Genomic DNA, 42722 nt, shown 5'->3' on the forward strand with positions numbered 1-42722 from the left:
GCGGCCTTCTCCAGGATGACGAAGTCGTGGTACCCCGCCTCTTTGAGCTTGATAGACCGGTACGGCGGGCGGGCCCGCCGGACGTTCGGGCGCCGGTGCGGCGGGAGGGCGTACGACGGTGTCCCGCGCGCCGGTTTCCGGGTTTCCGGCGGGGGCGGAGTGAGGCGGCGGTCAGGCGGGGCCGAGGCTCCAGGCCCGGACGGTACGCTCTCCGCCCGTGTCGGCGACCACCGGGTGGCCGCCCCGTTCGGCCAGTGCCAGCGTGGGGATCGTTCCGCCGGGATCCAGGTCGAGCGCTCCTATGGTGTCGCCGTCGTCCAGGTTCCAGACCCGGGTGACGTACTCGTCGTTCCACGGACCGTGGGCGACGACGGCTATGGGCACGTCCCCCCACCGTCCGGTGACCAGAGCCACGGTGCCCCGGTCGTCCGGGCTCTGGTCGCTGAACTCCCACTTCTTCCTGCGCTTGCCCGTGGCCAGGTCGTACACGCGCAGGGTCGCGTCCAGGTGGGTCGAGACGAGGACGGGCTTGCCCTTGATCTCGCCGCAGGCCAGCCGCTCGATCCCGCCGATCTCCCCGGTGTGGAACGAGTGCGTCATCCGCCCGCTCGACAGCCGCCACACCCGGACCCGCTCCCCGCCGTCGCCCGTGACGAGCACGTCGTCCTTGCCCAGCCGGCCGAACGCCAGCCCTCTGATGCCCTGGAAGTGGTCGGTGATCGTGGGGCCGATCTGCTTGCCGGTGGAGATGTCCCACAGCCGCACGACGCTGCGGAGGTCCTTCATGGAGTCGTACTTCTGCGACACCGCCACCGCCTTGCCCGCGCCCGTGACGGTGACCGCGATGACGGGGTCACTCACCTTGTGCGAGGCGAGGCTCTCGCCGGTCGGGCTCCACAGCCGCATCCGCCCGTCGGTGTGCCCGGAGGCGATCACCGGCGTGCCACCGACCTCGCCGGCGGCCACCTCCGTCGTCGTGGCCCCGCCGTCGCCGAGCCGGGTGGCCGCCCGGTCCAGGCCCCACGTGAACACCGCCCCCTTGGCGGTCCCGCACACGACGGTGCTCCCCGCGGCGGCGAGTGCCGTGATCGCGCCGTCCGCTTTGGGCAGGGGCGCGGACACCGCGACCTGCGTCCCGAAGGGCTCGGCGGACGGCGTCGGCGTCGGTGTCGGGGTGGCGGACGGGCTTCCGGTGAGCGGCTGCTCCGTACGCCGGTCGTCCGGGTCGAGGGGGTCGTTCCTCGGGCGCAGGACGGTGAAGGCGGACACCGCGAGGGCGGCCGCCGCCGCGGCTCCGCCGAACACGGCCCGCCGGCTGACCGACCGGCTCCGCCCGGTCTCCGTATCCGCGTCCGCCACCGGCCCGGCCCCGGCGCGGGGCCCCGTCTGAACGCCGCTCCGGGCATCGGGGCCCGTCTGAACGGCGTTCCCGGCAGGGGGTTCCGTCCGGACGGCCGAGGAGCCGGAGACGGGCCCAGCGCCGGAAGGAGGCCACGCCCCCGGGGGAGGAGGCGGAGGCCCGGCGTGCGCTGCCCCACCGGGCGGAGACATCGCCCCCGAAGGAGCCGAACCGGACGGGACCGCTCCAGCGGGCGGCGCCCAGGCGACACCGGGCTGCCCCGCCCCGGCGGGCGCGAGCTGGGCCGGACCGGTGGGCGGGCCGGCGGGGGGTGTTGCGGGGCCGGGGACGCGGGCCGGCGGGCCGGCCTGGCGGATGAGTTGCTGGAGCAGGGTCGTCGGGTCCGGGCGGGTGGACGGGTCCTTGGACAGGCACGCCGCGATCGCCCCCAGCAGGTGCGGCGGCACCCCCGTGAGGTCCGGGGTACCGCTCAGGACGCTGTTCACCACCGCCGCCAGCGTCTCCCCCGCGAAAGGCGTGTGCCCGGTGGCCGCGAACACCATCGTCCCCGCCCAGCTGAACACGTCCGACGCGGGTCCCACCCGCTCGCCCCTGAACTGCTCCGGCGACATGTACGCGGGCGTCCCCACCGGCACCGACGTCCGGGTCGTCGCGTCGAGGGCCTTGGCGATGCCGAAGTCGATGACGATCGGCCCGTCCGGCCCCATCAGCACGTTGCCCGGCTTGAAGTCCCGGTGCACGATCCCCGCCTGGTGGATGGCCGCCAGGGCGGTCAGCGTGGAGATGGCCAGCCGGTCCAGCGCCCCGCCCGACCGCGGCCCCGACGCCCGGACCAGCGTCTGGAGCGTGTCCCCTGGCACGTACTCGCTCACGATGTACGGCCGCTCGTCCGCCATCCCGGCGTCCAGCACCGCGGCCGTGCAGAAGGCGGCCACCCGCCGCGCCGCCTCCACCTCCCGCAGGAAGCTCTTGGTGACGTCCTCGTGTTCCTCGTGGGCGAGGTGCAGGACCTTGACGGCGACCTCGCGCCCGTCGTCGCCGACGCCCCGGTAGACCACGCCCTGTCCACCGGAGCCGAGCACGCCGACGAGCCGGTACGAGCCGATCCGCTCGGGATCGCTCGGCCGGAGCGGGCGCAGGTCAGGCATCCCGCTCCTTCCTCGGGCCAGATCGAGCGATCACACGATAAGGCCGTACGTCCGGATTTACGACATCTTCTCGAAGAAGAACTCGTGCTTCATGAACGACGTGTCATATTCGTGCCCGGGATACGGCGGGATGAGCTGAGACGCCTGGAACAGCCGCCACCCGTCGCGCAACGCCTCCACCCCCGTCTCGTACGGCGGCTCGTCCCCGTCGCCGGCGGTCGGTTCGGTGCGCCCGGTGCCGTCGTAGCGCGACCAGCCCACCACCTCGGCGTCGAGCGCGGAGGTGGCCAGGTAGAGAACGAGCACCTGCTGCTTCATGCGACCCTCCCGGGGCGGTTGTTCACGCGAGTCGTCCAGTATTCGACGTCGAACGACGGATCGTTGGTCAGGGCCCGCCACATCCGCACCCGGTTGTGGACCTCCAACCGCCCGGTCGCCTGCTCGTACCAGGGGAAACGCCGGCCCAGCTCGGCCAGGACGGCGGGATCGTCCAGGTCGGAGGTGTCCCAGAGCCGCACCTGCGGCACGGTCGGGTTGAAGCGGATCTTGAACATGTACCGGCGCACGTCGCTGTCGTTGCGCCGCCCGCCGTGCCAGATGCCGTGGTGGAGCAGCATCACGGTCCCGGCGGGGCAGGTGAGCCGGGTCTGGCCGCGCAGGTTCTGGTAGCGGCCGGTGTCGCTCTCGTTGATCCGGCGCAGGTGACTGCCCGGCACCACGAGGGTGCCGCCCATGTCGGCCGTCACCTCGCGCGGGTAGTACATGAGCTGCACGTCGAAGGCGTCCATGCGGGTGTCGATGATGGCGTCGGCGTGCAGCGGCTGGGCGTGACCGTTGTGCGGCTCGCGGACGTGCACGGCGTGGTGGTCGACGGTCGGGTCGGGGCCGACGAGCGAGTGCAGCGCGCCGGCGACGGCGGGCAGCTCGATCAGGCGGCGGGCGAACGATCCCTCGGGGTAGGCCTGGGTGACCGGAGTGCCGTACGGCGGGCGCGGGATGCCCGCCTCCAGCACGTCGATCGCCTGGTCGTTGAGCTCGTCCGGGACGATCCCGTCGAGCCGCAGATAGCCGGCGGCCACGAATCCGGCGACCTGCGCGGAGGTCAGCAAAGTGGTTCGCATGCCTCGAAGTTAGAACCGGACACCCGCTATGTCGTGGGTTGTAATCATCAACTACTGGTCCATTTTCCCCGGCTGCGGTAGAACAGATCCCTGTGCGGCAGGTGACGATCACGCTCTCCGGCCCGCCGGCGGTGGCCGGCGCGGGGGCGGCGGTGCACGGCGTGGTCAGCGCCCACGACGTGTTCCGGCTGCCCGACCTGTGGCAGCTCCACCTGTACGGGTACGCCGCCGAGCTGGTGCTCGACGGCACCGTGCACGCGATCAAGCCCGGCCACGTCAGCCTGATCCCGCCGGGCGCCGAGGTCCACTACCACTACCGGGGCAGGTCGGAGCACCTGTACGCGCACTTCAGGCTGCCCGGCGGCGACGAGCGGCGGGTCGTGCCCGTCATGCGGGACGCGGGGGACCAGGCGCCGCTCATCGCCGCCTCCCTGCGGCAGGCCATCGCGGCGGTCCCCGACACCAGGGCCAGGGCGTCGGCCGAGGTGTGGACGGTGCTCTGGCGGATCGCGAACCTGCCCGTCGCCGGCAGCGCGCACGCCGTCGTGGCGGCCGCCATGGAGTACATCGACGCGGACCTGGCCGCGCCGCTGACCGTCCCCCGCGTCGCCCGCGCCGCCGGGGTGTCGCACAACCACCTCACCCGGCTGTTCCGGGCCCAGACGGGGCACACGGTGGTCGCGTACATCCGCCGCAGGAGGTTGTCCCGCGCGCTGCACCTGCTGCGCGAGTCGACCCTGGCGATCCCGGCGATCGCGGCGGCGGTGGGCATCCCGGACCTGCAGGCGTTCAACAAGGCCTGCAGACGCGAGCTGGGCGCCTCACCCCGGGCCCTGCGCGCGAGCGGCCCCGAGCACGGCGCGGGTAGGCCGCCACCTGCGGCGAGTGGACCCGATCAGCGGTGAGGCCGGGCGCGTGTCCGGGCCCGCCTGGCGCCGGGGGCGGGCCGTACCCGGTAGGTTGGCCGACCATGGAGGAACGCCACGATCATCACCGCCGCCCCGCCCGTGCCCTGGCCGCGATGGCGCTCGCCGCCCTCCTCGGCACGGCCGCCTGCGGCGACCCGGCCCCGGCGGCCTCGGCGGCCGGCCGGCAACCCGCGCCGAGCCCGTCCGCGCCGAGCCCGTCCGCGCCGAGCCCGTCCGCGCCGAGCTCGTCCGCGTCCACCCCACCGGCGGGCGGGACGCTGCCCGCGCCCGACCAGAAGATCCCCGGCGACCCCGCCCGGCTGGCCGCCGCGCTCAAGGGGACCAGCGCCGCGCTCAACGCCGCGATCGACGCCTGGCCGAAGACCGGCAAGCCGCCCCGGGACGTCGAGCTCCTGGCCCTTCACCAGCAGCGCGCCTACCGCTACACCGCCCGCCACCCCGAGGTGGCCGCCCGGGCCTTCGCCCGCCTGCCGTCCGGGCTGGCCGCCCAGGCCAAGGACAACACCGCCGCCATCCGCGAGCTGCTCTCCCTGGCCCACCCGATCAAGCCCTCGGCCACGTTCAAGGTCCAGCCCGCCCCGCCCGCCGCCGAGCTGCTCGGCCACTTCAAGAAGGCCGAGCGCAAGTTCGGGGTGGAGTGGGAGGTGCTGGCGGCGGTGATGTTCGCGGAGACGAAGTTCGGCCGGGTGAAGTCGGACAGCAACGTCGGCGCCCAGGGGCCCATGCAGTTCATGCCCGGGACCTGGAAGGCGTACGGCATGGGCGGCGACGTGCAGGACCCGCGCGACGCCGTCATGGGCGCCGCCAACTACCTGCGCGCCTCGGGGGCGCCCCGCGACTACCGGCGGGCGCTGTACGCGTACAACCATTCCCGGGCGTACGTGAACGCCATCCTCCTGCACGCCCGCCAGATGAAGCGGGACCCGAGGAACTACTACGCCTACTACAACTGGCAGGTGTTCGTGATCACCACGGCCGGCGAGCGGCGCCTCACCGGCCCGTAGGCCCCGCTACGACCCCCGCTATGACAGGGCGCGCGCGGCGTGGATCAGGGGGACGTGGCTGAAGGCCTGCGGGAAGTTGCCGACCAGCCGGTTGTAGCGGGGGTCGTACTCCTCGGCCAGCAGCCCCACGTCGTTGCGCAATGCCAGCAGCCGCTCGAACAGCGTCTTCGCCTCCTCCTTGCGGCCCTGCATCGCCATCACCTCCACCAGCCAGAAGCTGCACGCCAGGAAGGCACCTTCCCCGCCGGGCAGGCCGTCCACGTCGTTGTCCGCGGCCAGCGGGTAGCGCAGCACGAACCCGTCCGACATGAGCTCCTTCTCGATGGCCGCCACCGTCCCCACCACCCGGGGGTCGTCGGCCGGCAGGAAGCCGACCATGGGGATCATCAGCAGCGACGCGTCCAGCTCCGACGACCCGTACGACTGCGTGAAGGTGTTGCGCCGCGCGTCGTAGCCCTTCGAGAGGATCTCGGCGCGGACGACGTCGCGCAGCGTGCGCCACTTGTCGACCGGGCCGGTGCGGCCGAACCGCTCCACGTACTTGACCGCCCGGTCCAGCGCCGCCCAGCACATCACCTTCGAGTGCACGAAGTGCCGCCGGGGCCCGCGCACCTCCCACAGGCCCTCGTCGGGCTCGTCCCAGTGGTCCTCCACGTAGTCGAGGAGCTCCCGCTGGATGGTCCACGCGCGGTCGTCGGGTGACAGGCCGCGCGTGCGCGAGACGAACAGGCAGTTCATCACCTCGCCGTACACGTCGAGCTGGAGCTGCTTGACGGCCTCGTTCCCGATGCGGACGGGCCGGGAGTCCTCGTAGCCGTCGAGCCAGTCGAGGCGCAGCTCGGGCAGCCGGCGCTCGCCCGCGACGCCGTACATGATCTGCAGGTCCTGGGGCCGGCCCGCGATGGCCCGCAGCAGCCACGCGCGCCAGTCGGCGGCCTCCTCCAGGTAGCCGGAGCTGATCAGCGCGTCGAGCGTCAGCGTCGCGTCGCGCAGCCAGCAGAAGCGGTAGTCCCAGTTGCGCACCCCGCCCACGTCCTCGGGGAGCGACGTGGTGGGCGCGGCGACGATGCCGCCGGTGGGGGCGTAGGTGAGGCCCTTGAGCGTGATCAGCGACCGCACCACGGCGTCCCGGTACGGGCCCTGGTAGGTGCACCGCGCGACCCACTCCGCCCACATGGCCTCGCTCTCGCGCAGCTGGGTGTCGGCCTCGATCTGCGGCGGCATCGGCTCGTGCGAGGGGTGCCAGGTGAAGACGAACGGAAACCGGTCGCCCTCCTTGACCGTGAACGTGGCCCGGTGCGCGTAGTCGCCGCCCTTCAGCGGCACGGGGGAGTGCAGCCACACCGAGTCGGGCCCGCCGATGGCCTGCAGGTGGCCGTCGCTCTGGCGCACCCACGGCACGATCCGGCCGTAGTCGAAGCGCACCCGCAGCTGCGTGGACATCTCCACGGTCCCGGAGACGCCCTCCACGATGCGCACGACGTCGGGGTTGCGGTCGCGCGGCGGCATGAAGTCGATCACCCGGACCGTGCCCGTCGGGGTGTCCCACTCGCTCTCCAGAATGAGCGTCTCGGGCCGGTAGCGGCGGCGGGTGGCCGGTCTGCGGCCCGTGGGGCCGAGCCACCAGTGTCCGTTGCGCTCGCTGCCGAGCAGCGACGCGAAGCAGGACGGAGAGTCGAACCTGGGCAGGCACAGCCAGTCGATCGAACCGTCGCGGCCCACCAGAGCCGCCGACTGCATGTCCCCGATGAGGGCGTAGTCCTCGATCCGCATGCCTAGACGCTACTCGGAGGAGGGGCGATCCCGTGAGGGGGTCCGATCATGTCGCGTCATGCCCGGATCCCCTCACGGGATCACGTCAGGGGGAACCAGCGGGTGAACAGCTGGGTCAACGGCCCGATGGCCAGCGCGAACACCAGCGTTCCCACGCCCACGGTGCCGCCGAGCAGCCAGCCGGCGGCCAGGACCGTGATTTCGATGAGGAACCGGCCCAGCCGCACCGACAGGCCGAGCCGCATCAGCCCGGTCATGATGCCGTCGCGGGGGCCCGGGCCCATCCCGGCGCCGATGTAGAGCACGGTGGCCAGGGCGATGGCGACGACGCCGAGCACCACGTACAGGCCCTGCAGGACCAGGTGCGACGGGGTGGGCAGCAGGAAGATCGCGCCGTCGGCGAACAGGCCCAGGAAGACGACGTTGCTGACCGTTCCCAGTCCGGGCTTCTGCTTCAGCGGGATCCACAGCAGCAGCACCAGGGCGCCGATGCCGATGATGACGGTCCCGATGGACAGATCGGTCCGCAGGGCCAGGCCCTGGTGGAACACGTCCCACGGGTCGTTGCCCAGCCCGGACTCGACCTGGAGGCCGATGCCGGCGCCGTAGAGCGCGAGCCCGCCGTACAGCCTGACGAGGCGCGCGGGAAGGGACGAACTGAGCCGGGGGACGGTCGCTTCACTCATAGTGGCCACAGATTGGCATCCAACCGACTTGCCAAAACAGGGCCAATCACGAAAAGTGGCCTTATGAGGCATCTGTCGGCGACCCAGGTGGCGCGGCTCATCAAGATCGACCCGGCGGCGCGTCCGTACTACCGCGCGCTCGCCGACGGCGTGCGCGTCCTTATCATGGACGGCCAGATCCCGGTACGCGTCCGCATGCCCGCCGAACGCCACCTGGCCGAGACCCTCAAGGTCAGCCGCACCACCGTGACCTCGGCCTACGACCTGCTGCGCGAACGCGGCTACCTGGAGAGCCGCCAGGGCTCCGGCAGCTGGACCGCCCTGCCCGACCCGGCCACCACGGCCGACAACCCGTGGCTCAGCACCGACGGCGACGGCCTCGTCCAGCTCCAGTGCGCCGCCCCGCCCGCGCCGTCGGCCCTGCGGCAGGCGATGCTGGAGGCGGTGGACGACCTGTCCGTGTACGGCATGGGCAACGGCTACGACCCCATCGGCCTGCCCGTGCTCAGGGAGCGCATCGCCGCCCACTACACCGCCAGGGGCCTGGCCACCCGGCCCGAGCAGATCCTCGTCACGACCGGCTCCCAGCACGCCATCCAGCTCGTGCTCGGCCTGCTCGTCGGCGCCGGCGATCCGGTGCTCGTGGAGTCTCCGACGTACCCGCACGCCATCGACGTGGCCCGGCAGCGTGGCGCCAGGATCGTCCCGGTCGGCATCTCGCACGAGGGCTGGCAGGCCGACCTGGTGACGGGGGCCATGCGCCAGTCGGGGGCGCGGCTGGCGTACCTCATGCCCGACTTCCAGAACCCGACCGGCGCCCTCATGGACGACGCCACCCGCGCCGCCGTCGTGGGCGCGGCCCGGCGTACGGACACGGTGCTGCTGGTGGACGAGACCTGGTCGGAGCTGGCGCTGGACGAGGTGCCCCGGACCTCGCCGGCGGCGGCGTTCGACACCGACAGCCGGGTGATCAGCATCGGCTCGGCCTCCAAGCTGTGGTGGGGCGGGCTGCGCATCGGCTGGGTCCGCACCACCGCCGCGCTGGCCCGGCGGCTGGCGATGTTCCGGGCGGCCGTGGACATCGCCAGCCCGGTGCTGGAACAGCTCGTGGTGGCGCGGCTGTTCGACCGGCTGGAGGAGACGCGCGCCGAGCGCCGCCGCACGCTGCGCGCCTCACGCGACGCGCTGGTGTCGGGGCTGCGCGAGCACCTGCCCGAGTGGACGTTCACGGTGCCGCGCGGAGGCGGCACCCTGTGGGTGCGCCTGAACGGCCCGGGCGCCACGCCGCTCGCGGAGGCGGCCGCCCACCACGGCGTACGCCTCGCGCCCGGCCCGTGGTTCGGCCTGGAGGGCACCCTGGAGGGCTACCTCCGCCTGCCCTACACCCAGCCGCCCCAGGTCCTGACGGAAGCGCTCACCCGCATCCGCGCCGCCCGCGACCACGGCCCCACCGGCCCCCGCCGCCCCGTGGACGCGCTCATCGCGATGGTGTGAGGGGGTAAACCTCGACCTCCGCCCGATGCCCGCACGCGGACCGCAACTTGGCGTCCGTGGTGACCAGCGTGCATCCGAGAGCTTCGGCCAGAGCGATGTACGCGGCGTCGTACACGGTCAAGTTGTCGCGTAGCGCCCAGATCCGATCGGCGAGCTTCTCGATCGGATAGCGGACGAGGGGAAGGTCGGAGAAGTCCATGCGTGCTTCATCGGCCCGGTCGATGGGGAGCTTGCCGCTCATCACCAGCCCGCGCAGGGCGCTCAGGAATTCGATGTCGAGCAGTGTGGGAGCGTGCAGCGACCCCGCCTTCTGGAGCGTGCGCACCAGGTCGGGATCGGGTCGCTCGGCCTGAAGGGCGTGGACGCAGGCCGAGGCGTCGACCACGATCATGCGCCGCGGCCCTGGTGGATCGCCGTGAGGATGTCGTCGTTGGTCGGGCCGTTCTCCCGCGACCGCCGAAGCGCTCGCTCGATGACCTCGGCGGTCGTCGGGCGGGTGATGAGCCGCAGCTGGCGACGGAGATAGTCGGCGACCGTGAGGCCTTCGGCCTCCGCCTGAATGCGGAGCGCCTCATACGTCTCGTCCGGGACGTCGTCAATGCGTATCGTCTTCGCCACGCTCTGTGTCACCTCCCTCACGCTAGTCGCTTCCAGCGTGCGACGTCGTCTGCTTTCCCGCAATTCGAGCGCCTCATTCGCTGGAGCCCCGGGCCAAGGGGGCGCGCCATTTGCGGCGCATCGCCATGATCCGCAGCCCGAACGCCAGCACCGCCGCCGCCAGCGTGGCCGGCCAGCCGTGCAGCCCGTACGCCGACAGCGCCGCCATCACCCCCGACCCCAGCAGCGCGGGCACCGCGTACAGCTGGCGGTCGTACAGCAAGGTCGGGATCTCCCCGGCCAGCACGTCGCGCAGCATGCCGCCGCCGATGCCCGTCACCACCCCCAGCAGCGCCGCGTGCAGCGGGGCGAGGCCGTACTCCAGGGCCTTCTCCGTCCCCACCGCGCAGAACAGCCCGAGCCCCGCCGCGTCCAGCACCAGGATGAGCGGCATCACCCGCGCCACGTGCGGATGCCAGAAGAACACGATCACCGTCGCGGCCACCGGCACCAGCACGTACCCGAGGCTCTGGAAGGCGGCGGGCCGGACGTTGAGGATCAGGTCGCGTACGACGCCGCCGCCCAGGGCGGTCATCTCGGCCAGCACCACCATCCCGACCACGTCGAGCCGTTTGCGCACGCCCATGAGCGCACCCGTCAACGCGAAGACGAAGATGCCGACAAGGTCGAGAATTTCAGACACGTCGGAATATTTACCGTATGACCGGTTCGTGGTGCTCGGCCATCATCACCCGCAACCTCCGCGCGAACATGAACAACGCGATCCCGGCCACGATCGCCATCGCCGCCAGCACCAGGTAGTACATCGGATCCGACAGCACCCGGCCGAGCCGCCCCGTCTGCCCGCCGACCGCGTCGCCCACCGACAGCGAGATGAACCAGACCCCGAGCATCTGCCCCTTGAACGCCTCGGGCGCCAGCTTCGTCGTCACCGACAGCCCGACCGGGCTCAGCGACAGCTCCCCGAACACCTGGATGAGGTAGACGAGCACCAGCCACCACACCGACACCCTGCCGGGCCCCGCCAGCGCCGCCGCGACGGCCATGACCACGAAGCTCAACCCTATGACGATCAGCGCGAACGCGAACTTCTGCGGCGTGCTCACCCGCGTCCCGAGCCGCACCCACAACGCGGCGAAGACCGGCACGAAGATCATGATGAACAGCGGGTTGAAGGACTGCGTCGTGGCCGGCTGGATCGGGATGCCGAACAGCGACAGGTCGGTGTGGTCCCTGGCGAAGAACAGCAGCTTGCTCGGCGCCAGGTCGTAGATCATCCAGAAGACGGACGCGGCCACGAACAGCCAGATGTAGGCCTTCATCCGGATCCGCTCGTCCTCGGTCAGGTCGTGACTGCCGAGCAGGAGGTACGAGAAGTACGCCACCGGCACGATGAGGATGACCACGGTGATCGCCACGGTGAGCCGGTCGACCGTGAGCGTGCCGGTCGCCGCCCACGCGCCCAGCGCGATCGCCGCCGCCGCCGCGATCCCCGCCCCCCGCCAGAACAGGCGGTGCTGCACGTGGGCCGGCCGCTCGCCGATGCCCCGCAGGTATCGGCCGCCCCGGATGTACTGGGCCAGGCCGAACGCCATCCCGACGGCCGCCGCGCCGAACCCCAGGTGCCACCGGTCGCCGGTGGCCAGCCAGCCGACCACGATGGGCGCGAAGAACGCGCCCAGGTTGATGCTCATGTAGAACAGGGAGAACCCGGCGTCCCTGCGCGCGTCGTCCCCCTCGGGGTAGAGCCGTCCGACCATGACGGACATGTTCGGCTTGAGCAGGCCGGTGCCGGCGATGATCAGCAGCAGGCCCTGCCACACGAAGTACGGCGACGACACCGGGAGGGCCATGCTGATGTGCCCCAGCATGATGACGAACCCGCCCCAGAACACCGACCTGCGCGCCCCCAGGATCCGGTCCGCGATCCACCCGCCGGGCAGCGCCACCAGGTAGATGAGCGCGCCGTAGACGCCGACGACCGCCTGCGCCGTCTCCTGAGACAGGCCCAGGCCCTGCTGCGCCGGTGACGCGGCCAGGAACGTGGCGAGGATCGCCCGCAGCCCGTACCAGCTGAACCGCTCCCACATCTCGGTGCCGAACAGCGTGGCCAGTGCCCAGGGATGCCCGAAGAACGTCCTGCCGCTCATGTGCCGCCCCCTCTGTGCACCCGGTCGATTACTCTACGTGAAGGACGCGGGTCTTTCTCCTCAGGCTCTTGCCGCTACCCCCTTGGTGTGGTGCGATGCAGGCCACTCACGCAAGTGAACACTGACTGGAGGCGCGCGCCATGGCCGAAGACCTCGAAGTCCGGGCCGAGATCGAGCGGCAGATCGCCGGCCGTACCGTCTGCGAACGGCTCAGGCACGCCGCCGAGCAGCACCCCGACGCCCCCGCCTACTCCGACCCCGACGGGGACGGCTGGACCACGCTGACCTACGCGCAGGCGCGGCAGCGGGTCCTGGAGATCGCCGCGGGTTTCGTCGCGCTCGGGCTGGAACCCGGGGAGTCGGTGGCGGTGATGATGGTCAATCGCAGCGAGCACGTGCTCGCCGATCTCGGGGCCGTGCACGCCGGCGGGGTCGGCTGCACGGTGTACTCGACGTTCGCGCCCGAGCAGATCGCGTTCGTGGCCGGGGACGTGGCCGCCAGGTACGCGGTGCTGGGCGGCCCGGCCGAGCTGGCCCGCTGGCAGCCCGTCCTGTCCCAGCTGGACGGGCTCCGCAGGATCATCATGCTGGAGGGGGCGCCCGCGGACGAGCGGTTCATGTCGTGGGAGGACTTCCTGGAGCTGGGCCGCGCGCGCCTGGCCGCGGCCCCGGCCGAGGTCGAGGCCCGCATGAGCGCGGTCACCCCCGGCGACGTGGTCACCGTCCTCTACACCTCGGGCACCACCGGCATGCCCAAGGGCGTCCCCCTCACCCACGCGAACGTCTTCTACGAGGTCGCCGCCACCGACCGCATCACGAACCTGCCCGTCCGGGGCACGCAGATCTCCTACCTCACGTACGCGCACATCGCCGAGCGCATCCTCAGCCTCTACCTGCCCCTGGTCAAGGTCTCCCACGTGCACTTCTGCACCGACCTGGCCAACCTGGGCAAGACGCTGGGGCAGGTCAGGCCGATGATGTTCTTCGGGGTGCCGCGCGTGTGGGAGAAGATGATGGCCCGCCTGCTCGCCGTGCTCGCCACCCAGCCGGAGGAGCAGCAGGCCGCCGTACGCCAGGCGATGCGGGCGGGCGCCGCGTACGTGGAGGCCGGCCAGTACGGGCGCACGATCACCCCCGAGATCCAGGCGGCCTACGAGCAGGCGGACGCGTCCCTGCTGTCGATCATCCGCGGCATGATCGGCTTCGACCGCGCCGAGTGGACCGCCACGGGCGCCGCGCCGCTGCCCGCCGAGGTGCAGCACTTCTACGCCGGGCTCGGGCTCAAGGTCATCGACGTGTACGGCATGACGGAGACGACCGGCGCGTTCACCGGCAACAGCCCCTCCTGCTACCGCCTGGGCACCGTCGGCAGGGCCGAGCCCGGCGTCGAGATCCGCATCGCCGAGGACGGCGAGATCCTCACCCGCAGCCCGCTCAACACCCGCGGCTACGTCAACCGGCCCGAGGCCACCGCCGAGCTCATCGACGACGGCGGCTGGCTGCACACCGGCGACATCGGCACGGTCGACGAGGACGGCTTCTACCGGGTGGTCGACCGGAAGAAGGAGCTGATCATCACGGCGGGCGGCGAGAACATCTCCCCGGCCGAGATCGAGAACCACCTCAAGGAGCACATGCTCGTCGGCCAGGCCCTCGCCTACGGCGACAACCGGCCGCACCCGGTGGCCCTGCTGACGCTCGACGGGGAGGTGGCGCCGGGCTGGGCGCAGGCGCGCGGCATCGCGTTCGCCTCGCTGGCGGAGCTGGCCGAGCACCCGGAGGTGATGAAGGAGGTGGAGACGGCGGTCGAGGCCGCGAACGCCAAGCTGGCCAGGGTGCAGCAGGTGAAGAAGTGGGCGCTGCTGGGCACCGAGTGGACGGCCGAGACCGAGGAGCTCACCCCGAGCCTGAAGCTCAAGCGGCGGATCATCCACGCGAAATACGCCGACGTCATCGAGGGCCTTTACAGCGGGCCGCGTTAGGGCACTTTGGCGGGGTTCGCCTGCTCCGGCTGATCCCGGTTTTGCCATTCGTGGCGTGTGTCGAGGTCCTGGCCATTACCGGGCGGTTCCTACCGTCTCGATCATGACCAGAAGCCTTCTTCTCGTCTCGCTCGCGGCCGGGCCGCTCACCGTGCCCGCCCTCCCGGTCGCGACCGAGCCCGTCATCCGCGCGATCATCGTCCGTCCGGCCGAACCCATCGTGGGGGCGAACGACTCCGTACGCCTGGTGGTCGACGTCGTCGCCAAAGGCGTGCGCGGCCAGGGCGGCGTCACCGTCAAAGTCGAACCCGGCGCCCCACCCGGCCCCGTACTGACCGACAAGCTACCGATCCCGGCACCGGCTCCGGCCCCGGCGCCCGCCCCCGACACCGGCTCGGTGGGCTCCGGTCCCGCCCCCACCAGCGGCTCCGTCGGCACCCGCCCCGCGCCGGGCACCGCACCGGGCACCGCGCCCCGTCCCGCACCGGTGGCCCGTCCCGCACCGGGCACGGCGCCCCGTCCGGCACCGGTGGCCCGGCCCGCACTGCCGAACCAGCCCCGGCCGGGCGTCCGGCCCGCACTGCCGAACCAGCCCCGGCCAGGAGCCCGGCCGGCGCCGCCGAACCAGCCCCGACCAGGCGTCCGGCCCGTGGCACCCGCCCCGGCGCCCGCACCCGTTCAGGCCCCTGCACCCGTTCAGGCCCCCGCACCCGCTCCCGTTCAGGCGCCCGCTGTCGCTCCGGCGGCGCAGCCACCGCAGCTGGCCGAGGACGCTCTGGAGGGCACCCCTCCGCAGCTGACCTGGCGCACCGCGGGACCGGGATCCGGCCCGCCGGCCCGCATGGCGAACGGCTGGGAGACCTGGCGTTTCCTCCCCGACAAGCAGCTGAACCGCTACTACCCGACCGGCACCTGGACGATCACCGCCACCGCCAGGGGAGCGGGCGGGACGACGGTCACCGAGTACGCGTCGTTCCAGTTCAGGCGGGACACGAAGCTCTCGTCGGTCCGGGCCGACAAGCTGGAGGGCTCCGACCTGGTACGCCTGCGCGGCTCGCTCAGGCGGGTGGACCCGCGCGGCTACACCGACTACGGCCCGTTCGCCAGGCAGCAGCTGGAGATCCTGTGGCGCGGCGACGAGTCCACGGCCTGGGAGCGAATCGGGCAGACGACGACGGACGCCTCCGGAACCTTCGAGGCGACGGTCGCGGGCCGCGCGGGTGGCCTCTGGCGCGTCCGCTATCCCGGAACGGGACACTACGCCTCAGACGCCTCCAAGTCCCGACAAATTACGCAATAGCCGAAAAGATGCCTATAGCACGGCCTTAAACCGCCGTTGCGGAATTGTGATCAGCTTTACTACAACTTTTCCTTACCCTTACGCGTCATTGGCGTTGACATGGCCCCGACTTGGGGCCGTGTCCGAGACGGGGAAGGAATTCCATTTTGAAGATGCGACGTCTAGCCGCCGGCCTGGCGGCTGCCGCCCTGGGCGCGACGATGGTGGCGACCGCCGCCTCGCCCGCGCTCGCGGACCCGGACCCGGGCCTGGACCCGGATGTCGCGGGCTACACGAGCCTGCAGTTCGACGCGAACCCCGAGCCCGCATGGCGGGGCCGGCCCATCACTCTCGAGGGCAAGCTCTCCGTGCAGTGCGACGAGGACTACATCAGTGGCTTCGTGTCGGTGCACAAAGCCGACTACTGCAAGGACTCGGAGCGCTGGCACCGTCTTGCCTGGAAGCGGATCGTGATCCTCTTCCAGCCTGACGGCAGCGGCCGCTGGGAGTACGTGGACACCATCAGGACCAGCGGCAAGGGCTACTTCTCGACGCGGGTTCCGGCCCGTACGTCGGGTACGTGGCGCGCGGTCTTCGAGGGCTCCCGCTCGCTCTCCCCGGCGGAGGGCAAGGACTGGGTCAAGGTCGTCGGCCGCCGCTGATCCACCCCGAAACGCCCGGCCTTTCCCGGCCGGGCGTTTCCCATTTCGACCCCTTTGACGTCGTAGGCGGCCAGGTAGGCCGGCGCGCCGCCGCGGCCGTAAGTGTGGTTCACACGCATCGCGCGGGCCCGGCCGGGGCGAGGGTGGGGTGGCAGCGGCAGCGGGCCTGGATGGATGTCTTCTCGTCCGCGCTGATCACGTACTCGTCCTCGCCCGGCGCCTGGCCCTGCCAGGTACGGGCGTACAGGTCCAGCACGCGCTCGGCCTGGCCAGGGGCCTTGGCCTGGGCGGTCTGTAGCGGCGTGAAGGCGGGCGGGCGACCAGAGCGCCTACGGTCGGACAGTCCGGCCGGTCGCTGCTCGGCGAACCGGCCTCTCCAGCAGCGGACCGTGTCCAGGTGCAGTCCCGTCTCGCGGACGATGCGCGCGTTGGAGCGCCCACGCGCCGCATGCAGCACGATCGTCGCTCGCTGCCGGGCCCTGGTGTGGGGTCTTGTGGCCGTGCGCCATCTTCTTGAGCCGGTGGCGCTCGGAGGCGGTCAAAGTGATGGGCACGGAGCGTGTGGCGGGCACGGGACGAAGCGGCCGATCCTCCCGGAATGGTCAGCGGCCGGTGCGAACGGCGGTGAGGAACCCTCCGCTCGCAGGACCGGGGACGGGACGGCCGTAGGAGGCGGCGAGTTCGGCAAGATCGTGAGGCTGAGGTTGCCAACCGTGTCGGCTGAGCCAGCCGGGGGCATCTTCGCCCAGTTCGCCCTTCCACAATGATGTGTACTGGTCCATCGTCGGCATGCCACGAGTCTGCGCAAGGAAGGCCGAACCAGCGATGTCGCCGTGTTCAAAGGCTAGTCGGCTGCCCGGCGCGGAGAGTTCACCGACTGCGGTCAGCAGACGCGCCGCCTCATCAGCCATCAGGTAGACCAGCAGTCCTTCCGCGAGCCATGCTGTTGGCGCGGTGGGATCGAACCCGGCCGCGACCAGCTCGCCCGTCCAGCTCTCGCGCAGGTCGACCGGAACGATGCCGCGCTCGCACGTCGGCACCGCGTCGCATGCGGCCAGCACCGCCTCCTTGAACGCGAACAGCTCGGCAAGGTCGAGTTCGAACACGCTCACACCGCCCGGCCACGGCAGCCGCAGAGCACGTGTGTCGAGCCCGGCGGCGAGCAGAACCACCTGTGCGCAACCGGCAGCCGTGGCAGTGAGCAGATAGTCATCGAAGAACCGCGTGCGCAGTACTCCATGGAAGGCGAACACGGCGCCCAAGGAGGCCAGCGGCCCCAGTGCGGCAAGGTCTTCGGCGAAGGTGGGCTCCTCGGGAAACGCCCCGGGCGCGGCGTCCAGGAATCTCTGGGCGTACGGATCGTTGAACAGCCGGTCGTCCCTGAGGCTCTCGCGGGCCCTCACCATCGCCACCCCCAGCGCCGTCTTCGCCACACCCTTCAGTGAGCCGTCTGGCTCCATCGCCGCCTCCTCGATCGAAACTTATTCATCGCCAACGATACATCTCTAGCGATGCTTCTGTGGCGATGTAACCTTCGCACATGGATGGCGGACAGTTGCACCGGCTTGGCAAGCGCCTCATCGAGCTGTCCTCGCAGGTCACCGGCGAGGCCGGCGACCTGTCGCTCACTCCCGGGGAGGCCGCTGTCCTGGAAGACGTGATCAAGCACCCCGCCAGCTCGATCAGCGAGATCCACCAACGGACAGGCTTTGTGCAGAGCCACGTGTCCGCGTCGGTCTCGCGCCTCAAAGCGCGTGGGCTGGTGAAAACCGAACCCGACGCGAGCGACGGGCGGCGCACCCGGGTCCGAGTCGCGGACGGAGCTATGCAGGCGATCGGCCGCCGCGCAGCCCGCAGCATCGACCAGGCGATCGGCCGCACCATCGGCGACCCCGGTCGGGCTCGCCGGACGACCGAGCTGTTGCAGGAGCTGGCCGACATCCTGCTGTGACCCGCGCCGGCAAACCTCAAGGGCCGCCCTACCTCGCCGACGCCCCGCCATCACAACAGTCGCCTTACGTCAACCACCGAAGGATTTCCGGAGCCGACCACCAAGCCCGGCGGCACCCAGCGCCCGACGCCCAGCGTGCGCCGCGTGCCCGAGCGTGTCCTGCATGCCACACGTCCCGCACCTCACGTCCCCGGAACGCTCCATCGCCCGGGCTGCCCCAGGACGCCCACCACCCGCGCGGTCCGAAGCGGCGGCGCGGCGAAGACGTCCCGGAAGCACGACAACCCGGCGGAGGCTAGTACGACACGGCAACCTGGACGCGGTGGTGCCGGGGCCGCTCGACCTCGTCCACCACCGCCACCCCCAGGTCGGCGAACGAGAACGCGGGCTCCAACGCCGGCACCTCCCCGCCCCCGATCCGATAACGCCCGGTCCGGGACGCCGACTCGTCGAGGAGCACGGGCGGCGGCGCGAGCACCACCCAGTCCAGCCCAGACTTCTCGAACACCTCCAACTCCGCCGCATGCCCCAGCGAGAACGCCCGCGCCTCGGCCGGGAAGTCCGGCGTGTCCACGAGCCGAACCCCCGGCGAGACCTCCAGCAGGCTCCCGATCCCGACCGCCACCAGCCGGGACACCCCGGCCTGCCCCAGCCCGCCGACCAGCGCCCGGGCCGCCGCCGTGTAGAACTCCTCCGACGACATGTCCAGCCGGGCCGCCACCTGGACGGCCGCGTCGTGCCCCGCCGCGACCTCCGCCACGCCGGCAAGGTCGGTGACATCCCCGGCCACCACCCGCACCCGCGCCCCGGACGAATCCCACACACTTGCGTACTTCCCGGGATCCCGGACGACGGCCGTCACCTCGTGCCCCCGCCCGACCGCCTCCGCGACCACCCGCACCCCGGCCCGCCCGCCGGCGCCGAACACCACGATCTTGCTCACCTTCGCCACACCCCTTCTGCCTGGGCCGGCATCCCCGGCCACTCAGCGGAGACGGTAAAGGGCGAGATATCGCTTTCCGCAACGATAGTTACCTACGATGTCGGGATGGCCGAGCCACTCGATCCGGACATGTTCACCGGATGCCCTCCGGTAGTCGCGCCGATCCGCATCGGCGACAAGTGGACCGCGAAGCTCATCCGCTGCCTGGAATCGGGCCCGCGCCGCTTCAAGGAACTCCAGGTCACGCTGCGCGGCATCACCCCGAAGGTCCTCACCGAGTCCCTGCGCGCCATGGAGCGCGACGGCTTCCTCACCCGCACCGCGTACGACGAGATCCCGCCGCGCGTCGAGTACGAGCTGACCGACCTTGGCCGCAGCCTCATCGAACCCATGAACGCCGGCTGCGAGTGGTCGAGAAACCACCTGGCCGAACTGATGAACGCCCGCGAGGCATGGTACGAGGCGGCGGGATGACCCCGCTGACACCGACCGCGTGCGGCGTTTCTCGCGGTTCTGGGGTGTTCGTGTGGAATCGATCTAGGGCGCAAAGTGTTGTCGTGCGGTGAAGGAGTGATTTTGAGCCTCGCCGGACAGGCGTCGTAGTCTGGCCCTCTGGCGAACGAACAGGAGGTGACGCCCCATGTTGCGAGACTCGTTCGGACGGGTGGCGACGGATCTGCGGGTGTCCCTCACGGACAAGTGCAATCTGCGCTGCACGTACTGCATGCCGCCCGAGGGCCTCGACTGGCTCCCCAACGCGCAGCTCCTCACCGCCGACGAGATCGTCCGCCTCGTGACCATAGGCGTCGAGCACCTGGGCATCACCGAAGTCCGCTACACCGGTGGCGAGCCGCTCATCAGGCGCGAGCTGGTCGACATCGTCGCCCGTACCACCGCCCTGAGCCCCAGGCCGCAGGTCTCGCTGACGACCAACGGCATCGGGCTGGCCCGGCTGGCCGAGCCGCTGGCCGCCGCCGGGCTGGACCGGGTCAACGTCTCGCTCGACACGCTCGACCGCGACACGTTCAAGCGGCTCGCCCACCGTGACCGGCACGCCGACGTGATCGCCGGCCTCGCCGCCGCCGACGCCGCGGGCCTGCGTCCCGTCAAGGTCAACGCGGTGCTCATGCGCGACCTCAACGACCACGAGGCCGTACCTCTGCTGCGGTGGTGTCTCGACCGGGGCTACGAGCTGCGCTTCATCGAGCAGATGCCCCTCGACGCCCAGCACGGCTGGACCCGCGAGGGCATGGTCACCGCCGACGAGATCCTCGACCGGTTGTCGGGCGGGTTCGACCTCGCGGCGGACGACCTGGAGGAGCGCGGCAGCGCGCCGGCCGAGCGGTTCCTCGTGAACGGGGGTCCCGGCCGGGTCGGGGTGATCGGGTCGGTGACGCGCCCGTTCTGCGGGTCCTGCGACCGGGTACGGCTCACCGCCGACGGCCAGGTGCGCAACTGCCTGTTCGCGAGGGAGGAGTCCGACCTGAAGACGCGCATGCGCGAGGGGGCCTCCGACGAGGAACTGGCCGAACGCTGGGTCGCCGCCGTGGCACGCAAGCGCGCCGGCCACGGCATCGACGACCCGTCCTTCCTCCAGCCGGCCCGGCCCATGTCCGCCATCGGCGGCTGACGGCGTGGCGCCCTCGGCCGAGAGCCCGGGTCAGCCGGCCTTCGACGCGGTGATCCTGGCCGGGGGAGAGGCGCGCCGGCTCGGCGGGGCGGACAAACCCGGCCTCACCGTGGGCGGCAGATCCCTGGTCGAGCACGTGGTGACGGCCGTCGCGGACGCCCGCACGACGATCGTCGTCGGCCCCGAGCGCCCGATCCCCGGAGTGGTGTTCGTCCGCGAGGACCCGCCGAGAAGCGGCCCCGTCCCGGCCCTGGCGGCAGGACTGAACGGGGTCACCGCCCCATGGGTGGTCCTGCTCGCGGGCGACCTGCCCTTCATCACCGCCCCCCATGTCACAGCCCTCCTGAACGCCGCCACAACCCAGCCGCCCAACCCCACGGCCGCCCCGGCCCCGCCGACCCCCGCAACCCAGCCGCCCGACGCCCCCGTGCGCTCGACGCTTGGCGAGACGGCGCGGTCGGCGCCCGGTGACGTCGCAGGCCCGACACCCGGCGACGTTTTTGAGGCTGTGCCCGGGAACGCGGCACGGGCAACGTCCGAGCGTGCTGCGCGGTCGTCGATGCCCGGCCGGGCGGCGCGACCGATGTCTCAGGACGTCGCAGGGGCGGCGGCGGGAGGTGCCGTGGCGCCGGCGTCCGGAGATGCCCCGGAACCGGCCCCCGAGGAGGGGCCGGTCGGTGGGGTGGTGATGGTGGATGACGGCGGGCGGGAGCAGTGGCTGGCCGGGGTGTGGCCGACGGCGCGGCTCAAGCGGGCCCTGGCCGCCTACCCGGGCCGCTCGCTCAAGGGCCTGCTCGGCCCCCTCACGGCCGTACGGCTGGCGTTGCCGGGAAGGCCCTGGTTCGACTGCGACACAATGGATGACCTGGAGGAGGCTCGTATGAACGTGCTCAACGAATGGACTGTCCTGGCCTGCGAGGAGCTGGGCATCGACCCGGCCACCGTGGACCGCGACCTGATTCTCGATCTCACCAAGGAGGTCGCCCACGGCGTCGCGAGACCGGCCGCGCCCCTGACGGCGTATCTGCTCGGCCTCGCCCAGGGCGCAGGGACCGCCCCCGACGACGCGGCGGCGAAATTGATCACATTGGCGAAGAACTGGGGACAGGCCACAGCCGAGACGCTGACAGACGGCTGACACTCGAACGAACTCTTGAAGTCAAGCCGCCCTCCCGCCTGAAGATTTCCTGTGAATAACGAGGCGGGAGGGAGTGCAAACGGTTTCGGGAAAGCGGCCCTATCCGACTGCGGCCGGCGTCGCCAACTGATCAAAAACTTCCGGGAAAGGGCGACGCCGGGTGGTTACGGGGGCAAACCACCCGGCGTCGCGTCATCGGCGTTCCGACGGGGGCCCGGAACGCCGGCACCAGCACTCCGACGGGGGACCGGAGCGCTTGCCTAAAGCGTACACCTACAACCCGTGGGATGCGTCAAGACTTAGTCACGACCCGATCTCGCGTCGATGCAGCGGTATCTCGGTTTGGTTAGCTTCAGGGGTGCCAAAGGTAGGCGGAGGGGCAGCCTTCCCTCTCTCATTGGCCCCGATTACGGCTATGTATGGCAAAAAGACTGCGGCGGCGATGAACAGCAGCCGGTACGGCCACGGCACCGGCACCACGACCGCCAGGATCAGGCAGATCGTCCGGATGCCCATCTTGATGAGGTAGCCGATCTCGCGCTTGCGGATGTCGTCCGTCAGCGACGGCTTGGCGTCCGTGACCTGGTGGACGTCTGGTCTCCTGCGCCACCCCTTCATATCTTCCACCGTAGACCTGGAACAGGCCGGGTGCGACAGCGCCCCGGTGCGGGAACAGGGGTCATGCGATCATGGCCTTTGAGTAAGGAGGATGTGGAGATGACGGATCGAACGTACCGGGTGACCGAGATCGTCGGAACGTCGGGGGAGAGCGTCGACGAGGCCATCCGCAACGGCATCAGACGGGCCTCGCAGACGCTCCGTCACCTCGACTGGTTCGAGGTGACGGAGATCCGCGGGTACATCGACGCGGGAGAGGTCGCGCACTTCCAGGTCGGCATGAAGGTGGGCTTCCGCCTCGAGGACGCCTGACTCGAAAACACCTCAACGGGCCGCGTACGGCTCCCTGACGGCCGTAGGGGGCCGTGCGGGCCCCGGGGATCGGAGAGCCGTCCCGGCGCCCCTCGCCGGAGGCGAGAGGTTAGATTGGCCGGTGTGAGTGTTGAGTTCCGGATCCTGCTGGTGTGCACGGCGAACATCTGCCGTTCCGCCATGGCGCAGGTGATCGCCGAGGCGATGCTCAACTCCGCGCACCTGCCCGTGGCGACGGGGAGCGCGGGGGTTCGCGCGCTGGTCGGCCGGCCGATGGCCCCCCACGCGATCACGGCCCTCGACCGGCTGGGCCTGGACGGCCGGGCGCACCGTGCCCGGATGCTGGACCACGACCTGGTCAGCTCGGCCGATCTGCTGCTGACGATGGAGGCCGGGCACCGGGCCGTGGCCGTCGAGATCGCCCCCGAGGCGGAGCGCAGGACGTTCACGCTGCCGGAGTTCGCCGAACTGGCGACCGGGGCGGGGCACCGCCGTTATCGCTCGGACACGGCCGAACGGGCGCGGGCGATCGTCGAGTCGGCCGCCGAACGGCGCGACGCGCGGCGGGCGCCCGAGGTGTACGACCCGTACGGCGGCCCGTACGAAGGCTACGAGGCGTGCACCAAGACCCTCGGTGAGGCTCTCAGCCACGCCCTGGGCGCTCTGCTGGGCCCTCGCTGATCACGGGCTGATCATGGGGGCCGCGCCCGGGATTGGGCGCGGCCATCGGGAAGGTCAGCTGGCCTGGCTGACCGTGGACATGTTGAAGTCCGGCACCCGCACCGCCGGCATGATCGTGCGCTGGAAGTAGTCGTTCCACTCCCGGGGCAGCGTGCGCCCGGCGGCGCCCACCTCCGTCAACCGCCCGAGCAGGTCGACCGGGCTCTCGTTGAAGCGGAAGTTGTTCACCTCGCCCACGACCTCCCCGTGCTCGACCAGGTAGACCCCGTCCCGGGTCAACCCGGTCACCAGCAGCGTCTGCGGGTCGACCTCGCGGATGTACCACAGGCAGGTGACGAGGAGCCCGCGCTCCGTGGAGGCGATCATCTCCTCCATGGACCGGCCGCCCTCGGGGCCCGACATGATCAGGTTGGAGATCCCGGGCGTCACCGGCAGGCCGCTCAGCTCCGCCGAGTAGCGGGTCTGCAGCAGGGCCTCCAGGGTCCCGTCCTTGATCCAGCCGGTCGGCCCCAGCGGGAGCCCGTTGTCGAAGACCGAGCTCTCCCGGCTGGAGGCGTGCGCCGTGACGAACGGCGCGCACGCGATGCCCGGCGCCGACGGGTCGCTCGACAGCGTGACGGGCAGCGTGCCCAGCCGCTCGCCCACCCGCGTGCCGCCGCCGGGCTTGGAGAACACCGAGCGCCCGTCGAGCGCGTCCCTGGCCCCCGCCGACCAGAACAGGTAGATCATCAGGTCGGCCACCGCGCTCGGCGGCAGGAGCGTCTCGTAGCGCCCGGCCGGCAGGTCGATCCGGGTCTTGGCCCACTCCAGCCGCTGCGTCAGCGAGGCGTCGAGGGCCGCGACGTCCACGTCCGTGAAGTCCTCGGTGGACACGCCCGTCCACGCCGAGCGCTTCAGGTCGGCCGACTTGGCGTTGAGCTCCAGGCGCCCGGTCGGCTGGTCGTGGCGCAGCCGCAGGCCCGCGGACGTGCCGAGGAACGTCGAGGTCAGCGAGTGCTCCGCGAACCCGTACAGCTTCCTGCCGCCCGCCTCGGCCGCCGCGAACGCGTCGCCGAGCGCGGGCGCGAACCCCTCGAAGACCCCGATGTCGGTCGGCTCGACGGCGGAGCCCCAGTGCGGCGACTGCGGCACGCCCTCGACGAGGGCGCGGGCGTCCTCCGCGGGCTGGGCCTCCCGCGCGGCCGCGTCGGCCGCCGCCACCACGTCCGCGAGCTGATCCTCGCGTACGGCGGCCCGCGACACGACCCCGACGCTCTGCCCCGCGATCGAGATCACGGTCAGCCGGGCGGAGCGGGCGACGCCGTTCGTGGTGAGCGTGTTGCCCGCGAACCGCAGGTTGGCCGTGGACTTCTCGTCCACCAGCACCACGCAGTCGTCGTTCGCCGAGAGCTCCAGAGCCTTCTCGACCATCTCCTGCGGCCTCATGCTTTGCCACCCTCCTGAACGGTGTTGAGGATCCGCACGCCCCTGAACAGCGCCGACGGGCAGCCGTGGCTGACCGGCGCGACCTGGCCCGGCTGGCCCTTGCCGCAGTTGAAGGCGCCCCCGAGCACGTATGTCTGCGGCCCGCCGACGGCCTCCATCGACTGCCAGAAGTCCGTCGTGGTCGCCTGGTAGGCGAAGTCCCTGACCTGCCCGGCCAGCTTCCCGTGGGAGATCCGGTACGCCCGCTGCCCGGTGAACTGGAAGTTGTAGCGCTGCATGTCGATCGACCAGCTCTTGTCGCCGACGATGTAGATCCCCCGCTCGACGCCCGAGATCAGCTCGTCGGTGGAGGGGCCGTCCGGTGCGGGCGCCAGCGACACGTTGGCCATGCGCTGGATCGGCATGTGCCCCGGCGAGTCGGCGAACGCGCACCCGTTGGACCGCCCGAGCCCCTTCATCAGGGCCATCCGCCGGTCGAGCTGGTAGCCGACCAGGATGCCGTCCTTGACGATGTCGAAGCTCTGCCCCTGCACGCCCTCGTCGTCGTAGCCGATCGTGGACAGGCCGTGCGTGACCGTGCGGTCGCCGGTCACGTTCATCAGCGGCGAGCCGTAGACCAGCTCGCCCAGCTGGTCGAACGTGGCGAAGCTGGTGCCCGCGTAGGCCGCCTCGTAGCCGAGCGCCCGGTCCAGCTCGGTCGCGTGGCCGATCGACTCGTGGATCGTCAGCCACAGGTTGGACGGGTCGATGACCAGGTCGTAGTCGCCCGCCTCGACGGAGGGCGCCGCCAGCTTCTCGGCCAGCAGCTCGGGCAGCCTGGCCAGCTCGCCCTGCCAGTCCCAGCCCGTGCCCGTCAGGTATTCGTAGCCGCGCCCGACCGGCGGCGCGAGCGTCGACATGTCGTCGAAGCCGCTCTCGTGCGCCTTCATCGCGTTGAGCTTCGGGTGCACCCGCACCCGCTGCTGCGTGGTGACCGTGCCGGCCGTGTCGGCGTAGAACTTCTGCTCCTTGACCTGCAGCAGCCGCGCCGACACGTGATCGGCGCCCTTCAGCAGGCCGGCCGACCAGTCGGCCAGCAGGCTCACCTTGTCGGCCGAGGAGACCTCGAACGGGTCGACGTCGTACTCTGACACCCACACGGCCTCGGCGTGCACCGGCTCGGGCGCCAGCTCGATGGGCTCGCGGTTGATCGGGGCGCTCACCTCCGCCACCCGCACGGCCTGCTCGGCCACGGCCGCGGCGGCCTGCGGCGTCAGGTGGATGCCCGCCGCGAACCCCCACGTGCCGCCCTTGACGACACGCACGGCGTAGCCCAGGTCGTCGGCGTCCATGGCGCCTTCGAGCCGGGCGTCATAAAGGCTGAGCGTCTCGGCTCTGACGCGTTCGAGCCGGAAGTCGGCGTGCTCGGCGCCGAGTTCGCGGGCGCGTTGCAGGGCGGCGTCCGCCAGCTGCCGCAGCGGCAGCTCCAGGAAGTCGGGATCGATCTGGCGCATGTCCACGATCCTAACCCTGTGATCTTGTGCCACCCGGACAACCGCATACCCGCCGGTAGGAGATAGCGTCTGGTGCCATGGCACGCTCTGTACTCGTCACCGGGGGCAATCGCGGCATAGGCCTCGCGATCGCCCGTGAACTCGCCGCGGCCGGCGACGCCGTCGCGGTCACCTACCGATCGGGGGAGCCGCCCGAGGGTCTGTTCGGCGTGCGCTGCGACGTCACCAGCATGGCCGACGTCGAGGCCGCGTTCGACAAGGTCGAGGCGGAGCAGGGCCCGGTCGAGGTCCTCGTCTCCAACGCCGGCATCACCAAGGACACGCTGCTGGCGATGATGAAGGAAGACACCTTCACCGACGTCATCGACGCCAACCTGACGGGCGCCTACCGCGTGGCCAAGCGGGCCATCCGCCCGATGATGAAGCTCAAGCGCGGCCGGATCGTCCTCATCTCCTCGGTGGTCGGCCTGTCCGGCCAGGCCGGCCAGGCCAACTACGCCGCCTCCAAGGCCGGGCTGGTCGGCTTCGCCCGCTCCCTGGCCCGCGAGTACGGCTCGCGCAACATCACGGTCAACGTGGTCGCGCCCGGCTTCGTGGCCACCGACATGACGGCCGACCTCGACCAGGAGGCGATCGTCTCCCGCATCCCCCTCGGCCGCCAGGCGGCGCCCGAGGAGGTGGCACGCGTCGTACGCTTCCTGGCCGGCGACGACGCCTCTTACATCACCGGGGCCGTGATCCCGGTCGACGGCGGACTCGGAATGGGGCACTGACGTGGGAATTCTCGAAGGCAAGCGGATCCTCGTGACGGGCGTGCTCACCGACGCCTCGATCGCCTTCTCGGTGGCCAAGCTGGCCCAGGAGGAGGGCGCCACGGTGGTGCTCACCGGGTTCGGCCGGCTGAGCCTGGTCGAGCGCATCGCCAAGCGGCTGCCGGAGCCGGCGCCGGTGCTGGAGCTCGACGTCCAGAGCAACGAGCAGCTCGACACGCTCGCGGCGCGGGTGGGCGAGCACGTGGACGGCCTCGACGGCGTGGTCCACTCGATCGGCTTCGCCCCGCAGATGGCGTTGGGCGGCAACTTCCTCAACACCACGTGGGAGGACGTCGCCACGGCCCTGCACGTGTCGACCTACTCGTTCAAGTCCCTCGCCGTGGCCTGCCTGCCTCTCATGAAGGAGGGCGGGGCGGTCGTGGGCCTCGACTTCGACGCCACGAAGGCGTGGCCCGTCTACGACTGGATGGGCGTGGCCAAGGCGGGCCTGGAGTCGTGCAGCCGCTATCTCGCCCGCGACCTGGGGCCGCACAACATCCGCGTCAACCTGGTGGCGGCCGGTCCGCTGCGCACCATGGCGGCCAAGTCGATCCCGGGCTTCAAGGAGTTCGAGGACAGCTGGCCGGCGAAGGCCCCGCTGGGCTGGGACCTGTCGGACACGATTCCGGCGGCCAAGGCGTGCGTGGCGCTCATGTCGGACTGGTTCCCGGCGACGACCGGCGACATCGTCCACGTGGACGGCGGCGTCCACGCCGTCGGCTCCTGATCCGAGGCTGTCGCGGGGTCTCGCGGGTCGCGGGGCCCCGCTTTTCGATGCGCGGGGGTTCCACCGGGCGCGGGCCCGCTCCTGGGTGCGCGGCCGCTCAGGCCACGCGGTGACGGCCGTTGCCGGCGCCGGGGCCGCTTCCGGCGCGCGCCGGTTCGAAGGGGATCGACTCCATCGGCTCCGTGCGCTGGCGCCGCTGCTGGACGATCCGCGTCGCCAGCACCGCCGACCCCAGCAGCGCGATCGTCAGCGCCGTCCCCAGCACGTCCGAGGCGGGCGGGCTGGGCCGTACCACCCGCTTGTCCTGCATCGGCAGGGTCAGCTCATGGGCGAACGGATTGGGCCACAGCAGGTCCACCCGCGGCTCGTCCGTGTCGACCTTCGTCTCCTTCTCGATCACCGGCCGCCCCGTGTCCACGGTCTGCGGGCGCTGCTCCGGCGCCGTGGGCCTCTTGCTCGGCAGGGATTCCACGCCCCATTCGCGGGGCCGCGACGAACGCGAGGGAGAGGGGACGGGCGAGGGGGAGAGCTTCTGCATGTCCTCCTCGCCCACGCAGGCCTGCCCCGGCCGGCAGGCGCTGTCCTGAGGGTCGTCCTCCTGCCCCGGCGCGGAGGTGGAGGGCGACGCCGAGGACTTGGTGTCAGGCGTGGCCCTGGTGGTCGGCGCCACCTCTCCGACCCGGCCGAGCACCTCGTCGGTGGTGTCGTTCACGCCGTCCGTCACCTTTTTGGTGGTCCCGCCGGTCAGGGTGTCGACCGTGCCGGTGAGCGTGTTCACCACGTCGCACAGTGTGTTGGTCACCCCTGAGAGCAGGCCCCCGTCGCGCGTACAGTCCTGCGCGTCGGCCGCCGCGGCTGTCGCGGCCCCTGGGACGGCCGCCAGCGCCACCGCGAGAACTCCAGCCGAGATCGCGGCCCTGCTCCCCATCCGTCCCCTCCTGCGTCGCTTCCGGGGGAAATCTTTATGGACATCGGACATGAGACGCAGGCGTTTGGCAGGTAAAGTTGCGATTCGGTATCGAGTAGTGATACGCGAGGGGGTCTCTCGTTCCTGGGGCGAGGGGTCAGTCGAGTGACGACACGTCATCGAGGGCATCTCGGATCTCTATGGGCAGCACCACGTCCTCGGCCGTCAGGGCCCCCGTGAGCTGCGCGTGCGTACGGGCTCCGACGATGGCCGAGGCGACCCCCGGCTGATCGCGGACCCAGGACAGGGCGACCGCCAGCGGTGAGACGCCGAGCCCGTCGGCGGCGGTCATGACCGACTCGACGACGCTGCGGCTGCGCTCATCCAGGTACGGCCGGACGAAGTCGGCGAAGTGCGGGGTGGCGGCCCGGGAGTCGGCCGGGATGCCGGTGCGGTATTTCCCGGTCAGCACCCCGCGGCCCAGCGGCGACCAGGCCAGCACGCCCACGCCCAGCTCGGCGGCGGCGGGCAGCAGCTCGCGCTCGGGCTCGCGGGCCAGCAGCGAGTATTCGGCCTGCGCAGAGGTGATCGGGATGCGGCCGGGGATCATCTTCTGGGTGACCGCCGCGACGGCCAGCTGCCAGCCGGTGTAGTCGCACACGCCCGCGTAGACGGCGCGTCCGGAGGAGACGATCGCGTCGAGCGCGGCCAGGGTCTCCTCCATCGGCACCTCGGCGTCGTACGTGTGCAGCTGCCACAGGTCGACGTAGTCGAGCCCGAGCCGGTTGAGCGAGTCGTCGACCGCGGCGATCAGGTGGCGCCTGGAGGCGTCGCGCGGCCGGCGGCCGGTCGGCGTCACCACGGCCTTGGTGGAGATCACCAGCTCCGAACGCGGCACCGAGTCGCGCAGCATCCGGCCCAGCAGCCGCTCCGAGTCGCCACCGGTGTAGACGTCGGCCGTGTCGACGAGATTGCCACCCGCGTCCAGGAACGTCCGGAGCTGGGCGGCCGCCTCGTCGGCGTCGGTGTCACGCCCCCAGGTCATCGTGCCGAGCCCCAGCCGGGACACCGACAGGCCACTGTGGCCGACATAGCGCTGCTGCATGATCCCGCCAGGTTACCAACAAGAAACCTGCTCATCGGGCTGACGCACCACTGTTGTTCGCGGTTGGCGCGGCGGCGGCGGCCCACGGTGAAATGTTGTGATCCACGCCTGAGACACTTGCCGGGTGACCACGCTGCTTTTGGCCCGCCACGGGCTGACGGACCTCACCGGCCCGGTGCTGGCCGGGCGTACGCCGGGGGTGCATCTGAGCGAGGCCGGCCGGGCGCAGGCCGAGGCGCTGGCGGCCCGCGTCGCGGGCGTCAGGCTGGACGCCGTCGTCTCCAGCCCCCTCGAACGCTGCCGGGAGACGGCCCACGCGGTCGCCGACGGGCGCGGGATGGACGTGCTGATCGACGACCGGTTCATCGAGTGCGGCTACGGTGGCTGGACCGGCCGCCCGCTGAAGGAGCTCGCCCAGGAGCCGCTGTGGCAGGTGGTGCAGGCGCATCCCAGTGCCGTGACATTTCCGGAAGGGGAGTCCCTGGCCGGTATGCAACACCGGGCCGTCGCGGCGGTCCGGGAGTGGAATCAACGCCTGGGGGAGAAGGCTGTCTACCTGGTTTGCAGCCACGGCGACGTGATCAAATCGATCGTCGCGGACGCTCTGGGCCTGCACCTCGATCACTTTCAGCGGATAACAGCCGATCCTGCGGCCCTGACCATCATTCGCTATGCCCCCCTGCGCCCCTTTGTTCTCAAGCTCAACGATATGGGGGAATTGCGGCTCCCCGAGGATTCGGAGGAGAAAGACGGGGGAGAAAACATCACCGGGAGCGATGCCGCCGTCGGCGGCGGACCCGGAACCACGTAAGGTCAGCGTATGCCGGTCTTCGACTACGACCCACCAGAGAGGTTCGTCGCCGGTGCCCTGGGGCAGCCGGGCGCGCGCGCCTTTTTTCTGCAGGCCAGGGCCGAGGGCAGACTGACCACGGTGGCGCTGGAGAAGTTGCAGGTCGCCGCCCTCGCGGGCAGGCTGGACGAGCTGCTGGACGAGGTGCTGCGCCTGAGCGGGGGCACCGCGCACGTCCCGGCGCTGGCCCCGGCCGACCTGGCCGACGACGCGCCGCTCGAGGTGCCCGTCGCCGAGGACTTCCGGGTGGGCACCATGGCGCTGGCCTGGGACGCGGAGAGGTCGCAAGTGGTGATCGAGGCGCAGGAGGTCGTCGACGAGGAAGACGTCGAGGCCGCCGACCCCGCGGTGCTTCGGGTGCGCATCAGCGCGGGAGCCGCTCGCGCCTTCACCCAGCGGGCCCTCGAGATCGTCTCCGCGGGCAGGCCACCGTGCCCGCTGTGCGGACAGCCGCTCGACGCTTCCGGGCACGTCTGCGTGCGCCTCAACGGATATCGCGGGGGTGAGGCGGCTTCATGACCGCTCCGGAGAGCGAGCCGGTAGTCAAGCCGTCCCGGCAACCGCCGTCCATGCAGGAGGGCGAGGCCCTCGCGCTGCTGCGCGACGGACGGCTGGAGGTGGCCGGCCGCCTCGTCGAGGCCACCAACATGACGCTCTACTGCTCGGTCAAGCTGGGCTCCCGCTCGGCCGCCTGCGTCTACAAGCCGGTACGCGGCGAGCGCCCCCTGTGGGACTTCCCCGACGGCACGCTGGCCGCCCGGGAGGTGGCCGCGTTCGAGGTGTCGCAGGCGACCAGCTGGAACATCGTGCCGCCCACCGTCTACCGCGACGGCCCCTTCGGCCCCGGCATGGTCCAGCTCTGGATCGACACCGAGCGCGAGATCGACCTCCAGCGGCTGGTCAAGAGCCGAAATCCGCTGGTGCGCCGGATGGCGGTGTTCGACGCGATCGTCAACAACGCCGACCGCAAGGGCGGCCACCTGCTGCCGCTGCCCACGGGGCACGTCTACGGGGTCGATCACGGGGTCTGCTTCTCCGTCGAGGACAAGCTGCGCACCGTGCTGTGGCAGTGGCGCGGCAAGCCCCTCGCCCGCGAGGCGGTGGCCGTACTGGCCAAACTGGAGCGCGACATCGAGTCCGGCGCCCTCGGGCGCAGGCTGCGCGAGCTGCTGAGCCTGGAGGAGGTCGAGGCCACCTGGCAGCGGGTCAGGCGGCTGCTGGACACCGGCGTGCATCCGTACCCCTCCGAAGGCTGGCCCGCCATCCCCTGGCCCCCGATCTAAAGCGTTCCCGGGCCCGTCAGGGCCCGCCCCTCCCGGCGGCGGCCGAAGCCCGTTTATTACCCTTTGCCCCATGTGCACGCTGATCGTGAAACCCGGGCGGACGCTCACCCTCATGGGCGTCAGAGACGAGTTCACCGACCGCCCGTGGGAGGCGCCGGGCGAGCACTGGCCGGAGCATCCGGGCGTGGTCGGCGGGCGCGACCTCAAGGCCGGCGGCACCTGGCTGGCCGTCAACCCGGCGGCCCGCCGCGCCGCCGCGCTGCTCAACGGGCGCGGCCGGCACGCGCCGGAGCCGGACCGGCTCTCGCGCGGCGACCTGGCGCTGCGGGCCGTGTCCACCGGCGAGCCGCCCGGCCCCGACCTGACCCGCTACGACCCCTTCCACCTGGTGCTCGCCGACCTGGCGCGGATCCGCATGTTCAGCTGGGACGGCGACCGGCTGACCACCACCGACCTGCCCGACGGCGTCAGCATGATCGTGAACACGGGCCTGGACCCGGCGAGCGCACGGGTCGTCGTGTACCTGCCCAGGTTCGAGAGCGAGGCCTGGAGCGAGCTCATCAAGGCGGAGCCGTCCGCCGACCCCGGCGCGCTCATCGTCCGGCACGAACTCCCCGGCGGGCGCGTCTTCGCCTCCCTGTCGGTGATGGAGGTCTCACTCTCGGCGGAGGACGTGACGTACCAGTTCACTGACCTGACCGCTGATCGGGACAGATAGGCTCAAACACATGAGATCGTGGGCTGCCCAGAACGTTCCAAAGCTCCCAGGTGAGAGCATTCCGCTGAGTCTCTATGACACCTCGGCCAAGCAGGTGAGGCAGACCGATCCGGGGCCGACCGCCAGGATGTACGTCTGCGGCATCACCCCCTACGACGCCACCCACCTCGGCCACGCCAACACCTACCACGCCTTCGATCTCGTCGGCCGGATGTGGCGGGACGCGGGCCACGAGGTCCACTACACCCAGAACGCGACCGACGTGGACGACCCGCTGCTGGAGCGGGCCGAGCAGACCGGTGTCGACTGGCGTGAGCTGGCCGAGCGGGAGATCGAGCTGTTCCGCGGCGACATGGAGGCGCTGCGGATCCTGCCGCCCCGCGAGTACGTGGGCGTCACCGAGGTCGTCGGCAGGGTGGCCGAGCTGATCTCCAAGCTGTCCGCCAAGGGCGTCACGTACGGCCTGGACGGCGACGTCTACTTCAGCGTGGCCGACGCCCCCAAGTTCGGCCAGGTGTCCGGCTACGACGAGGCGGAGATGCTGGCCCTGTTCGCCGAACGCGGAGGCGACCCCGACAGGGCGGGCAAGCGCCACCCTCTCGACTGGCTGCTGTGGCGGGCCGAGCGGCCCGGAGATCCCGCCTGGGACTCCTCTCTGGGCCGGGGGCGGCCCGGATGGCACATCGAGTGCACGGCGATCGCCCTGGACAGCCTGGGGGGCGGCTACGACGTCGCGGGCGGCGGCTCGGACCTGATCTTCCCGCACCACGAGTGCGGCGCCTCCGAGGGGCACGCCCTCACCGGCGAGTGGCCGTTCGCCAAGTTCTACACGCACGCGGGCATGGTGGCGCTGGACGGCGAGAAGATGTCCAAGTCCAAGGGCAACCTGGTGTTCGTGTCCAGGCTGCGAGTGGCCCACGACCCGATGGCGGTCCGGCTGGTGCTGCTGGCCCACCACTACCGCGCGGACTGGGAGTACGTCCCGTCCCTGATGGCCGACGCCGAGCGGCGGCTGGCGCGGTGGCGGGAGGCGGTGGCGCTGCCGTCAGGGCCGCGCGCCGGCGAACTGCTGTCCACGGTACGCGCCCGGATGGCCGACGACCTCGACTCGCCGGGCGCCCTGGCCGCCGTCGACGCCTGGGTCGACGAGGCCCTCGCCCAGGGCGGCCCCGACGCCACAGCGCCCGCCCTGGTCCGCGATCTCACCGACGCCCTCCTGGGCATCGCCCTCTGACGCCGTCCCGCGAGCGCCGGGTCGAACGGCGCTCGGCCGGGCGTCGCACCTCCGCTAGAGGGACGCCTGGTGCAGGCCGGGTGAATGCCGGGGGAGCGCGTGGCGGCTGGTGAGGGCGGTGTCGTAGCGGTGCCAGATGAGCGCCGCCACGTCCGGGTCCGGGCCGAGCGGGTCGCTCACCAGCCCCGCTCCCGCCGAGGCCAGCCGGTCGTGGAAGTGGCCGGGCGCGAGCACGTACGAGGCGATGGCCACCCGGGCGGCCGGGGTCGAGGCGAGGCGTTCCATGGCCTCCTCCAGGGACGGCGAGCCGGCCGAGGCGAAGGCGGCCGTGACCGGCCGCGCCAGGCGTACGGCGAGCCGGTGGGCGGCGGCGCGGACGTCGGCGAGGGCGGACGGGTCGGAGGAGCCCGCGGCCCCGAGCAGGACCGCGTCCGTGGCGCGCAGGCCCGCGCGCGCCAGCTTGCGGGCCAGCGCGGAGGTCAGCAGCCGGTGCGGCCCCAGCCAGCCGGCGACCACGGCGTCGGGGCGGCGGGAGGCGATGACCTCCGGCAGGTCGATGTGGGCGTGGTAGCCGCCCGCCAGCAGCAGCGGGACGACGACCACGGGTCCGCGGACGGCGGGCAGCACGTCGGACAGCAGAGGCGAGCTGATCTCGAGGTAGCTCAGCTCGACCCGGTGCCCGGGACGGGCCATCCTGACCGTCTCCGCCAGGGCCGACAGGGTCGACTCCCCGGCGGCGCTCCGCGTGCCGTGCGCGGCCAGGACGAGCGTGGCCGTACGTTCGATCACAGCCCCGCCTCGTACTGGCAGGCGAGCCGGTAGCCGCGCTTGACCACCGTCTCCACGATCCCGCTCGGCCCGAGCGCCCGCCGCAGCCGCGTGATCGCCATCTCCACCGCGTGCTCGGCGGAGTCGCGGGCGACGCTGCCGGGCAGCACGGTACGCAGGTCGGCGCGGGACACCACGTGGCCCGGCTTGTCGGCCAGGCGCTTGAGCACCGCCATCGGGGCCGGGGGCAGCGGGCGCAGCTCGCCGTCCACCACCACCGCGTGGCCGCGGATCTCCAGCCGGTGCTCGCCCGCCACGAGCCGGGTCACCCCGTGCTCGGGCAGGTGCCGGGCCAGGGCTCGGGCCAGCGCGCCGAGGCGCGAGCGTTCGGGCTGCAGCGTCGGCACGCCGCGCGAGGTCAGCGGTTCGGCGGTGACGGGCCCGACGCAGGCGGCCACGACCGTCCCGCTGAACGCCGACAGCAGCGACTCCTCCAGCCCTTCGGCGCGGGCCGCGCCCAGCATCGCGTGCACGGCGGGCGCGCTGGTGAAGGCCACCGCGTCCACCGAGCCGGAGATGGTCTGGCTGATGAGGCGGCGCAGCGGCGAGATGTCGCGGTACGGCAGCCACCGGTAGACCGGGATCTCGATCACCTCGGCCCCCGCCCGGCGCAGGTCCGCCACGAAGTCGCTGAGCGGCTCGCCGTGCTGCTGCACCGCGATGCGCCGCCCGTGCAGGTCCTGGTCGAGCAGGTACTGCTTGACCTCCTGGCACGATTCGGTGGCGGGCGTCCAGTGGTCGTTGAGGCCGGCGGCGCGCACCGCGCCCCGGGCCTTGGGACCGCGGGTCAGCAGCCGCGCGTTGGCCAGGTGCTCGCCCAGGTCGGACGACAGGCCCCAGCCCTCGGCGGCGGCCATCCACCCGCGGAAGCCGACGCCGGTGGTGACCACCACGTCGTCGAGCGGCTCCGCCAGGCTGAGCCGGGTCGCGGCGAGCAGGTCGGCGTCCTCGGCCAGCGGGACCAGCCGGATCGCGGGGGCGCTGACCACGCGGGCGCCGCGCCGCTCCAGCAGCGCGCCGAACTCCTCGCGCCGCCTCGTCGCGGTCACGCCGACCGTGAAGCCCGACAGGGCGTCGGGGGCCGTCTCCGGGGAAGATCCGCCCTCAAGGGCAAGCACGCTCATGCCGGCACCTCCAGGTAGTCGAAGATGCCTGGCCGGGCCCCGAGCACCCGGCCAGGCATCACAGGCACGTGTGACGCAAGTGAGATCACCCTCCGATACTGCTTTCGGGTGGTTTCGCCCGCGGGTCCCCTCTGTTACCGCTGTGCTACAAGCCAGGCCCTCAGGGATTGGCGAGGCGCGGTCACGGGAAACGTTGACGGTGACGACGTGGCCTATCGGGGAGTTGCGGGTGACGGTCCGGCCTATTCGCACGTTCGACGATCCGGTGCTGCGTTCGGTCGCGGAGCCGGTGCAAGACTTCGACCGGGAGCTGCGGCGCCTGGTCAAGTCGCTGACCGCCACGATGCGCGCCGGCGCCGGCCGCGCGGGCCTGGCGGCGCCGCAGGTGGGCGAGCCGGTACGGGTGGTGGTCTACTCCTACGACGGCAAGTCGGGCCATCTGGTCAACCCCCGCCTGGAGCTGTCGGAGCGGCGGGTCACGGCCGACGAGGCGTGCCTGTCGGCGCCGGGGCTGTGGTGGCCACTGGAACGTTCCTACATGGTCACAGCGCGTGGCCGCGACATGATGGGCAAGCCTGTGACGGTCCGCGCGCTGGGGGTGCTGGCCAGGGTGCTGCAGCACGAGGTCGACCATCTCGACGGCGTGCTGTTCAGCGACCACCTGGAGGCGGCCGAGCGGGAGCGCTTCCTGGCGGAGGCACTGCCCGGCTGAGCCCCGTTCGGCTGAGGGGCGTCGTTCAGGCTGCCGAGCGCACGGCGAGCTCCCTGCGCTGCTGCGGGTCGGTGCCGCCCCACACACCGTACGCCTGCCGCGTGGTCAGCGCGTACTCCAGGCACGGCTCACGTACGGGGCAGCCGGCGCACACATGCTTGGCCCGTTCGGCCTGCGACTGGCTCGGCCCTTCCAGAGAGATCGGGAAGAACAGTTCCGGGTCCAGTTCGAGGCAGGCGGCCCTGCGGGTCCAGTCGAGCATCATCATGTTGCTCGCGTCTACCCAGCCGACCTGCTCTCATACCTCCGCAGGCTCACCAGCGGCTCCAACCAAGGGCGCGGGCCCACGGCGCGCTGATGGCCGGCACCGGCGCCTCCGCGTCGCTGAGCACCAGGTCGACGACGTCGATCAGGTCGTCCGCGACCTCGGCGGCCTGCAGGATCTCCTCCTGGCACGTCTGCGGGGTGGGGACCAGGATGCCCCTGGCCCCGGCGGCCCTGGCCGCCTCCATGTCCCTGCCGATGTCCCCCACGACCACGCAGTCGCGGGGGCTGACGTCGAGCACGGCGGCGGCTCTGATCACGAGCCCGGGGGCCGGTTTGCGGCAGGTGCAGCCGTCGGCGTCGTCGTGCACGCAGATCGCCCACGCGTCGAACGGCCCCAGCAACTCCTCCACCCGGGCGTTCACCTGATCCATGTCGTCCGGGGACAACAGACCCTTGGCCACGCCGGACTGGTTGGTGACCACGGCCACCGGCACCTCGGCCCGTCTGAGCCTGGCCACCGCCTCCACCGCGCCCGGCATGGGCTCGACGAGGTCCGGGTCGCCGTTGTACGGCACGTCCCTGATCAAGGTCCCGTCCCGGTCGAAGAGCACCGCGCCGGGACGTCGCTTTTCGAACACCTTCCACCTCCGTCGCGTGCCCGCCAGCTACCCGGGGCCTAACCAGGCAAACAACTACTTAGCGTGACCAAGTCCAGGCCGTTTCTCCTGTTTGCGCATCTCATGGGCGTGGGGAAGGTTTGGGCATCGCTCCTCTCGGTAGCGGTTCCCGTCCTCTGAGGGGGAACGATGAGGTTTCTCGGCATCGACGCGATCTTCCACGAGCCGGCCGCCTGGTGCCCGCGCGCGCAGGCGGCGATGAACGGTCGCATGCCGGGAGCGGTGCTGTGCGACCCGGCCCCGCGCCGGAGGATGAGAACGGTCCCGCGCGCGTCGGCCAGGAGACGGGCCGTGCGCGCCGCGAGCCATCGCGGCCCGGGCGACCGGGGCCGGGTGCTGGTGGCGCGGCTGGACGGCGCCGGCGCCGTGCTGCTGGCCGGGCCCGCCGTAAGGGCCGTGCGCACGCTGGCCCGCGAGCTGGTCTTCCTGGCCGGCCCGGACGGCAGGCCGGCGGCCGAGCTGCTGCCCGGCGTGGACCGGGTGATCGAATGGCGGGCCCCGTGGATCGACCACACCCCGCCGCCCGTCACCAAGGGACAGGCGGCCGACCTGGTCGGCCGGCTCGCGGGCGTCGACGAGGCGGTGATCCTCACCTCGTTCCACCAGTCGGCGCTCCCGCTGGCCCTGCTGCTCAGGCTGGCCGGCGTCCCCAGGATCACCGCCATCAGCGACGACTACCCCGGCTCGCTCCTGGACGTCCGGCACGTCGTGGACGAGAGCGTCGACGTGCCCGAGGCGGAGCGGATGCTGGCGGTCGCCAGGGCGGCCGGGTTCGAGTTGCCGACGGGCGATGACGGCAAACTCGCTGTTCAGCGGCCATTGCCGGATATAGGCGGAAATTTGGGGCAACTGCTGGATGCCGGCGCCGATGCCGGCAAAGGCACGTACGTCGTGGTGCACCCAGGGGTATCGGCCCCCGCGCGGACCTGGCCGGCCGAACGGCATAGGCGGACCGTACGGGAGCTGGCGCAGGACGGACACCGGGTCGTCGTGACCGGCAACGAACGTGACCTCACCGCCTACGTGGCCGGCCGCGTCGCCGTCGATCTCGGAGGCATGACCACGTTCGCCGAACTCGCCGCCGTCATCGACGGCGCCGGGGTGCTCGTGGCCGGCAACACCGGTCCCGCGCACCTGGCGGCGGCGGTCGGGACGCCGGTCGTGAGCCTGTTCGCCCCCGTCGTCCCCGCGGCGCGGTGGGCCCCGTACGGGGTGCCCACGGTGCTGCTCGGAGACCAGGAGGCGCCCTGCCGCGCAAGCGGGGCGCGCGCCTGCCCGGTGCCCGGGCACCCGTGCCTGTCCCACGTGACAAGCGAGCAGGTGGTCAAGGCAGTGAGGGAGCTGACGCAGTGAAGGTCGATCTCATCTCCGAGCACGCGGACCCGCTGGCGCAGGTCGGCGACGTCGACTCCGGCGGCCAGAACGTCCACGTCGCCGAACTGGCCCGCGCGCTGGCCGGGCGCGGGCACACGGTCGTCGTCCACACCCGGCGCTCGTCCGGGCGGCAGCCCGGGTCGGTGACCATGGCGCCGGGCGTCACGGTCGAGTACGTCACGGCCGGGCCGCCGGTCCCCGTCCCCAAGGACGAGCTGCCCCCGTACCTGGCCGAGTTCACCGAGCGCCTGGCCGACCGCTGGGCCGCGAGCCCCCCGGACGTCGTCCACGCCCACTTCTGGATGAGCGGGCAGGCGGCGCTGCGGGCGGCCGGCGGGGTGCCGGTGGTGCAGACGTTCCACGCGCTCGGCACCGTCAAGCGGCGCTGGCAGGGCGACGCCGACACCAGCCCCGCCCACCGGATCGACACCGAGCGCGCGATCGGCAGGCGCGCCGACGCCGTGCTGGCCACCTGCGGCGACGAGGTGGCCGAACTGCGCGCGATGGGCGTCCCCGAACGGCGCATCGCGGTCGTGCCGTGCGGGGTGGACCTGTCGGTGTTCCGCCCCGGCGGGCCGGTGGCGCCGCGCACGGGCGGCAAGCTGATCCTCAGCATCGGCAGGCTGGTGCCGCGCAAGGGCGTGGACACCGTGATCAGGGCGCTGCGCCGGATCCCGGACGCCGACCTGGTGATCGCGGGCGGCCGCCAGGACGACGAGGAGGCGGTCAGGCTGTACGAGCTGGCACGGGCGTACGGGCTCGAACGCCGGGTCCACGTGATCGGCAGCGTGCCCCGCGAGCACGTGCCGGCCCTCATGCGCTCGGCCGACGTCCTGGTGACGGTGCCGTGGTACGAGCCGTTCGGCATGGTGGCGATCGAGGCGATGGCCTGCGGCGTGCCCGTCGTGGCCTCGGCGGTCGGGGGACACCTGGACACGGTCGCCGGCTGCGGCGTCCTGGTGCCGCCGCGCCGCCCGCGCGCCCTGGCCAGGGCGCTGAGCGACGTCCTCGACCACCCGGGCAGGCGGGCGGCGCTCGCCGCCGCCGGGGCTCGCAGGGCCCGCGACAGGTACGGCTGGGCGCGCGTCGCCGAGCTGACCGAGGCCGTGTACATGCAGGCCGTCAACGGTATGGTCGGCCGCCTGGCCGCGCTCGGAGGCTGAGCGCCCGCGCCTAACGCTCGTTCCCGGCGCGCAGCCAGGCCAGGTAGTCGGCGACCGCCCGCTCGGGGTCGTAGGCGGGCTCGTATCCCGTGTCCTCGCGCAGGCGGGTGATGTCGAGCCAGGTGTTCTGCGCGGCGGGGTCGCGGCCCTCCGGGAGGCCGACCCGGGCGTCGGGGACGAGCTTCCTGATCGCCGCGGCGACCTCGCCGTTGGTCGTCGCCCTCCCCGAGGCCACGTTGTACGTGCGGTGCGCCAGCCGGTCCGCGAGCTGGAGCAGCGCGAGAGCGCGGCCGCAGTCCTTCGCGTAGCACAGGTCGATGCCGTCCTCCATGTACGCGCCGGCGCGCAACGTGGACAGGTCGGGCTCCGTGCCGCGCGCGGCGGCGTGCACGAGCTGGGGAGCGGCGAAGAACGGCGACTGGGGGTGGCCGAGCGGCCCCCAGATGGCGCCGATGCGGCAGTGGACCACGTCGAGGCCCATGGCCCCGGCCAGATGGTCGCCGAGCAGCTCGCCGATCTTCTTGAACGCCGGGATCGGGTGGGGTGACGTCATCGGCAGGGGGAGGTCCTCCTGGAGCGCGCCCTCGCCGGTGACGCCGCCGTACACGCCGATCGTGCTGGCCAGGCCGAGCCGCGTCACCTGCCACTCGCTCGCGGCCCGGAACACGTTCAGGAGGCTCCGGATGGACTTGTCCGCGCCCTCCAGGGGCTGGTACGCGCCGGGCGGCCACGGGATGGACCCGGCGAGGTGCACGATGCCGGTGATCTTGTGCCGCTCGCCGACGGCCAGGAGGGCCGCCTCGTCGGTGAGGTCGGCCTGCTCGACGACGACGGGCGCGTCCGCGAACCTCTCGGGCAGCACGGCGGGCCTGCGCTGGACGAGCAGGCAGGATTCGCCGAGGTCGAGCAGGGCCTGGGTGGTGTGCGTGCCGATGAAGCCCAGCCCGCCGGTGATCAGAATCATGGTCAGCTCTCCAGATCGTCAGTGCGACTGACAATCAGTCTAACCCTAGAAGCGGTAGTGGAGAACCACGTTCCCCTTCCGCGACAACGCCGCGCTGGGCGCGGTCAGGCGGTTCATCAGCCGCAGCCATGCCGGGAACCCGGCCACCTCGGGCTCCCGCGTCATCAGGACCTCCTTGACCAGCTTCAGCTTCGGGTGCCAGCGTTCGGGCTCCCTTGGGTCGTCGAGGCCGGGGAACTTGGAGACGTCGATGATGTTCTTGCCGACGGCGAACCGCTTCTGGGCCCACACGGCGAATTTGCTGTAGCCGTTGAAGGCGATCTCGCCGGTGGGGAAGTGGCCGATGAGGCGGTTCACCAGCGCGATCATCTCCTCCAGGGAGAGGAACGCGATCAGCCCGTCGGCGACGATCACCGCCGGCCGGTCGGAGGGCAGTCCGTCCAGCCACGCGGGGTCGGTGACGTCCGCGGCGAGGTCGTGGGGCCTGGCTTCATCCGGCAGCAGCCGCCGCCGGGCAGCGAGGACCTCGGGGAAGTCGACGTCGTGCCATTCGGCGGTGGGCGGCGGGGCGATGCGCAGCGTCCGGCTGTCGAGGCCGGCCCCCAGATCGAGGCCGATCGCGTCGGGATGGCGGGCGAGGAAGCGCCGGGCGATCTCGTCCAGCTTCCTGGCCCGGTGCGCGATGTAGAGGGCGCTGGAGGAGGGGATGTGGAGCTTGCCGTAGTCGTAGCCGACCTTGCGGACGATCTCGTCGGCCATCCGGTCGCCCAGGACGGGGCGGGGCAGGCGGTTGTCGAGCGCCCTGCCGCACAGTGTCAGCCACAGGGTGTCCTGGAGCGGGGTCAGAGCGGGAATGGGGGTCGTCATCGGTCATTCGTCCCTGTTCTCTTGAGAGGCCTCCCAGGCGGCTGTGGCCGCCTTCAGCGGCGCGTCGTCCGCGTACAGGCCGTGGGTGAAGAGCTCCAGCGTGGGCAGCGTCATCCGGCGCAGGACCTCGGGGCCGAAGCCTTCGTGCCCGAGCGCGCGCGTCAGGGGTGGCGCCATGGTCAGCATGGCGAGGCTGGTCAGCACGGTGAGCACGGCCATGGCCCGCACGTCCGAGGACGGCCGCACCGAACCCTCGGCGATCCCGGCCCGCAGGATCGACTCCGACTCGGCCACCAGCGTGTCGACGAACCTGCCCCCCGCGGGGGTGTCCTCCTCGATCGCCCGGACCATGTAGCGCACCTTGAGCTGGTACTCCTCCGGGTCCGCCATGAACTCGCCCAGCAGGTTGGGCGTCCCGGCGTCGTGCGCCCGCCGTACCAGCACGCCGAGCACATGGTCGTCGCAGGCGCTCCGCAGCTTCTCCTTGCTGCCGAAGTGGTGGATGACCAGGGCGGCGCTCACGCCCGCGGTGGCGGCGACGGCCCGCAGGTTCGTCTTCTGGAAGCCGTCGCGGGCGAAGTGGGCGATGGCCGCGTCGCGGATCTTCGCCTGCGCGGTCAGGTCCGAATGCGCTGAACACATGTTCAGTATGCTAAACGCGCGTTCAGTCTCGTGGCAAGGTTTGCGCGCGCGGTTTTGCGCGCGCGGACACC

45 protein-coding genes and 1 pseudogene are annotated in these 42722 nt (G+C 71.8%); 22 read left to right on the forward strand and 24 right to left on the reverse strand.

What is annotated here, in order from left to right:
- Positions 1–171: 171 nt before the first annotated feature.
- Genes ACWEPL_RS51620 through ACWEPL_RS51630 form a run of 3 tightly spaced genes read right to left on the reverse strand, consistent with a single transcriptional unit; the run spans position 172 to position 3629 of the window.
- Positions 172–2508: a WD40 repeat domain-containing serine/threonine protein kinase gene (locus tag ACWEPL_RS51620; RefSeq protein ID WP_452440746.1), complete on the reverse strand. Its 2337-nt coding sequence runs from the start codon at positions 2506–2508 to the stop codon at positions 172–174.
- A gap of 57 nt (positions 2509–2565) precedes the next feature.
- Positions 2566–2826, reverse strand: a complete 261-nt coding sequence (locus ACWEPL_RS51625; RefSeq protein WP_192785635.1) for a hypothetical protein — start codon at positions 2824–2826, stop codon at positions 2566–2568.
- Positions 2823–3629, reverse strand: coding sequence for a phytanoyl-CoA dioxygenase family protein (locus ACWEPL_RS51630; RefSeq protein ID WP_363969850.1), 807 nt, complete (start codon positions 3627–3629; stop codon positions 2823–2825). Before ACWEPL_RS51630 ends, ACWEPL_RS51625 begins: the two co-directional genes overlap by 4 nt.
- 92 nt (positions 3630–3721) lie before the next feature.
- Between ACWEPL_RS51630 and ACWEPL_RS51635 the strand changes: the two genes are divergently transcribed.
- Both ACWEPL_RS51635 and ACWEPL_RS51640 read left to right on the forward strand, forming a co-directional pair.
- Positions 3722–4534, forward strand: a complete 813-nt coding sequence (locus ACWEPL_RS51635) for a helix-turn-helix transcriptional regulator (RefSeq protein WP_452440748.1) — start codon at positions 3722–3724, stop codon at positions 4532–4534.
- A 65-nt stretch (positions 4535–4599) separates the two neighbouring features.
- A complete protein-coding gene (locus tag ACWEPL_RS51640; RefSeq protein ID WP_452440749.1) occupies positions 4600–5562 on the forward strand; it encodes a transglycosylase SLT domain-containing protein in 963 nt (320 codons plus the stop codon).
- Positions 5563–5580: 18 nt separating this feature from the next.
- On the opposite strand, the gene ACWEPL_RS51645 is transcribed toward ACWEPL_RS51640, so the two are convergent.
- On the reverse strand, positions 5581–7335 hold the full coding sequence (locus tag ACWEPL_RS51645) for a glycoside hydrolase family 15 protein (RefSeq protein WP_363969844.1): 1755 nt from the start codon (positions 7333–7335) through the stop codon (positions 5581–5583).
- Between the two features lie 80 nt (positions 7336–7415).
- Entirely contained in the window at positions 7416–8021 is a 606-nt protein-coding gene (yczE, locus tag ACWEPL_RS51650) for a membrane protein YczE (protein ID WP_350735270.1), read from the reverse strand.
- A gap of 63 nt (positions 8022–8084) precedes the next feature.
- Between yczE and yczR the strand changes: the two genes are divergently transcribed.
- Positions 8085–9515, forward strand: coding sequence for a MocR-like transcription factor YczR (gene yczR, locus ACWEPL_RS51655; RefSeq protein ID WP_363969842.1), 1431 nt, complete (start codon positions 8085–8087; stop codon positions 9513–9515).
- Here the strand turns inward: yczR and ACWEPL_RS51660 are convergent.
- From ACWEPL_RS51660 to ACWEPL_RS51675, 4 genes are all read right to left on the reverse strand, one after another.
- Positions 9499–9906 (reverse strand): type II toxin-antitoxin system VapC family toxin, encoded by a 408-nt coding sequence (locus tag ACWEPL_RS51660; protein WP_363969840.1) that lies wholly within the window; start codon positions 9904–9906, stop codon positions 9499–9501. The two genes, yczR and ACWEPL_RS51660, sit on opposite strands and share 17 nt — an antisense overlap.
- Positions 9903–10133 carry a hypothetical protein gene (locus ACWEPL_RS51665; protein WP_350735278.1) on the reverse strand — a complete coding sequence of 77 codons (231 nt, stop codon included), beginning with the start codon at positions 10131–10133 and terminating at the stop codon, positions 9903–9905. Before ACWEPL_RS51665 ends, ACWEPL_RS51660 begins: the two co-directional genes overlap by 4 nt.
- Before the next feature lie 73 nt (positions 10134–10206).
- Complete coding sequence (locus ACWEPL_RS51670) at positions 10207–10815, reverse strand: trimeric intracellular cation channel family protein (RefSeq protein ID WP_363969836.1); 609 nt, start codon at positions 10813–10815, stop codon at positions 10207–10209.
- 10 nt (positions 10816–10825) lie between these two features.
- Entirely contained in the window at positions 10826–12283 is a 1458-nt protein-coding gene (locus tag ACWEPL_RS51675; protein ID WP_452440750.1) for a peptide MFS transporter, read from the reverse strand.
- Positions 12284–12423: 140 nt separating this feature from the next.
- Between ACWEPL_RS51675 and ACWEPL_RS51680 the strand changes: the two genes are divergently transcribed.
- The 3 genes from ACWEPL_RS51680 (at position 12424) to ACWEPL_RS51690 (ending at position 16206) form a co-directional block, all read left to right on the forward strand.
- Positions 12424–14265 carry an AMP-dependent synthetase/ligase gene (locus ACWEPL_RS51680; protein ID WP_363969832.1) on the forward strand — a complete coding sequence of 614 codons (1842 nt, stop codon included), beginning with the start codon at positions 12424–12426 and terminating at the stop codon, positions 14263–14265.
- Between the two features lie 103 nt (positions 14266–14368).
- On the forward strand, positions 14369–15565 hold the full coding sequence (locus tag ACWEPL_RS51685) for a hypothetical protein (RefSeq protein WP_452440751.1): 1197 nt from the start codon (positions 14369–14371) through the stop codon (positions 15563–15565).
- Between the two features lie 152 nt (positions 15566–15717).
- A complete protein-coding gene (locus tag ACWEPL_RS51690) occupies positions 15718–16206 on the forward strand; it encodes a hypothetical protein (RefSeq protein WP_350735288.1) in 489 nt (162 codons plus the stop codon).
- A 109-nt stretch (positions 16207–16315) separates the two neighbouring features.
- Here the strand turns inward: ACWEPL_RS51690 and ACWEPL_RS51695 are convergent.
- Together ACWEPL_RS51695 and ACWEPL_RS51700 are read right to left on the reverse strand one after the other, a co-directional pair.
- Positions 16316–16678: pseudogene (locus ACWEPL_RS51695) on the reverse strand (helix-turn-helix domain-containing protein); the annotation flags it as partial.
- Positions 16679–16808: 130 nt separating this feature from the next.
- Positions 16809–17666, reverse strand: a complete 858-nt coding sequence (locus tag ACWEPL_RS51700; RefSeq protein WP_452440752.1) for an SAM-dependent methyltransferase — start codon at positions 17664–17666, stop codon at positions 16809–16811.
- 80 nt (positions 17667–17746) lie between these two features.
- On the opposite strand from ACWEPL_RS51700, the gene ACWEPL_RS51705 reads away from it, so the two are divergent.
- Positions 17747–18157 (forward strand): helix-turn-helix domain-containing protein, encoded by a 411-nt coding sequence (locus tag ACWEPL_RS51705; protein ID WP_363969824.1) that lies wholly within the window; start codon positions 17747–17749, stop codon positions 18155–18157.
- Between the two features lie 295 nt (positions 18158–18452).
- Here the strand turns inward: ACWEPL_RS51705 and ACWEPL_RS51710 are convergent, their stop codons facing one another.
- Positions 18453–19100, reverse strand: coding sequence for an NAD(P)-dependent oxidoreductase (locus ACWEPL_RS51710; RefSeq protein WP_452440754.1), 648 nt, complete (start codon positions 19098–19100; stop codon positions 18453–18455).
- A gap of 105 nt (positions 19101–19205) precedes the next feature.
- On the opposite strand from ACWEPL_RS51710, the gene ACWEPL_RS51715 reads away from it, so the two are divergent.
- The 3 genes from ACWEPL_RS51715 to ACWEPL_RS51725 all read left to right on the forward strand — a co-directional run bounded on the left by ACWEPL_RS51715 (position 19206) and on the right by ACWEPL_RS51725 (position 21868).
- On the forward strand, positions 19206–19574 hold the full coding sequence (locus ACWEPL_RS51715) for a winged helix-turn-helix transcriptional regulator (RefSeq protein WP_350735291.1): 369 nt from the start codon (positions 19206–19208) through the stop codon (positions 19572–19574).
- A 166-nt stretch (positions 19575–19740) separates the two neighbouring features.
- On the forward strand, positions 19741–20730 hold the full coding sequence (gene moaA, locus ACWEPL_RS51720) for a GTP 3',8-cyclase MoaA (RefSeq protein WP_452440756.1): 990 nt from the start codon (positions 19741–19743) through the stop codon (positions 20728–20730).
- Between the two features lie 4 nt (positions 20731–20734).
- Positions 20735–21868 carry an NTP transferase domain-containing protein gene (locus ACWEPL_RS51725; protein ID WP_452440758.1) on the forward strand — a complete coding sequence of 378 codons (1134 nt, stop codon included), beginning with the start codon at positions 20735–20737 and terminating at the stop codon, positions 21866–21868.
- Between the two features lie 303 nt (positions 21869–22171).
- Here the strand turns inward: ACWEPL_RS51725 and ACWEPL_RS51730 are convergent, their stop codons facing one another.
- Positions 22172–22486: a DUF3099 domain-containing protein gene (locus ACWEPL_RS51730; RefSeq protein WP_363969819.1), complete on the reverse strand. Its 315-nt coding sequence runs from the start codon at positions 22484–22486 to the stop codon at positions 22172–22174.
- A gap of 99 nt (positions 22487–22585) precedes the next feature.
- On the opposite strand from ACWEPL_RS51730, the gene ACWEPL_RS51735 reads away from it, so the two are divergent.
- Together ACWEPL_RS51735 and ACWEPL_RS51740 are read left to right on the forward strand one after the other, a co-directional pair.
- On the forward strand, positions 22586–22798 hold the full coding sequence (locus ACWEPL_RS51735) for a dodecin (protein WP_350735297.1): 213 nt from the start codon (positions 22586–22588) through the stop codon (positions 22796–22798).
- Between the two features lie 123 nt (positions 22799–22921).
- A complete protein-coding gene (locus ACWEPL_RS51740; protein ID WP_350735299.1) occupies positions 22922–23479 on the forward strand; it encodes an arsenate reductase/protein-tyrosine-phosphatase family protein in 558 nt (185 codons plus the stop codon).
- 54 nt (positions 23480–23533) lie between these two features.
- On the opposite strand, the gene ACWEPL_RS51745 is transcribed toward ACWEPL_RS51740, so the two are convergent.
- Together ACWEPL_RS51745 and ACWEPL_RS51750 are read right to left on the reverse strand one after the other, a co-directional pair.
- Positions 23534–24904: a metallopeptidase TldD-related protein gene (locus ACWEPL_RS51745; RefSeq protein ID WP_363969816.1), complete on the reverse strand. Its 1371-nt coding sequence runs from the start codon at positions 24902–24904 to the stop codon at positions 23534–23536.
- The gene (locus tag ACWEPL_RS51750) at positions 24901–26397 is read right to left on the reverse strand and encodes a TldD/PmbA family protein (RefSeq protein ID WP_363969814.1); all 1497 of its coding nucleotides are present in this window, start codon (positions 26395–26397) and stop codon (positions 24901–24903) included. Before ACWEPL_RS51750 ends, ACWEPL_RS51745 begins: the two co-directional genes overlap by 4 nt.
- A gap of 77 nt (positions 26398–26474) precedes the next feature.
- Between ACWEPL_RS51750 and ACWEPL_RS51755 the strand changes: the two genes are divergently transcribed.
- Together ACWEPL_RS51755 and fabI are read left to right on the forward strand one after the other, a co-directional pair.
- Positions 26475–27170, forward strand: a complete 696-nt coding sequence (locus ACWEPL_RS51755) for a beta-ketoacyl-ACP reductase (RefSeq protein ID WP_350735304.1) — start codon at positions 26475–26477, stop codon at positions 27168–27170.
- A 1-nt stretch (position 27171) separates the two neighbouring features.
- Positions 27172–27936 carry an enoyl-ACP reductase FabI gene (fabI, locus tag ACWEPL_RS51760; RefSeq protein WP_452440759.1) on the forward strand — a complete coding sequence of 255 codons (765 nt, stop codon included), beginning with the start codon at positions 27172–27174 and terminating at the stop codon, positions 27934–27936.
- 97 nt (positions 27937–28033) lie between these two features.
- On the opposite strand, the gene ACWEPL_RS51765 is transcribed toward fabI, so the two are convergent.
- Both ACWEPL_RS51765 and ACWEPL_RS51770 read right to left on the reverse strand, forming a co-directional pair.
- Positions 28034–28864: a hypothetical protein gene (locus ACWEPL_RS51765; protein WP_452440760.1), complete on the reverse strand. Its 831-nt coding sequence runs from the start codon at positions 28862–28864 to the stop codon at positions 28034–28036.
- A 136-nt stretch (positions 28865–29000) separates the two neighbouring features.
- Entirely contained in the window at positions 29001–29948 is a 948-nt protein-coding gene (locus ACWEPL_RS51770) for an aldo/keto reductase (protein ID WP_350735310.1), read from the reverse strand.
- A 124-nt stretch (positions 29949–30072) separates the two neighbouring features.
- On the opposite strand from ACWEPL_RS51770, the gene ACWEPL_RS51775 reads away from it, so the two are divergent.
- From ACWEPL_RS51775 to mshC, 5 genes are all read left to right on the forward strand, one after another.
- Positions 30073–30759, forward strand: a complete 687-nt coding sequence (locus tag ACWEPL_RS51775) for a histidine phosphatase family protein (RefSeq protein WP_363969807.1) — start codon at positions 30073–30075, stop codon at positions 30757–30759.
- A 9-nt stretch (positions 30760–30768) separates the two neighbouring features.
- Positions 30769–31317, forward strand: a complete 549-nt coding sequence (locus ACWEPL_RS51780; RefSeq protein WP_355200806.1) for a DUF3090 domain-containing protein — start codon at positions 30769–30771, stop codon at positions 31315–31317.
- A complete protein-coding gene (locus ACWEPL_RS51785) occupies positions 31314–32081 on the forward strand; it encodes an SCO1664 family protein (protein WP_452440761.1) in 768 nt (255 codons plus the stop codon). The genes ACWEPL_RS51780 and ACWEPL_RS51785 overlap by 4 nt, the downstream gene beginning before the upstream one ends.
- A 70-nt stretch (positions 32082–32151) precedes the next feature.
- The gene (locus ACWEPL_RS51790; RefSeq protein WP_452440762.1) at positions 32152–32799 is read left to right on the forward strand and encodes an NRDE family protein; all 648 of its coding nucleotides are present in this window, start codon (positions 32152–32154) and stop codon (positions 32797–32799) included.
- Between the two features lie 10 nt (positions 32800–32809).
- Positions 32810–34033, forward strand: coding sequence for a cysteine--1-D-myo-inosityl 2-amino-2-deoxy-alpha-D-glucopyranoside ligase (mshC, locus tag ACWEPL_RS51795; RefSeq protein ID WP_452440764.1), 1224 nt, complete (start codon positions 32810–32812; stop codon positions 34031–34033).
- 54 nt (positions 34034–34087) lie between these two features.
- On the opposite strand, the gene ACWEPL_RS51800 is transcribed toward mshC, so the two are convergent.
- Both ACWEPL_RS51800 and ACWEPL_RS51805 read right to left on the reverse strand, forming a co-directional pair.
- Positions 34088–34822: a sirohydrochlorin chelatase gene (locus ACWEPL_RS51800; RefSeq protein WP_363969798.1), complete on the reverse strand. Its 735-nt coding sequence runs from the start codon at positions 34820–34822 to the stop codon at positions 34088–34090.
- Positions 34819–35985: a uroporphyrinogen-III synthase gene (locus ACWEPL_RS51805; RefSeq protein WP_363969796.1), complete on the reverse strand. Its 1167-nt coding sequence runs from the start codon at positions 35983–35985 to the stop codon at positions 34819–34821. The genes ACWEPL_RS51800 and ACWEPL_RS51805 overlap by 4 nt, the downstream gene beginning before the upstream one ends.
- A 199-nt stretch (positions 35986–36184) precedes the next feature.
- Between ACWEPL_RS51805 and def the strand changes: the two genes are divergently transcribed.
- Positions 36185–36697, forward strand: coding sequence for a peptide deformylase (gene def, locus ACWEPL_RS51810; protein WP_452440765.1), 513 nt, complete (start codon positions 36185–36187; stop codon positions 36695–36697).
- Positions 36698–36722: 25 nt separating this feature from the next.
- Here the strand turns inward: def and ACWEPL_RS51815 are convergent, their stop codons facing one another.
- Both ACWEPL_RS51815 and ACWEPL_RS51820 read right to left on the reverse strand, forming a co-directional pair.
- Positions 36723–36965, reverse strand: a complete 243-nt coding sequence (locus ACWEPL_RS51815) for a WhiB family transcriptional regulator (protein ID WP_363969792.1) — start codon at positions 36963–36965, stop codon at positions 36723–36725.
- A 46-nt stretch (positions 36966–37011) separates the two neighbouring features.
- Entirely contained in the window at positions 37012–37602 is a 591-nt protein-coding gene (locus tag ACWEPL_RS51820; RefSeq protein WP_350735325.1) for a D-glycero-alpha-D-manno-heptose-1,7-bisphosphate 7-phosphatase, read from the reverse strand.
- A 168-nt stretch (positions 37603–37770) separates the two neighbouring features.
- Between ACWEPL_RS51820 and ACWEPL_RS51825 the strand changes: the two genes are divergently transcribed.
- Together ACWEPL_RS51825 and ACWEPL_RS51830 are read left to right on the forward strand one after the other, a co-directional pair.
- Positions 37771–38994 carry a glycosyltransferase family 9 protein gene (locus ACWEPL_RS51825; protein ID WP_452440766.1) on the forward strand — a complete coding sequence of 408 codons (1224 nt, stop codon included), beginning with the start codon at positions 37771–37773 and terminating at the stop codon, positions 38992–38994.
- Positions 38991–40178 (forward strand): glycosyltransferase, encoded by a 1188-nt coding sequence (locus ACWEPL_RS51830; protein ID WP_452440767.1) that lies wholly within the window; start codon positions 38991–38993, stop codon positions 40176–40178. The genes ACWEPL_RS51825 and ACWEPL_RS51830 overlap by 4 nt, the downstream gene beginning before the upstream one ends.
- Positions 40179–40188: 10 nt before the next feature.
- Here the strand turns inward: ACWEPL_RS51830 and ACWEPL_RS51835 are convergent, their stop codons facing one another.
- From ACWEPL_RS51835 to ACWEPL_RS51845, 3 genes are read right to left on the reverse strand one after another with little or no spacing between them, the layout of a single operon-like run.
- Positions 40189–41142, reverse strand: a complete 954-nt coding sequence (locus ACWEPL_RS51835) for an NAD-dependent epimerase/dehydratase family protein (RefSeq protein WP_452440769.1) — start codon at positions 41140–41142, stop codon at positions 40189–40191.
- Between the two features lie 45 nt (positions 41143–41187).
- Positions 41188–42009: a class I SAM-dependent methyltransferase gene (locus ACWEPL_RS51840; protein WP_452440770.1), complete on the reverse strand. Its 822-nt coding sequence runs from the start codon at positions 42007–42009 to the stop codon at positions 41188–41190.
- Positions 42010–42012: 3 nt separating this feature from the next.
- Positions 42013–42651: a TetR/AcrR family transcriptional regulator gene (locus ACWEPL_RS51845; protein ID WP_355200822.1), complete on the reverse strand. Its 639-nt coding sequence runs from the start codon at positions 42649–42651 to the stop codon at positions 42013–42015.
- Between the last annotated feature and the right edge of the window lie 71 nt (positions 42652–42722).

The organism is Nonomuraea sp. NPDC004186, from assembly GCF_053603495.1.

Bases quoted from the DNA above. Each gene is read 5' to 3' on its own strand.
- ACWEPL_RS51685 (WP_452440751.1), top strand. From the start codon at position 14,369: ATGACCAGAAGCCTTCTTCTCGTCTCGCTCGCGGCCGGGCCGCTCACC.
- ACWEPL_RS51730 (WP_363969819.1), bottom strand. From the start codon at position 22,486: ATGAAGGGGTGGCGCAGGAGACCAGACGTCCACCAGGTCACGGACGCC.
- ACWEPL_RS51785 (WP_452440761.1), top strand. From the start codon at position 31,314: ATGACCGCTCCGGAGAGCGAGCCGGTAGTCAAGCCGTCCCGGCAACCG.
- yczE (WP_350735270.1), bottom strand. From the start codon at position 8,021: ATGAGTGAAGCGACCGTCCCCCGGCTCAGTTCGTCCCTTCCCGCGCGC.
- ACWEPL_RS51630 (WP_363969850.1), bottom strand. From the start codon at position 3,629: ATGCGAACCACTTTGCTGACCTCCGCGCAGGTCGCCGGATTCGTGGCC.
- ACWEPL_RS51675 (WP_452440750.1), bottom strand. From the start codon at position 12,283: ATGAGCGGCAGGACGTTCTTCGGGCATCCCTGGGCACTGGCCACGCTG.
- mshC (WP_452440764.1), top strand. From the start codon at position 32,810: ATGAGATCGTGGGCTGCCCAGAACGTTCCAAAGCTCCCAGGTGAGAGC.
- ACWEPL_RS51770 (WP_350735310.1), bottom strand. From the start codon at position 29,948: ATGCAGCAGCGCTATGTCGGCCACAGTGGCCTGTCGGTGTCCCGGCTG.
- ACWEPL_RS51790 (WP_452440762.1), top strand. From the start codon at position 32,152: ATGTGCACGCTGATCGTGAAACCCGGGCGGACGCTCACCCTCATGGGC.
- ACWEPL_RS51845 (WP_355200822.1), bottom strand. From the start codon at position 42,651: ATGTGTTCAGCGCATTCGGACCTGACCGCGCAGGCGAAGATCCGCGAC.
- ACWEPL_RS51840 (WP_452440770.1), bottom strand. From the start codon at position 42,009: ATGACGACCCCCATTCCCGCTCTGACCCCGCTCCAGGACACCCTGTGG.
- ACWEPL_RS51745 (WP_363969816.1), bottom strand. From the start codon at position 24,904: ATGAGGCCGCAGGAGATGGTCGAGAAGGCTCTGGAGCTCTCGGCGAAC.
- ACWEPL_RS51640 (WP_452440749.1), top strand. From the start codon at position 4,600: ATGGAGGAACGCCACGATCATCACCGCCGCCCCGCCCGTGCCCTGGCC.
- ACWEPL_RS51700 (WP_452440752.1), bottom strand. From the start codon at position 17,666: ATGGAGCCAGACGGCTCACTGAAGGGTGTGGCGAAGACGGCGCTGGGG.
- ACWEPL_RS51780 (WP_355200806.1), top strand. From the start codon at position 30,769: ATGCCGGTCTTCGACTACGACCCACCAGAGAGGTTCGTCGCCGGTGCC.
- ACWEPL_RS51735 (WP_350735297.1), top strand. From the start codon at position 22,586: ATGACGGATCGAACGTACCGGGTGACCGAGATCGTCGGAACGTCGGGG.
- ACWEPL_RS51645 (WP_363969844.1), bottom strand. From the start codon at position 7,335: ATGCGGATCGAGGACTACGCCCTCATCGGGGACATGCAGTCGGCGGCT.
- ACWEPL_RS51625 (WP_192785635.1), bottom strand. From the start codon at position 2,826: ATGAAGCAGCAGGTGCTCGTTCTCTACCTGGCCACCTCCGCGCTCGAC.
- ACWEPL_RS51705 (WP_363969824.1), top strand. From the start codon at position 17,747: ATGGATGGCGGACAGTTGCACCGGCTTGGCAAGCGCCTCATCGAGCTG.
- yczR (WP_363969842.1), top strand. From the start codon at position 8,085: ATGAGGCATCTGTCGGCGACCCAGGTGGCGCGGCTCATCAAGATCGAC.
- ACWEPL_RS51620 (WP_452440746.1), bottom strand. From the start codon at position 2,508: ATGCCTGACCTGCGCCCGCTCCGGCCGAGCGATCCCGAGCGGATCGGC.
- ACWEPL_RS51715 (WP_350735291.1), top strand. From the start codon at position 19,206: ATGGCCGAGCCACTCGATCCGGACATGTTCACCGGATGCCCTCCGGTA.
- moaA (WP_452440756.1), top strand. From the start codon at position 19,741: ATGTTGCGAGACTCGTTCGGACGGGTGGCGACGGATCTGCGGGTGTCC.
- ACWEPL_RS51750 (WP_363969814.1), bottom strand. From the start codon at position 26,397: ATGCGCCAGATCGATCCCGACTTCCTGGAGCTGCCGCTGCGGCAGCTG.
- ACWEPL_RS51755 (WP_350735304.1), top strand. From the start codon at position 26,475: ATGGCACGCTCTGTACTCGTCACCGGGGGCAATCGCGGCATAGGCCTC.
- ACWEPL_RS51825 (WP_452440766.1), top strand. From the start codon at position 37,771: ATGAGGTTTCTCGGCATCGACGCGATCTTCCACGAGCCGGCCGCCTGG.
- ACWEPL_RS51835 (WP_452440769.1), bottom strand. From the start codon at position 41,142: ATGATTCTGATCACCGGCGGGCTGGGCTTCATCGGCACGCACACCACC.
- ACWEPL_RS51680 (WP_363969832.1), top strand. From the start codon at position 12,424: ATGGCCGAAGACCTCGAAGTCCGGGCCGAGATCGAGCGGCAGATCGCC.
- ACWEPL_RS51815 (WP_363969792.1), bottom strand. From the start codon at position 36,965: ATGATGATGCTCGACTGGACCCGCAGGGCCGCCTGCCTCGAACTGGAC.
- ACWEPL_RS51805 (WP_363969796.1), bottom strand. From the start codon at position 35,985: ATGAGCGTGCTTGCCCTTGAGGGCGGATCTTCCCCGGAGACGGCCCCC.
- ACWEPL_RS51690 (WP_350735288.1), top strand. From the start codon at position 15,718: ATGCGACGTCTAGCCGCCGGCCTGGCGGCTGCCGCCCTGGGCGCGACG.
- ACWEPL_RS51660 (WP_363969840.1), bottom strand. From the start codon at position 9,906: ATGATCGTGGTCGACGCCTCGGCCTGCGTCCACGCCCTTCAGGCCGAG.
- ACWEPL_RS51765 (WP_452440760.1), bottom strand. From the start codon at position 28,864: ATGGGGAGCAGGGCCGCGATCTCGGCTGGAGTTCTCGCGGTGGCGCTG.